Source organism: Bacillus sp. ISL-46, from assembly GCF_018613205.1.
In genome coordinates this window covers 1-57,671 of record NZ_JAGGQR010000009.1, presented here as the reverse complement: position 1 = coordinate 57,671, position 57,671 = coordinate 1, and the positions used below count along the sequence as shown (strand labels likewise).

Below are 57,671 nucleotides of genomic sequence, written 5' to 3'. Positions count from 1 at the left end.
AAATAATAAGGGTTACTAGCATTAAGAGAACAGCGAAAAAACGAAATCCTTTTTTTATACTCATTTGCACATTCCTCTCTTTTAATAGGATGATTTAAATTTTTTTAGGTACATCATTTCTTGTAAAATGTTTTGTATATGACATTGAGCTATTAATAATTTTAGACCTTTAATAAAAGTTCACATACGGTAGAGCATTATTAATAAGCTAAATGATTTGCTGGGGTCTGGAGTTGATTAAGTACTATATTTTTTCAACTTAACTGGATGAAATATCTTGACGTAAAATTATCTGAAGGCTGTTTGAAGGATTATTGTGTAGTTTCTGTGGTGTGGTGGTATTTCAAAAAGTTTTTTATTAATCTGCATTATTGTTACAAGATTTATTTTGAATCCGCATTCATTTTATAAAAATTACCTTTTGATCAAATTTAATTTAATCCGCATTCACAATAAAACATTTTCTATTTTTATCTGCACTCAGGTTCTAAAAAACTCCTTTGGAGAGCCTATCAACTACTTCCTACTGGCATTTGTTTCATTTGAATCCGCATTCATAAGAATAAATATTTCTTTTACCTTATTTAGTTTTTATTTCACAAAAAAATATAAGCTGCTAGCTAGCATTGAATGCGCATTCCTTATAAACAATATATTAAACTTGGAAACTATCTATGTCAATACTGAATATTCTAAAAAATTTAAAAATTAAATATCATTGAAACAATATAACTCTCATAATGTTTTAATTTATTACACTTTCTCGCTTAATTTTTTACGATTTTTTCCCTTACTTTATAAAAATCCAATAACATGGCTTGTTCATATGAATGCGCATTCCTGATCAAAAGGTCCTCCCTATGATGATTTGCTATTAATTGCAGACCAATTGGAACGGATCCATGAGATAATCCGCAAGGAATGGAAAGCGCTGGATGGCCCGTTATATTAAATAAACAGGTAAATCGAATCATGCATTCATCGATAGATTCCATCTCTCCAGCTAACAAGAACTCTTTAATCCCTATGTCTGGTGGCCCTATAGGCATAGTTGGAGTCACTAAAATATCAACAAATTCAAAAAGTTTGCTTAAATCTCTCGTCATTTGTGCTCTTTTGTTTAAGCCATCAATGTATGAGTGGGCGGAAATAGATTTACTCTTATCAAATGTGTTTATTGCTTCCTCACTATATTGGGATAGCGATAAGTTAATTAATTCACTATGGAAATAACCAACCTCGGAGGTAGCTAATATATGTGCTATTTTTCTTGGATCATCGAAATTAGGAATTTCAAGTTCTACTATTAATGCTCCTAACCTTTCAAAAGTACTTAATGCATTCTTATAGAAACTCAAAACATCATTATCTACCCTTTCATAAAAGTACTGCTTAGGAACCCCGATTCTCATTCCTCTTATGTCAGAAATACAATTATTCGTGAATGTTTTCTTTGTGATAGCCTCCATCATGATAGCTAAATCTTCAACATTTCGAGCAATTGGACCTGTATGATCGAGGGAATTGGATAATGGTTTTATACCGCTCATATTAATTAAATCATATGTTGGTTTTAACCCTATCACACCACAGCACGAAGAAGGTACTCGAATGGAACCTGCAGTATCTGTGCCGATTGACCCCATACAAAGATTAGCTGCAACGGCAACTGCTGAACCACCACTTGAACCGCCAGCTGTAACATTGTCATTCCAAGGATTTTTAATATCACCGAAAAAGGAATTTTTTGAGGTGATACCAAATGCAAATTCATACATATTGGTTTTTCCAATGTTCACAGCACCTTCAGAATTAAGAGCTTCAACAACACTTGCATTACTTTCAGGAATTCGATTTTTATGAATAACAGAACCGCTCGTTGTTAATATCCCTTTAGTATCAATGTTATCCTTGTAAGAAATTGGTATGCCCTCAAGAATTCTTATATCTCCTCCTTCCATTATTCTCTTTTCTGAAATTACAGCTTGGTCAAAGGCTTTTTCTTCATTAACCGTAATAAAAGCATTAAGTTTTGGGTTATGAGTTTTTATTTGTTTCACATACTCCTCAAGGATTTCTACAGGAGAAAATTCTTTTTCCCTATATCCGTTAATGATTTCTCTTATTGATTTTTCCAATACCATATATGCCCCCTTAATAATCCTTTAGTTCTGGAATCAAACCTGTTTTAAACATCTTTTTTTCCTTTGTTTAATTCTACATCAATTCGAGATATCCTTTATTTTCTGAAAATACTCATTATAATATTCCATTATTAAATAGAGTTACTATTTTAGAATATAAAGGAATTGAATTTACTAGTACTTAAAAGCCTTAACAACTTTATATTGGACCTGAAGGACCTATGGAGGCTATTTCCAAGATGGAAGACAATTTCCTTGGTAACATTAGCAATTTCATGAACATGAAGGTAACCGTTATAGTTGAATCCAACAGAATTATTGTAAAATTTTGTACTTAAACTAAAGTGCTTCGTTAGTACACTAAGAAAAGCTGCCAAAATGACAGTTCCGATCTTAAACTCTTACACTCGCTTGTTTAATAAGAGATTAACCATCAAGATTTTCAATTACTTTCAACAAACTCTATATACAAAAAAGATGCCCCACCCCAATGGAACATCTTTTTCTATTGAACGTTATCCTATTTTCTCATCTGTCCCTGTATCTCCAGAAGTCACATCCTCAATTAAAACAAACTCCTCCGACATTGGACGAAGTTTCTTGGATCCTACTAAGAAATAGTAGACAATCGCCACACCAAAAATCGTCAGAATCACACCCGCCAAAGGCAGCTCCACTCCAAACAAAGGAAGAGTTGTCGTTAACACGCTGTATTTTACCACGCAGAAGAAAGAGAAAACACCCAATACTAATGCAATCGCCGGTACAACAGGGTAGCTCACCTTAAATGGTCTTTCCAAATTCGGCTCCTTTTTACGCAGCACAAACAACGAAACCATACTTAAGCAGTACATCGTAATCGCACCAAAAACGGATAGGATAATCAACGCATTTGCAAAGTTTGCTGAGCCTGCTGCGATCACTCCAATCGCTCCAGGAACAATCAAGCCCCAATGCGGCACCCCGCGTTTCGAAAGATTAGACAAAAACTTAGGCAGGTATCCTGCACGAGCCAGGGCAAACGTTTGACGGGAATAACCAATAATAATACCGTGCAAGCTGGCAATTAAACCAAATAAACCAATAATGGCAACTGATTTTGGAATAAAGCTGCCTTCTCCATAAATACTTGCCAATGCCTGTGGAAGTGGATAATCCGCCGGTTTACCGGTACCTCCGCCAAGTCCTGCCGTTACGACTAAGGTTAAAATCGTTGCCACACCAAGCGTTAAAATACCGGAAATAAAGCCTTTTGGAATATCCTTCTTCGGGTCGCGTACCTCTTCTGCTGCCATCGCTCCCCCCTCAATCGCAAGGAAGAACCAAATGGCATATGGAATTGCTGCCAAAACACCGGACCAGCCATGACTAAAAGCCATATCATTAAATATATTGGATGATTGAACATGAGGTAAACCGGCCACATAATAAATCGCGAGGCCGATTAGTGCCAATACCGTTGCCACTAACTCAATGATAGCGGCACCTTTTACACCTATGAGGTTGACCAAAATAAATAAAATAAACATTCCGACCGTTGCATAAACGGGATTAATACTTGGGATTAAGAAATTGATATACGCTCCAACAGAAACCGCAATCGCTGGAGGGGCAAATACGAATTCCAGTAAACAGGCTAAACCGGTTATAAAGCCCATAAACGGCCCCATTGCCTTTCGGGCGTAGGCAGACGGTCCGCCGGCATGAGGGATGGAAGTTGAAAGCTCTGAATAACTAAAAATAAAGGTCGTATAAAAGACAATAATAATCAGTGCGGCAATGCCGAGGCCAATGGTGCCACCCGATTCAAAACCATAGTTCCAGCCAAAATATTGGCCGGATATGACCATCCCTACAGCAATACCCCAGAGATGGATTGGTTTAAGCGCTTTTTGTAAATGGTTGTTTCCCTGCTCCATATACCCTTCCCCTTTCAAAGTAAATCTCCTGGAAATATTAAAGTAAAACCATATCCCATACACGACTATTTCCAAAACTAGGTGTTACTAGTTTAATATAGAATTGTAGTAGGATTCACAGGATATATTATCCAAATATTATAGTTTCTTCAAAATCGACATAACATTCCGAACAGATTGGGCTGATTGATCAAGTGCTGTTTTTTCTTCAGGGGTTAACGCAATTTCAATTACCGTTTCAATCCCATCGCCGCCAAGGATCGTTGGAACCCCTAGATATAAATCCTGATAGCCATATTCCCCTTCCAGATAGGCAATACATGGCAAGATTCGTTTTTTGTCCTTTAATATGGCTTCAGCCATTTGGACCATCGAAGCTGCCGGGGCGTAGTAGGCACTGCCTTGACCTAGCAAACTGACAATCTCGCCGCCACCTTTACGCGTTCTTTCCACAATCGCTTCAATTCGGTGAGGCGGGAGAATTTTATCAAGCGGGATTCCGCCGGCATAAGAGAATCGAACCAATGGGACCATATCATCACCATGCCCGCCAAGGACAAAACCTGAAATATCTTCCACTGACACATTCAATTCCTGTGCAACAAAAGTGTTGAAACGCGCAGTATCTAAGACTCCGGACTGACCGATAATCCTATTTTTAGGAAACCCTGTTGTTTTATAGCAAACATAGGTCATCGCATCAACAGGATTACTTAAAACGATAATGTAGCTATTCGGCGCATATTTTTTAATATTTTCAGAGACTTGCTCGATAATTTTTGCATTGGTAGAAACCAAATCATCCCGGCTCATCCCTGGTTTCCGCGGCAGCCCTGCAGTGATTAACACCAAATCAGCATCCTGTATATCCGCATAATCTGAGGTACCCGTTATATTTGCATTAAAGCCTTGGACAGGGCTTGCTTCCAGCATATCCAGTGCCTTCCCTTTGGTCGGATCGTTTTGAGACGGGATATCAACCAGAATGACATCTCCTAATTCTTTTTGCGCAATCATCAGCGCCGCTGTTGCACCAGTAAATCCTGCACCAATCACTGCAATTTTTTTACGTTTGAAAACCATATTTCTTCCTCCATTCTTTTAAAAATTATTCTGTTTGTGCTGGAGGCTCATCTTGTTTTGCTCTTTGACCCCTTTTTGCAGGTTTTGGTTTCTCCTCGCCCTTTTTCGGCGTCTGTGCCAACATTTGCCCTACTTCCTCATCCGGACGCGGGATAACATGCGCGGTTACCAGCACCCCGACACTTTGAGCAGCATACTTGCCAGCATCGACCGCTGCCTGGACAGCCCCGACATCTCCTTCTACTAAAATCGAAACGAGTCCGGCGTCCACTTTTTCTTTTTTAACTAAACGTACATCCGCTGCTTTAACCATTGCATCTGCGGCAACGATCGAGGCAATCAGCCCTCTAGTTTCAATCATTCCTAAGGCTTTTGACATCACTTACGCACCTCCTTCAACATCAATAGAATCGATAATTCCGATAATGACAGCATCAATCGGCATTCTATGGTCACCGATAATATTTGCCGCCGCACTTCCCGTTGTAACCATCACTTTATCTCCGACTCCTGCACCAATCCGATCCACCGCAATAAACGGTGAAAGGATAGGCGCCCCGGATGGAAGCTCCGGCTGGACAAATAAATATTTTAATCCTATTAGATTCTCTTCCTTCCTTGTCGCCCATACATTTCCTATCACCGTTCCAACTAACAAAAAATCATCCCCTTAAACTAATCCATAACCTGGATGCTTTTCTTCAACTCTCTTGCAGCATCTCGTGCCAATGGAGTCACAATTGTGCCTTTTCGAACCAATATCATCTCGTACTGACATGCCTGCACATCTCTTTTGGTTAAGAGATTTTTTTGAAAATGAACTTCTATTGGTTCGTTTTGTTCAGGTGATACCTGATTGGTCACAGGCTGGGGTTTTACCAAAGGCTCCCCATCCTTAACAATGAAACCAGCCTGACCGCTTGTAATGAACCCGGCATTAGCTTCATCGGTATCGATATGCATCTCAAGCTGATATCTCGGTGAAACCCTTATAAGTACTTTTTCAAACGAAACCGGGCGTTCCCCTTCTGTTCGGATTCGTACATACTCGCCGTTTTCAAGGCCAAAATAAGCGGCATCCTCAGGGTGCATATGAATATGAGCCTGGGCAATGATCAGTCCTTCATTTTTGAAAATACTTCCTTTGGGCCCTGCCAGAGTAATCGGTGCAGAACCAGCAATATTGCCAGATTCCCTTACGGGCGGTTTCAACCCAAGCTTTACTGCATCCGTTCTGCTGACTTCCACTTGTGTTAAAGAACGGGCCGGACCGAGGATTCGCACTTTTTCAATGCTTCCTCTTGGTCCGACAATGACCACCGTTTCATTAGCCGCAAATTGACCGGGCTGAGACAAGTCCGCTTTTTTCGTTAACTCATACCCTTTGCCAAAAAGCGTTTCTAAATCAGCTTGACTTAAGTGGCAATGGCGTGCAGAGACAGCCATCGGGATTGTATTGGGTCTGAAGTCCTTTTTTAACAATTGCTGAATCACTTCTTCAACAACCGTTCGAATAGATTGTTCATTCATCGAATTGGCTCCTTACTTCTTACACTTCCACTTCTAATTTTGGTAAAATGCTCTCCAATTCGTTGTGCGGACGTGGGATGACATGAACAGATAATAGTTCACCAACACGTTCTGCTGCTGCCGCACCTGCTTCAGTTGCCGCTTTAACCGCACCTACATCTCCGCGGACAAGAACCGTTACAAGCCCGCCGCCAACATGTACTTTACCGACTAAATGTACGTTTGCTGCCTTTACCATTGCATCTGCTGCTTCCACGGATGCTACCAAACCTTTTGTTTCCACCATTCCTAATGCTGTTAATTCTCTAGCCATTGTAAATTCCTCCTATTAATTCATTTGATATTTTTTTAATACTTGATTTACCAATTCAGAGATTACCTGCGAATCTAGCTGGCCCGATACATTCACATTGCATAAAACCTGATTCACAATCTCGTCTACATGGTTGCTGGCACCCCATTGTGGAGCAGGACTTTTGCTGGATGGTTTTGGAACGTTAACCTCTTTTGTTCCATAGGCCATTCTTTTGATATTGATTAAATGGCGGGCCGTTAGATTGTCTGATGTAATATTACCGCCAAATGATCCACAGCCAAGTGTCAGCGATGGCATCAATTCCGTTGTGGCTCCAACCGCACCAATGGAAGAAAGAGTATTCACCATCAGTCGTGATACTGGCATGAATAGCGCAAATTCACGGGCTACATTTTCATCATTGGTGTGAAGGGATAAGCTATGTCCCATCCCGCCTAAATTTAAGATTTTCACACACAGCTCTTTTGCACTTTCATAGCTTTCAGCTGTATAAATCGGAAAGATCGGCGAAAGTTTTTCAATGGAAAAAGGAACGTCCTTCCCTATCCGCGTTTCTTCCGCAATTAAAATCGTTGTGTCGGCTGGAACGGAAATACCCGCCAATTCCGCAATCTTGACAGCTCTTTGACCAACAATTGCTGGATTCAGCTTTCCTGGCAATGGTGAAATCACCTTTTCTAAAAGTGATTTCTCCTGCTCATTTAAGAAATAGGCGCCATTATTTTTAAGCTCCCTTACGGCCATTTCTTTGACATTCTGGTCAACCACAATGGCTTGTTCCGTTGCACAAATCGTGCCGTTATCAAACGTTTTGCTTTGAACAATCATTTTGACCGCTTTTTCGATATTGGCGGTTTTTTCGATATAGACGGGCACGTTTCCAGGACCGACACCATATGCAGGCTTACCTGAACTGTAGGCAGCACGGACTAAATCTTTTCCGCCAGTTGCTAAAATCAAATTAATATCACGATGGTGCATTAATTCAGTGGTTGCTGCCATTGTTGGTTTTGAGATCCAGCCAATAATTCCGTCCGGCGCTCCCGCATCAACGGCTGCCTCCAAACAAATCTTTAAAGCGGCGACTGAGCATATCACTGCACGTGGGTGCGGACTAAATACGATTCCATTTCTTGTTTTTAGGGCGATTAATGCTTTAAAAATCGCACTCGAAGTTGGATTTGTCGTTGGAGTGATCCCGGCAATCACCCCAAAAGGTGAGGCGACTTCGACTATTTTCTTTGTACGGTCCTCGTTAATGATTCCAACTGTCTTCTCGTTTTTAATAGATTCATAGACAGCATGTGAACCGACGTCATTTTTCATTTTTTTATGTTCGACTACACCCATTCCGGTTTCTTCGACCGCCATCTGGGCTAATTCAAGTGATTTGGCAGCAGCCGCTTCGGCTGCCCGTTTCACAATTTTGTCGACTTGTTCTTGGGAAAACGCCAAGTACTTTTGCTGTGCTTCTTTAGCTTTCTGAACTGCATCCCGCATTTCCTGAATGGATTGTAAATCTAAATCGAATGGCAACAGGGACACTCCTTTCTCTCTTGTTTTTTGTGTGAAAAATTACACGTATGCAGCATTATCCGCCAATTAAATAGGAATCTAATACTGTCGTGGATTTCTCGCAATCTCGATAATCACAGCACGGAAAGCATCCGCTGCCGCCTGGCATGCCGATTGCGACCCGGTCAATAGCCCACCTCCAAAGTTTGTTTCCGAAGGCGGTCCAAAAAACTTAACCAGCTCTACATCCGCAGCCTTTAACGCCGCATCCATTCCATACACCGCTTCAAGCGGCGGGGCAATCAAATAGGCTAGTGCTTCACCTTGATTAATCCCTGCCTCAGCTGATAGATAAGAACCGGTTCTTGCCACGACATGGGCATACAATGCATGGTTTTTTTCCTCATTGATTGCCTCAAAATACGCTTCATTTTCTGCGGTTTGAATCACCGCATCTATCCCGCTTTTCACTTCATCTGGACTTGGACCGGCCAACACGCCGATCATTTCACCAGACAATGGCCCTGATGCATGCGCAGAACCTGCGTAGAAGGACTTTGCATAGACAACATCAACATCTGCGCGTTTCGTTGCTTCATCAAGAGCTGTATAGCCGACATCGTCAATCGTTGAGGTAAAAATCGCTAAACTCCGTTGATGGGGTTTTAACTGAAACTGAGCTGCTAAGGCAGGGTCAACGTTTGGAATAATCCGAACAGCCAAGATATTTGCATGAATTCGTTCTAATGCCATTTATTAACCCTCCCCTTATTGCTCTTTTTGTACCAGCGAAACACCACTGGCTTCATATTTTAATATTTTTTGCACGAGAGTTCCGATATAGGCGCCGGCCTCCACCGGTGGAATGCCTCCCTTATGAATATTGGAGATGACCATCCGGTCGGCCTCAATGGTGCCGTGGCGTGGTTCGTAGCAGAGATACGCACTTAACGATTCCGCACTCACGAGACCTGGACGTTCACCAATCAAGTAAACAATCACTTTCGGTTTTAGGATCTCCCCAACATCATCCATTGCCGCCACCCGGCCTTTTTCGATAAAAAATGGTGTTCCGACATCGAGCCCTAAGCTTTGAAGCGATTGATTAAGAGATAAATAGACATCCTCTAAATTTTCCTCGACCGCTTTCGAACTTAAGCCGTCAGAAAAAATAATTTGAACCGTCGGAGACTTTCTACATTTTTGATCAATTAATTGTTTTGCCTCATCAGAGAGCTTTCGGCCGAAGTCAGGACGGCGGATATAGACCTCTTTGTCGGTAACCTTCGTGTTAACTTTTAATAAGGATAAGCTTTCAAGTATTTTCGGATCGACATCACCATAAACGGCATCGACTGCTGCCGCATGGTCAAAGCGAAACTTCAGCCAAGTGTCCGTTTTGGGCCTTAATCCCGCACGGCCGACGCCAATTCTTGCCGGTGTTTTGCTAATTAAAAGATCCAGCTCTTCCTTATTAATCGGATTTTCAAGTCCTACAGGCGGCTTTGGTTCAAGAAGTATTTCTTTTTCATGGGCTGACACCACGCAGCCCGGACTTTGATTGCACTCTGTTTCAACATGATTCGTCCGGTGGCTCCAAAATTTCACTTCCACTTTTGCCGATGTATCATCGTTCGTCTTTTTCTTAACTTCTTCCACCGCCGCACCGCCTTCAGCGGTCTTCGTCTGCAATTTTTCAACCACCATTTTCGTGATTTGTTCCACTAACTCAGGATTCACTCCTTACACCTCCTATCGCGAAAAAATCGTCGGGTCACCTGCATATTTACTTAATTTCCCGTTTTCAAAAATCCCCATTTTCTCCAGCCATGCTTCAAATGATGGTGCCGGCCGTTTATTCAGCGTCTGTCTTAATGTCGCAACATCGTGATAACTTAAGCTCTGGTAATTGAGCATACAATCATCACCCATTGGCGCAGCGATAATAAAATTCACCCCTGCCGCGGAAAGCAGCACGCCAAGATCTTCAATGTCGTTCTGGTCTGCTTTAATATGGTTCGTATAGCAAATATCAACGCCCATTGGAATGCCATGCATTTTTCCCATAAAATGATCTTCAAGACCGGCTCGAATCACTTGTTTGTTGTTGTACAAGTACTCTGGTCCGATAAAGCCGACTACCGTATTGACAATATACGGGTCATAGTAGCGGGCAAAGCCATAATTTCGGGATTCCATTGTCAATTGGTCGATATCATAATGAGCTTCGGCGGATAATTCCGAGCCTTGACCTGTCTCAAAATACAAACGTTGTGGACCAGTTCCTGTACCGTATACTTTCGCCATTTCATTGGCTTCCTCCAAGAGGGAAGCGGTAATCCCGAAAGAACGATTCGCCGCTTCGGTTCCGGCAATACTCTGGAAAATCATATCTGCCGGCGCCCCCTGCTGGACCGCTTTCATTTGAGCTGTCACATGGGCAAGCACACAGTTTTGCGTTGGAATTTCCCATTTTTGAATAAAGTCATGTGTCGCATGCAATAACCGTTTTACACTTTCAACGGAGTCATCTACCGGGTTTATTCCAATTACTGCATCTCCAATCCCATACGCAAGCCCTTCTTTCATTGAGGCCATCATCCCGTCGACATTATCCGTCGGATGGTTTGGCTGCAGCCTAGAGGCTAACACTCCTTTTTGACCAATCGTAATATTGCATTTGGATAAAACTTCAATTTTATTGGCGGCATGGACTAAATCGAGGTTGGACATGATCTTTGCCACCGCTGCAATCATTTCACTATTCAGACCTCGGCTGAGGCGTTTCAAGTCTTCACCGGTAGTTGAATCGTTCAGGATATACTCGCGAAGTTCCGAAACAGACCAATTTTTAATCGATTGATAGATGGGTTTGTTGATCTGACCCTCGATAATCCTTGAAACCTCATCCTCTTCAGGAGATAGCATGGGATTTTCCCTAATATCTTGTAGTGTTAAATAGCTCACCACTTGTTTTGCTGCAATTCTTTCCTGGACGGTCTCAGCAGCAATCCCTGCTAAGCGGTCGCCGGATTTTTCTTCATTTGCTTTCGCAAATAAATCCTTTAGTGAGGAAAATTGATAGACAGTACCTAAATAGGTGGACTTTAATCTCATAAGAATGCCCCCTTTCGTCATTTCTGGAATGTTAATGTTTTTATAATGACAGGAACAACATCGGTTTCGAGCACTTGGCCTATATCCAAATAGTCCCCATTTTCAACTTTAATTTGATCAATACAAATGACGGATTGCACCGGAGCCTTTCGCTTAAGTGTTTGCCCAAGAACTTTTGCATAATCCCGGTCAAGCACAAGGACTAACTCTTGAGTTTGATTCGGTTTTTGTTTCATTGCTTTGAGGATGGATTCAGCAAATTCATCGATTTCACGGAATCTTAAGTAAGGCAATTCTGAAAAATAAACCGCAAAATTCTGTCCCTCACGCTGTGGGTCATAGAGATCGAGTGCTTCCTCAATCTGCTTTGATAATTGGTTTATTTCCGTTTTAAAATCACCCTCGAATCGAATCTGGTAAACCGGCAAGTTTTTCATCGGCAATTTACGATTATCAACTTCAATGGTTGCGCCGCTGATTTCAGTCGTTTGCATTCCGGCGCCCAGCACTGTGGCCCGAACCGTTTCCTGCGGCTTTACCCAAGTCCATTGAGCAAGACTTGAGCTTTCCTTTAAGGAGGCGGCTAACATCAACCCGATATCATCGTATTTGGCCGACTGTACGATTCCGGTCTCATGCTGATAAATGCATTCACTTATCCCGCCTGAGAACATAATCGCCTCAATATCTTCCACCCAGTTAGGTTCATGCCCTAGCAGCAACGTTAGATCCTCGTTTGTGAGTGCCTTTTTTAACATCCGCGCAATGACATCTGCCATAAAATCGGTTACTTGTTTTATCGCTGATGGATTTTGGTTTTGCCCCTCCACCATCCTTGAATCCCATTGTCGCAGTAAATTTTTAACAGGCGGAGAAATACTCTGGATTTTATTATCGTTACATTCAATTAATCTGCCGCCTACATGAAGGGTACAGGTTCCACAAAGTCTGCCAGATTTATAAACGGCCACATTGGCTGTACCCCCGCCGATATCGATATTGGCGATAACCTTACTCGTATCTTTCGAATATTCATAAGCGCCCGATCCCTTAGCGGCAATAATTCCTTCTAAGTCAGGACCAGCTGTTGCAACTAGAAACTCCCCAGCCTGGTCAGACAGCTGATGCAGCATTACTTCTGCATTTGACTTTGTGGCTGTTTCACCCGTAATGATCACTGCTCCCGTTTGAATATCCTTTGGCTCAATACCTGCTTTCTGATATTCCTTTCTGACAAAGTCTTCAATTTTTTCAATATCAATGGTGGTTGGTGAAAGCAGCGGTGTCCGGTAAATCGGGCTGCGATGGATGACCTGTTTGTCAATGATTTCAATTCGTGGCACATGTGCCCCGCCAGCCATATTCATTAACGTGAACCGGCTGATTACCAGCTTTGTTGTACTTGTGCCTATATCGATTCCCGCACTGATCATTTCTTCTTTTTGCGGGCCTTTGAACTTCATCTCAACTCCCCCAAAAAAACAAAAAGCGCCCCTTGTAAACTATCCCAAATTAGATAGTTTAAAAGAGGCGCCATTGCCATTAAATTCATTTGTTATTCATAATATAAATTATTTTCTGGATATTGTAGAGGCTCTCATTTAAAAAATTACAAATGGGGATGGATTTCCTTCAAAATACTTCTTCATTTCATGTGTCGAACGGAAGTTTACCAGATTCCGGATCTCCTCTATTCCTTCATTTTTTAGGGAAGAGGTAATGACAATCGAACCTTTGGTTACGATTACCTTTTTTAACAAAGAAATGGCTAGTTCAACGTCAGCCTGGTCTGAATCACTTTTTGTGACCACCCCAATGGGGATTTTATTGATTCCGCTGCTGAATCCTGGCGGGAAAATCATTTTCTTCTTGGTCGCATCCTGTAAATACAGGACATGTGTCACTTCTAATGCCGTTGCCATGATATTTTTATAGTAGAACGGGTTTTCACAATATTCACCTGGGGTATCAACAATCCAATCATAGTAATTCAGCGACTGCGTTTTGACAGCAGGCACGTCCCGGTCAAGCAATGCATTTGTTAACGTCGATTTTCCGGCCCCAATGGAACCGATCAGCATGGCTCGGTTCTTTTTCGTCATCATATTTCCTCCTTTCTTGAAAAATTCTATTTTCTGATTCTATGACTTCGTGATCTCCGCCGGGGTATATTTCAGCGTATCCTGCAAAAAACGGTTGATTTCCTGCATCGCCATTTCCACCTCTGAAACATTGCCGACAATCACAAGACTTCCGGTAAAGCGATCCAAAAATCCTAACTTGACATTAGCCGATTTGGTGGCTAAATCTCCGGCAATAATCACCGTCTCACTTGGGGTCAGCGTCAAAATCCCTAATGCCCCAGCCTCCTGTATCCCCAGTTTTTCAAACATATCCGGGTCCGGATTGGCAATAATATGGCTTAAAGTTACCTGTTTCCCTGGGACAAACTCCTGTATAAACCTCTTTTTCTCTTCGTTCACGACAAACCCACCTCTCAAATTAATAAAAAAATGCCTAATAGACTTTATTTTTATAAAAAATAAAACCTACTAAGCACCTTTGCTTCATCTATTCACTTGTAAACTAACTTGGGTACTTCAAAATAATGTACTTCGCCACTTTTTCCAATGGCATTTGTTTTTTCATGCTAAGGTCTCTAATCTTATTGTAAGCCGTTTCCTCCGGTAAATTCAATTGTTTCATTAAAATTCCTTTTGCTTTTTCAACAATCTTTCGGTTTTTCAGTTCCCGATTCATTTCTTCTACTTTTTCTTTATAAAGAATAGCATTTTCTGCCTGCTTCAAAGCAATTTCAACCGCAGGAATCAAGTTAGCCTCCGAAATCGGCTTTACAAGATATCCTAAAATATTTGCCTTCTTCGCTTTTTCTATATATTCCTTTTGACTATAGGCCGTTAACAGCAAAATCGGGATATTGAATTTGTTGGAAATAATCTCACTGGCCTTTAAACCGTTCAGCTTCGGCATTTTAATATCCATGATCATTAAGTCAGGCTTAAGGCTGTAAGCCAATTCAATTGCTTTCTCGCCATCAGCTGCTTCAGCCACAACATCATAGCCAGCATCTTTCAACATGAGGGAAACATCCAATCGGACGATGGACTCATCTTCAACAACGATAATTCGCTTTTTCATTCCTTAATCCTCCCACGCAAAGGGAAATTCGACGGATACTTCCGTTCCTTCACTTGTTCCTTCAATGGAAAAATGGCCCGATAAATCATGTTCTATCATCATTTTAACAATATCAAGCCCTAATGATGGCTTCATAGAAGGATTATAGCCAATTCCATTATCTTTTACAAGGACTCTTACTGCAGAAGCCTCTTCCTGGATGACTACATCAATTTGGCCCTCTGTCATCTCCGCAAATGCATGCTTCACACAATTTTGAATTAATTCATTTATAACAAGAGCAACGGAAACAGCTAGATTCGATTTAATAAGGATCTTTGGGCCGGAATAGTCGATCGAAATCAATTTTCCTTCATGATCTTCACTAAAGACCAGCATATTCCCAATTTTTTCTATTAAACTAACAATCTCTACATCATCCTGATTTTCAGAATTGGATAAGATGATTTCATAGACAGAGGCAATACTTAAAATTCGGTTGAGGCTTTCGATAAAATAAAACTTGCTTTCTTCAGGGACCCCTCTTCGCATCTGCAGCCGAAGAAGACTCGCTACCGTTTGCAAGTTATTTTTTACACGATGATGGATTTCCCGGATGGCCACAGTCTTTACGGTAAGCTCCCTCTCCTTTTGGCGCAGCTCTGTTAAGTCACGAAAAATGATAAACGATCCGCTATTTTTCTCATGCTGCACAAGAGCAATTTTTTTCATTTGAAAGACTTTATTTTGAATGATGATTTCTTGGACCACAAGTTTATCCGGCAGCCTGCAAATTTCTGCAAGGTTAGGAAAATAGGAAGTAAAAAGATTGCCGCTTTTACATTCCTCCGAACACATTTCTAAAACAAGATTCATCGCAGCAGGATTCGAATATTGAATCTGTAAATCCTCGTCAATAATGAATAGAGATTCCTCAATCACATCTGGGATAAAAGGGCGATTTTCAGCCATTTCCAGTAAGAGTTCGCTAAGTGTCTCATTCGCTTCTGTTAGCGCTTTCAGTTTATTTTGATTTTGGAGCTTATCACTGTTGTCTTTCTCCATGATCAACGTGCCAATCACTCGGTTATGAATTCCAACAATCGGAACAACGCTTTGTTCGACTTTTTTCCCTTCCTGGGTTAAGGCATGATTGAGAAAAAGCGGCTTACCCGTCCGAAACGCGTAAAAAACTGCAGGCTCAAACGTTTCGTAGGCAAACTTTCCGACCACCGGATTTTTATAGACAGAATTGGCCGTTGTAGGTGCTGCTTCTGCCACCACAATAGCATGCTTTTTTTCACTTGTTTGGCAATCTACAAACACATTTGCCTGATTTAAATCGGCAATTAATTGCAGGTTTTGAACCACTTCTTGGATCTTTTGTATGTCTTGTTCCGATAGGTCTGTGTGAAGCTGACATAGAGTTACTACGGTGTTCATCTCAGTTTTAAACATGTCATTGCCCCAATCTTTTATCTTTAAATATATAAAAATATTTTATATATCATTTATCATAGTGTCAATCTTCTGTTTTTTACAAAAAATGGTTCACTGTGCCCGGTATTAATTGTTAAATAAAGTCATTTATAAAAAAGAATTGATAATTTGTTTAATAATACAACCACAAATTATTACCAATTAGCTGGAGGACAGCATTGGATATTGCCATTCGTTTCGTCCATTGTCCCTTTATCAATTTAAATAGGGATAATGCTATTATTATACAGATTTTATGTCATAATATGGGTATTAAATAGGAATAAATTAGTAGTGTTTAGGGCTGAAAGCAAGTTCCAAAGAGGGTAACCAAAGGGTTTGAAGTCCTTATAGTATTTTGATAATTAATAAGATTAGGAGTAGAAAAATGCAACTTGACCTTATGAAAATATTTGACGGTTACGTTAGAAACTATCACACTTTAAACCTTTAACTACCAGGGTTCGCCATAACTATAACTGCATCCGGTTCATTTTGTATAAAGTTTCCTTTTCTGAAAATGAGCGCATGATTCCTACACTGATAGATCTTGTTACCCAACTCAATTTGATAAAAGCTTGCAATCACATCAAAATCTTTTTGCAGCTGTTTCATTGGACAGAATTCTATTATCATTTTACATACCCCACTTCATTTATAGAACTAAATGGATATCTTCCTTTTTAGGCCAAAAAAGACACCTAAAATGCGAAAGGTGTCATTGATGGTAGGTTTAAATACATTTTTTTATGTTAAAGAAACTATCGTGATTTTCTTATTTGTTTCGAACTATCAATCTCATTTCTCTTTTTCCAAATCGCATATTTTTCAGGAAGGCATGTTCCACATGGTCTAAATCCCACTGAAATGGCTGTTTGCTCATCAGCAAAAAATACCCGATCTTTGACATAACCACCCTTTGTGATGGCACGTAATGCTGCAGGACAATCTAATCGCCCGTAAATTTTTGTTTTGCGGTGCCCACCATAGGTGCCAGGAATTTTACTCAAATAAGGTCGCTTATCAGCTCCCATGAGAGTATAGTTTTTGTGATTCTTCTCATTTTCTATTCTCTCATCAGTAATATTGCTCAAATCATATGCCTCCTTTTCAATAACAGTTTGCGACTTAAATTATGATAGTAAATAAGATTTCTATTTGCTTTATTTCAACAAAAAGGTGGGAAAAACCTGTTAAATTTGGCCCCGAAGAAGAATATTTTTAACGTAATTGTTTATCTTTTAGCCTGGACCTCTTTTCTTCAATAAGGATCGCTTTTGTTACGAACAAATTTTTCCATAAATACAAAAGACACTCACAACGTTGATTTTGATGTAAAATATTTAAAAATAGGGCATCCAAATTTGGAAGCCCTATTTGCACATACGTAGTATTAATGGTATTAGCAGAAAAAACTATTGTCTTAGTAATTTCTCAATTTGTGTTTCAACATGAAAAACCCGTTTGTTTAAGGATTATGAGGGCTGGTCATAAAAAAAGCCTATATCATTTAATCATAGATTCAGGCTAACAATCGTTTTGACATGGGATTAAATTTTGTTGTGACAGGATTTCTACTGCTTTTTTTACATTTGAGACGTTAATAAATATGATGTCGTTTTCTCCTAGATACACGGACTTAACCTCTACTTTACACCACAAGCTGTTGTAAAATCTGCTAAATACACCTGGAATTCCAGCAGGAATATTTGAAATGGTGATGATTTCTTCCTCTTTAAATGTAATATGTTGCGATTGTAGTGTTTTTCTTACTACCCTCAGATCACGACTGGTCTCGGACTCTGAGGTACCCGCCACTAGCCTGATGAAATTATTTTTATTACGGCTTTTGGTTATGACTAAACTCACAAGATTAACAGCGTTTGCAGCAATTTGTCTCAAAATGCAAGCTAAGGTTCGATCGTCCGCCATAAAAGTAAATTGCATTCTAAAATTTAGATCATAATTTAATGGTTCAGTATTACTTCCATTAGCACCTTTCAAATGCCACACTTCCTTTATTTTCCACTTTCTAATATAATATGAAAAAATAAAGGTATAGCTTGGGTTATAGATTAGATAGCAACTACCCTTTCGCAAATAATTTTCACATGGAAAGGATAAGGAACACTCGAATTCATATTCGAATAGGTGTTAAATAGTGAGTAGCCTTTAAGAATCTGTATTAAAAAGCTTGTGTGCATCCATGTTATGGATTATCAAAGATTCCATCTTTTATTCCAGCTTCACAATTACTCCATAGTTGTGATTGATGACATCAGAATTAATAAATTCTTTTTCAACAGGAAGTTGTAAGCTGGATACCATGTTGTTAACTGCACTAAACAGAGCTTTTACTGAGGAGGTCATAATATCAGTGTCAATTCCGCAGCCCCAATATACAGCACCATTCTTTGCGGTAATTCCTACATAAGATACAGCGTTTGATCCTGAACCTATTTCCAGCGCATGCTGCTTATAGACCAAATCTGTATAATCGATACCCAGTTGGGTTTGAAGAGCGTTGCTGACAGCATCAAGTCTTCCATTTCCCACACCAGTAAATTTATGTTCTTCATTATTCATCCGGATCGATACAATCGTTTCGTAATAACCATTTTGAGTGTATTTATAACTGATTAATTCGATAGGGGTGTTAATATTTACATATTCATTGATGAAAATGTCATAGATTTCATTGGGCATAAGTTCCTTGTGCTTATGATCTGAAACATTTTTCACACTATATCCAAAGCTCTCACGCATTTCGGTAGGTAGATCAATTCCATACTTTCGCTGAAGGATATAACCGATTCCTCCCTTACCGGATTGACTGTTAATTCGGATGATATCTCCTTCATATTCTCTTCCAATATCCATCGGATCAATTAATAGATAAGGTACAGTCCAATACTGACGTTCTTCTTCCTCTCGCCATTTCATACCTTTGGCAATGGCATCTTGATGGGAACCTGAAAATGCAGTAAAGACAAGTTCACCGCCATATGGGTGTCTTTCGTGAACCTTCATTCTTGTTAATTTTTCATATTTGGAAATAATAGTAGGGATATTTTCAAAATTCAGCTTGGGATCTACCCCGTGGGAATACATGTTTAATGCAAGCGTTACGATGTCCACGTTCCCTGTTCTTTCTCCATTTCCGAACAATGTTCCTTCGACTCTTTGCACACCGGCAAGCATTCCTAGCTCAGCATCTGCTACCCCTGTTCCTCTGTCATTGTGTGGATGAAGTGATAGGATTACATTATCTCGGTAGCTCAGATTGTCACTCATATACTCAATTTGACTTGCGTAAACGTGAGGCATGGACATTGATACCGTAGCTGGTAGGTTGATAATTACATTGTTATCAGCTGTCGGCTGCCAAATATCAAGTACCTTATTGCAAATTTCAAGCGCAAACTCCACTTCTGTACCCGTGAAGCTTTCAGGAGAATACTGAAATTGGAAATTCCCTTCGGTTTCAGCAGCATATTTCTTTAGTATTTTTGCTCCAGTTACAGCAATATTAATAATTTCTGCCTTAGATTTTCTAAATACTTGCTCACGCTGTGCCCTAGATGTGGAATTGTACAAGTGCACCACTGCTTTATTCGTACCCTGTAACGCATCAAATGTTTTTTTGATAATATGTTCTCTTGACTGTGTTAAAACTTGAATTTTCACATCATCCGGAATCAAATTTTCTTCAATTAATGTACGTAAAAAAGCAAATTCGGTTTCCGAGGCAGCTGGAAAACCTACTTCAATTTCCTTGAAACCTACTTGTAAAAGCAACTGAAAATATTCTAACTTTTCCTCTAGACTCATCGGGACGACCAAAGCCTGATTCCCATCGCGTAGATCAACACTACACCAGGTAGGAGCTTCTGTAATATACTCCTTCTCTGTCCATTTCAAGCATTGCACTGGGGGCATAAAGTAACCTCTAGAATATTTATCGATATTTTTCATCCCGACTCCCACCTTTTCATTTATAATTGTTAGTTTATTTAAAATAAAAAAAGCCCCGTCTCTATAAAAATATAGAGACGAGGCATTGCTCGCGGTACCACTCTAATTGATTAATCATAAAAATATTAACCCACTCATTTTCGGTGGCAATCACCACCTTTCTACATAACGGTAGAAAACCGACATCCCCTACTGATTAAGTTCAGGGAGTAGCTCTTGGATGAGTTCAAAGGCTATAACTACCGATTCTCACCAACCATCGGCTCTCTAATAAGTTTATAAATCCTTTTACTATTTCCAATCTTTGCTTATTATTTAATTAAATACGATAATATATCGATAAATTCGAGTTGTCAACACTAAATTTACTGAAAATAAAGATTAATATGAATTTACATCACTTCTTTAAAAGATAAATCCCCATATAATAAAACTCTTTTTAAAGTATTCTGCCCCGTTAGCACAATAAGGAAAGCTGCCACAATGACAGCTCCGATCTTCAACTTTTGCACCCGTTCGTTTTACAAGACAGTCCTTAAAAACCCCCTTGAAACATGATAAGTGGACATAACATCCCATGGCAAAAATCAATGAAACCTATCATTCCAGTTTACTTCCTTCCATTATTCAACTATAACTGATTAAAATAATGAATATGTGAATAATAAATTTATACTTGCCGTTTTTAACCATTGCTTTTCTTTATTAAAAAGTAGAAATTTCGGTTTTCAAACGTCTGGAAGCAATAAAAATCGACCCTTATGGTCGAATATACTTTTACTTGGACCTGCCAAACTCCCTCAATCCCCAACAAATGGAGAAATCATGCACTTTTTGAATGAAGAAAAAGTAGATTCCAAAGGAATTAAGTGGCTAAAAGTTCAAACCGCAAACGGGATCGAAGGCTGGATTTCAGCCTTGATTGTCAGGGAAAAATAATAAATTGAGAGGAATATATACCGACTTAGTGTCGCAACGAATGGAACAATTTCCGTGATTTTTTGATCCTTTTTCCAGTTAATAGAACAACCTAAATAAGGAGAGTGGACTCCTATGGGAATAGTTCCCTCTCCTTTTAAATCTCTCCCAATTTATCAAACCATAAAACCACCAACTATGACAGAAAGTCGATCAAAAAGTTGGACAATATTTTAAGCAACTTTTAAGGATTGAATCTGTATGGTATAGGGCTCAACCCTTTTAATTTTTACTATTCGATTAATAGTAAATATATCTTTTTAGTTCTGTCCTAAAATGCTCCATACGCTCTAATTCTTGGAGTGTCAATAGCTTAAAGGAGTTCATTTACCTTTCAACTATACTTATAAAAATACCCCGCTATAGCTGGATAACTCATGAATTCCTTCCTCATGTCCCGAAACGAAATTACATCATTTCCTCAAGCGAGCTGGTAATCTAGCGAATAATCGTGACAGTTCAATGGGTTTTGATGAAATGTTTTGGTATAGAATTGCACAGCTTCTTGCTGGCTGTCAGCAAAGATAAAGACAAAATCCTTCTGGTTCATCTTCAGTGAGTAGATGCCACCTTTATGAATACCTAATACATTGTTTTGAACCAATTCCCTTACTTTCTGATGGTCGGCTTGTTCTAAGTCTATCTTAGAAATGTCGTTTCCATGTTTAACTGGGTAATACACGTTTATCTGCACAGTATCTTTGTAAAAATCGAACTTGAAATAAATAAAAAACGTTCCATACAATGTGTACGAAACGTTGATTTTATTGAATTTATCATGATGATTTGATACCGATTGTCGGGGTCGAACCTCTACTTCCGAAGGAAACCTAACAAAGTCTTTTTACTTAAGATGAAAATTTTCCAAATCGTAAAAGAATTGATTTCTTAAATAAATAGAGCGGCTAGTATTTGCCTTTTAACTGGAATTTCAATGATTTTTGGCTCGCCATATACAGTACCTAAAATGAACTACAGAACCTCTCTAGGTAAGTGAATCATTTATAAAAGTTTTAACGTTGTTCTGAATAGTACCTCGCACCCAAGGGCAACATCTTCAAAAGAACTCCACTCATCTGGATGATGACTTATGCCATTGTGGCTCCTTACAAAAATCATTCCAATATCTGTAAGCCCCCCCAATACCATCGCATCATGAGCAGCCCCGCTTGGTAATTCATAAACAGGATACTGTAATTCTTGCAGAGAATCTTTTACTGCTTTCATCACTATTGGTGAACTCATCACAGAAGATAGGGATTGAACCTGCCTAATTTCACACCCTAAATCACGGTTTGCAGCAATTGTCCGAATTGAATTATAGATTTTAGTAACCGTATTTTCACGCCGTTCATTAGATATATCCCGAACATCAAGTGTAAAATCCACTCTCCCAGGAATGACATTACTACTTCCAGGTTTTACTTCCAATTTTCCTACTGTCGCAACACTTCCGATATTGTCCAGTGCTATTTTCTCAATGGCTAATATACATTCTGCTGCAGCTGTTAAAGCATCTTTTCTCTCTTTCATCCATGTCGTTCCTGCATGCCCCGCTTCACCCATGATGGTTACTTCCGCCCATTCTCCACCAGAGATCCCCGTAACTATTCCAACAGCTAAATCTTTATTTTCTAACACTTTTCCCTGCTCAATATGTACTTCAATATAAGCTTTTACGTCATTTTTACCTAACTGAGCTTGTTCTAAAAGGTCTGGATTAATCTGATTAAAATATTCCCCTTCTAGACTGGCCTGCTTCATGGTCTCCAGATAGGAGATTCCATCTTTATCTGTTGCTGAAGCTAAATTTTCCTTTAATTTCTTCGAACCCTCTGTCCCAACCAAAGCGGTACTACCTACAAAAGCATAATCAAAACGTGCCCCTTCCTCATCTGTTAAGGAAACAACCTTTATCGTTCTTTCAGGTTGAATTCCCTTTTCCTTCAACGTACAAAGCACCTCAACACCCATTAGAACACCCATGGCGCCATCGAAACGCCCGCCAGAATTTACTGTATCAAGGTGAGAACCAATAAGAATGGCAGGTAATTCGGGATTTTTACCGATTATTTGCCCAAAGATATTCCCCGCTGCGTCCATATAAGGGGATAAATCAGCTTGTTCCAGTAGTTTCAGAAAGAATTTTCGTGCTTGGATATCATTTTGATCAAATGATGTTCGAGTGACCCCGCCATTATCTCCTTCTCCTATTTTCCCAAGGTCCATTAATTGGTTCCAAAGACGGTTTCCATCTATCGTTAAATTTAAACTCTCCATGAAATTTGCTTCCATAGGATTAAATTCTCCCTTCATTTGAATGTCCAGTATAGAGAAAATCCTGCTGTTTCCTTCCGAAAAAAAGCAGGATTCCTAATCTTTATGTTTTTATTGGTGACGAAAATTAGTATCTGCCAAAGTTAAAAGGTCTATCTCTCTAATAATTTAAGCACTGATTGAACCATTAATTTAACTCCAATTTTAATGGCATCTTCATCTACCATAAATTTCGGGTGATGCCACCCATATTTAATCCCTTTTTCTTGATTACCTGAACCAAGCCACACATAGCAGCCAGGTACTTCTTTTTGGTAAAAAGAAAAGTCCTCACCACCCATGGTTGGTTCTGCCCGTATCGTATTTTCTTTCCCAACTATTGTCTCTGCTGCTGACTGAACAATTTCTGCCACCTGGGCATCATTATAGACAGCTGGCAGCAGAAACTCATACTTAATCTCTACTTCCCCACCATGTGCTGCCACGGTATTTGTAACAAGTTGTGTAAATACCTCATATATTTTCTTTCTCACTTGTTCGTTGGAAGTTCTGACCGTTCCTTTGAGAATAGCCTTATCTGGAATGACATTATTTGTCATCCCTGCTTGGAAGGAACCAATGGTGACAACTGCCGATTCCTTAGATGAAATCGTACGGCTGACCACTGTTTGCAGCTGACTCACAACTGCACTGCCAATTACGATCGGATCAATGGTTTGCTCTGGAAGCGCAGCATGTCCGCCTTTACCTTTAATGGTTAGGGTAAAATCATCTACACTTCCCATTAAAAATCCTTCCTTCACACCTATCTGACCAACAGGAAGTTCTGGAACATTATGAAGACCGATAATTGAACTTATCCCTTCCAATAATCCTTGCTGGATCATAGATTCTGCTCCACCTTCAAATTCTTCAGCTGGCTGGAACAATATCCGAACATTCCCAGGGACTAGATCCTTCATTTCTTCTAAAATAATCGCTGCCCCAAGTGCAATTGTTGTATGAACATCATGGCCGCACATATGACTTACACCATCAATTTTTGAACGAAATGGAACATCTGCTTCTTCTTGAATGGGGAGAGCATCAATATCCGCTCGTATTGCAACCGTCGGTCCCTGTTCGATTCCCTTTACTTCTGCAGCGGTCCCAGTAGCTAAGCTAAGTGGTATTTGTTGAATCCCAAATTCATGTAACCATCCGTTTATTTTTTCGGTTGTTTTAAATTCTTGTTTACTAATTTCAGGATACATATGAAGATTCCTTCTTATTTCCACTAATTTAGGAAACCATTGTTCTACTTTATCATGAATAATTGAGGTTATTTCTACCTTTGAATCTTTCAACGTGAGGGCTCCTCCTTTCTAATATGTCCTAAAAATTCCTTCGTGCGATCATGCTCTGGATTTACAAAAATGTCTTCTGGAATTCCTTGTTCAATAATATTTCCGCCATCCATAAAGATAACCCGATCTGCTACTTCTTTTGCGAAACCCATTTCATGAGTAACTACGACCATGGTCATACCTTCCTTTGCCAGCTGCTTCATGACAGTGAGTACTTCCCCGACAAGTTCCGGATCAAGTGCAGAAGTAGGTTCATCGAATAGCATAACCGTCGGTTCCATGGCTAATGCCCGTGCGATCGCTACACGCTGCTTTTGCCCTCCAGATAAACGGTTTGGATATTCGTCCGCTTTTGCTTCAAGCCCAACTTTTTTAAGAAGCTGGATTCCTTTTTTCTTTGCTTCAGCTTTGGTCATTTTTTTCAATAAAATAGGAGCTTCTATAATGTTTTTCAAAACGGTCATATGTGGAAAAAGATTAAACTGCTGAAAAACCATTCCAATATCTTGACGAAGTTTATTCAACGCAGCCTCTTTGTTTTCTACCATTTTCCCATTAATAGTAATACTCCCACCATCAATAGACTCTAAATGATTCATACAACGAAGAAAGGTACTTTTCCCTGATCCGCTAGGTCCAATTATTACCACCACTTCACCTTGCGAGACATTTAAATCAACACCTTTTAAAACTTCTAAATCACCAAATGTTTTAATAACATTTTTGCATTTTATCATTCATAAGCACCTACCTTTTTCTCCACTTTCCCAATGATAAATGTCATGATAGTAGTAAGCACTAAGTAGATTAAACCAACTAGTAAAAAGATCTCCATATAACGGTACGTACTACTTATTATTTGCTGACCAGTTCTGAGTAAATCGTATAAAGCTATAGTTGATACGAGGGAGGATTCTTTAATTAAGGCAATAAATTCATTTCCTAGTGGGGGCAGCATACGGCGAAACGCTTGTGGTATAATAACCCGTCTCATCGCCTGTCCATAACTTAATCCAAGAGACCTTGCTGCTTCCATTTGTCCCTTATCAATCGACTGAATGGCGCCCCTAGCAATTTCCGCAATATAGGCAGCTGCATTAAGTGACAATGCGATGCAGGCGGAAACAAAAGGCGGCATCGTTAATACAGGAAATACGGAAGGGATCGCGAAATGGATGATGAATAATTGCACTAAAAGAGGAGTTCCTCGAATCACCCAAATATAAAATCTGCTAATTTGTGAAAATAATTTAGAGCTGGAAACACGGCCGAGACCGAATAGTAATCCTATAATACTTCCTGCTACTATCCCAATTACGGCTATTTCAACAGTGACCAATGCCCCCTGTAATAAGTAGGGAAGATAAGTTAATGCAAATGATAAAAAGTCCTTCATTTCCCTCTCTCCTTTTGAAAAAACATAAAAGTAAAAATAAGACGGATAAATCAGCATTCCGATTTATCCGTAACCTTTTTATTCTTTAGATTTGTCTGTTCCGAACCATTTCTTACTCACTTCTGTGTAGGCTCCGTTATCCTTCACAGTTTCTATTGCTTTTTGTAATGCTGCTTCAAGCTCGTCATCACCTTTACGTACAGCAATCCCTACTGGAAGACTTTGGAATGAACTACCTACAACATCGAAAGCATCAGGTTTAGTCGTTTTGTAGTAACGACCAACGGCTTCTGCAACAATAACTCCCTGTAAACGGCCAAGACCTAAGTCATTAAATACATCCGTATAACCATTGTATGTCTTTAATTCTTTTATTCCCTTAATCTCTTTCGCTGCACTTTCACTAGTTGAACCTAGTTGTACACCGACTATTTTCCCAGAAAGATCTTCTTTCGATTGAATCTTTTGAGGATTTCCTGATTTTACTGCAACAACTTGTCCTAATTTCATGTACTCTACAAAATCAACCTTTTGCTTTCTTTCATCTGTAATATTCATTGATGACATAATTATGTCATATCGTTTAGCGTCTAATCCTGGTAAAATTCCATCCCATGCAGTTGGTATAAATTCTACTTTCACACCAAGCTCTTTTGATATGGCGTTTGCAAGATCAATGTCAAAACCTACTAACTTGTTTTGATCATTACGGTATTCCATTGGAGGAAATGTATCATCCACAGCAATTTTAAGAACGCCTTGCTTTTTTATATTTTCAAATGTATTTCCTTCGGTTACTTTTTTACTCTGCTCACTCTTTGATTGTGCAGGTAATTTAGGCTGAGTACCACATGCAGTTGCCATTAGAGCCACTGATAAAATGATTAAAATCTGGGTGACTTTCTTCATATATTATTCCTCCATATCTCACTTTATCTCTTTACTTGTTTATCAAAGTAAAGTGTTTTATTATGTAATTCATTGTAATTTTATACATAAATAAATACAATACCTTCTAGAAATGTCCGATTAATAAAATTCTTTCAATTATTATGAATATAATATGCACTGCCTTCAAATAATGAAAGCGATACTAAAATGGCCTGCTACAACGAGTAACCATTTTTTAGAATTATTTTCCATTAGTATTAAGGCGTAAATTATTTTAAAGGTGGAGTTGGTGGCAGAATGTTGGAGTTTGCCACCAAGTTGCCACCATTGTTTCTACATACACATGTGTCGTAAATTGGTCACTACTTCCATTGACCAGAAAATGGTTAGAAAAACGGTAGTACATAATAAGATGCTTGTTTTCCTTCAGCTCAATTTTATGATTAGCTTATGAAGTAACTCCGGGGTTAAATCATTTATATTTATAAGCTTCTTTAGTTCATTTTGGACTTTTCAACCATCTCTGTACTTTTTGTGTATCGTTTTAACATATCCTTCTTTTCAAGAAATTTTGATTGTAGCTTTTTTATTACATTTCTATTTTCATTAACCGCTTCATCATAATCAACTTTTTCTATTACTTCATTCGCTAACAACTTTAGAAATTTCTTATTTTCCTTTTTCAGCTCAGCAATTTTGTTATCCCTGATTCCTATTTCTTGACTGTATCGCTACACTTTGAGTTTTGTAAGCTTCAAGCTCACTAATTTTATGTTTAATCCGTTCCAAACAAATCTGGGTGTTTGTTTCTTTGTTATAGGATGCCTCATCTACACTGGTTATCGATTCGCTGATGATAAACCCATTGGGCAGCTGGACCGCAACCATAGTGCATCTTCCAAAAGCCTTAACAACTTTAACCTGAGATTTTTCGATCATTTCATTGATATACGCTGGTACACTATGATTTATCATTAGTGCCTTTGCTTGTTGTTTCTCAATAGAGGAATAATCGGATGATGGTACAAATGCCATTTCAAAGGCTCGCATTGTTGTTTCAATGACCTCATCATTGTTGATATCCCTAACCTTCACTTTCCCATTCGCTGTGATTTCCAACAATTCAATTACAATATCTGGCGACCCTTTCACTTGGTATATCTTCAAGCTCTTTCCCTCCACCATGCCTTTTTAAATAAGCTTCCGTTAAACTAGTCTATTCAGCATGTAAAAAAGTTGTGAAACTTGAGAAAAAATTACAACCGTTCATACGAAAAAAGCCAGGCCACATCGCAAGAAGGCCTGACACTAACTAGGAATCATCGCTCTTTTTCAAATACAATCATATCTCATATTCATCATTACCTTAATAGAAAAAAGTTGGATAATGAAAATATTACCTTTGAGCAAAACATTCAAGAGAATATTTCTACTTATATCCCTAATGAACATGTTCTGCAGATCATGGATTCCCTTATGGAAAATGCCGTGAAATATTCATTTGAACCAAAAAAGATTTATACTGGATTGTCTTCAGATGGAACAAGTATTCAAATTACGGTTAGAAATAGAGGCGTGGAAATACCAAAGGATGAATTGGCTAAGATCTTTGAACATTCTTATCGAGCAAAAGCTTTGCAAAAAGATTATGTAGGCACGGGATTGGGCTTAGCTGTTGTCAAGAGATTTGTGGAATTGCATAAGGGACGGCCCTATGTTACCAGTGAAAATAATATTACTACATTTGTTGTTACTTTACCGAACAAATAAAAAAGCAAAAAATGACACAAGGAAAAAATCTTGGGTCATTTTTATTTGACATTATTCGGGGCGTGACAGGCACCTCATGTTAAAAAAATACGATTAATTTTTCAGCGTTATCTCCATCTGCTTTTTAATCCGATAACTTATGAATAGATAACTTAGAACAAAAGCCGTAAACAGCATAACTCCTAAAATCTCATAATCAAGTTCAGCCCATGGGAAGAAGAACGTAAATGCTTGGTAAAAGGAAACCCCGTAGGCCAAAACCACAATCACCCAGCCCATTACACGGGAAGCGGATTGTCCTAATCGATTGCTTTCTTTTAACAAGCGAAAGGCGACGATGGAATCTAGGGTGTCTGTAATCATCATCCCTAGCATAAAGATGATCCCTAATAAAACTGGCATATAACTTGCCGTATTACCTGCAGCAATCGCCCACATCGATGTTTGACTAACCGTTTCCGCCGCCAATGCGAATAATCCGCCAATCAGAATCACAAAAAAGGGATTCGTCGTTTCTTTCAACATCTTCGGCAGGAACTTCCCCTTAATTCCGCTAACACGAAAATCTTCATTTTCCGTCGATTTTTTCCGCAAAAGATTAAAAAGATTTAAGGTACCAATTGCGAACAGGGATAGAGTTGAAAACCAAGTCACCAGTGTATTCACGAGATCCGGTATTGTAAAACTCTTCATAAAAATCCCTAAGATCGCCGCGATGATGGTTACAACTAACCCGTGCCCAAAGGAGAAGAGCAAACCAACCCAGCGAGCAATCGAACTATTCAAACGCCCGTTATAACGGGTCAATCCATCAATACATGCCAGATGATCGGCATCCAATCCATGACGCAGCCCTAGCACAAATACAAGAAGAATTAACGAAATAGTTTCCATAAATCAATCCTCACTCTCTAATAAACTTTCTTTCCTGATTTCCCCATTCCTCATAAAATAGTAAATTCTCAAGAGTTCTTCTTTTCTCCCAATTCGCTTGCTCTAGAATTCTTTTCCCTGCTTTCATAATGAAATATATTTATAGGAACACCCTTGAAAGCGAGTGACATTTCCCTAAATAAGTGTGAAACCACCTCATCACCGTTTGGAAGATTTCCATCTAGTAAAATTCCCGCGACCGTTCCACTGTGGGCGACAACGATTCCGCCCTGATAGCGATAGGCCAGCTGATCTAATAGTGGAAAAACAGGCTTAGGCAATATTTTTTGATTCACCCGTGCACTGAGGGTTGCTGCCTCCCCAATATAAGTTAAATTTTTCTCCTTAAACCCTTTTGTAACCAGATCATAAGCTTTAATAAATTGCTGTTGATCGTTCTGGCTGTACTCTTTCGGAACTTCATTAAATTCAATTGTGTTGATCATACCCCCAAGGTCGATACCAACGAGGATGAATGGGGGTAAGGCCCCAAAGCTTTCAATCAGCTGACCGTGAATATAGTCATAGACCACGACTTCCTCATACATTACCCCATCGGTAGGTTCCACTTTTGCGGCAATCATCGAGATCATTTCATTTGTGAGCGGAAGACTATAGCTGTCAGCAATTGCTCTTAATGCAGCAACAATATCTGCTGAACTGCTGGCCAGACCTTTACCAACTGGGATATTAGAGCGTATCTCGAGATCCCCGCCGCCCTTTACCCCAAACAGTTGGAATAACCATTCCCCTGCTCTTTGAGCTTTTACTTTTGAGTCTGCCACTCTTATTCCCTTAACGATTGGATCTGGAATAAACCTAGCCTCACTTCTTAAACTCGATATCGGCAGGGTGATTAAATAACGGCGATCACCAATGATTCCTTGGACCAATTCTCCAAATGTTCCATTGCAGCTTCCTTTTCCTAGTTTCATATAATTAGACTCCCAAGGCTTTAAAATCGGATTGGCTCACTTTCCGGGGACATTGGCTCATTTTGAAACTGTCGGGCCGTCAGTAAGTCGCCGCCATGTCCTAATTTTTCAATGTAGACCCTTAAAACTCAATTCCCTTCACGGCAGGAATTCCTTCATTATAATAGTGCTTAACGGGCTTCATTTCGGTTACTAAATCAGCGCAAGTGATGATCTCCTCTTTGGCAGACCGTCCGGTAATGACCAGATGCATCCCCTTGGGGCGCTGCTGAATCAACTCCAGTACTTCTGTCAACGGAAGGACATCGTCAATCGGGAATTTATCAATCGCGAGCGCATTATTCAGTTCATCTAAAATGACAACATCGTAGCCGCCAAACAGTACCTTTTCTTTCGTTAACGCCCACGCTGTTTTTAGTGCTCCCCGATGTTCCTCCGGTGTCTTCGTCCACGTAAAGCCGACTCCTGTCTGCACGATTTCAATCCCCAATTTCTCGAAGGTAATTTTTTCTCCATACGTTCGATCAGGTGATTTGATAAATTGAATCATGAGCACCCGTTTTCCCCGGCCGGCGGCACGGACAGCGAGCCCAAGGGCTGCCGTCGTTTTCCCTTTTCCATCACCGGTATATACTAATGTAAGACCACGTTTTACTTTGTTTTCTGTTACCTCTTCCATCCGCTTCACTCCTCGTTACAGCCAGACTGTTTTTTCTTCAAAGGATGTACGAGCCGGCACTTTCGCCTTTTTTAATACTTCTGGATCGGGATAACCGATAAACAAATTTCCGATAATTTTCTTGTTTTCAGGTGATCCAATAAACTCAACCATTCGTTGGTCGCGAACAAGTCCGACGCCCCTTGTCCGCCAAACCAGCCCTAGTCCCAATTCTTTGGCGGCAAGCCACATCGAATGGATCGCGCAGCATACGGCATATTCATTGTCGGCAGAGGCCTCTTCATCTTCTTGAACGATGTCGGCTGTAACGACAATATGAACCGGTGTGGTTTTCAGCACTTTTAAGGAGCTTTCGATTAAATTTGGTTTGGTTGGAAAGCGTTCCTGTAAATATTCATAGGCCAACGCCTCATATCGTTTTTTAGCTTCGCCTTTGATGACATAAAAGCTCCATGGTTCCCGCATCCGGTCATTCGGTGCCCATGTCGCTGCTTCTAATAAGCTGTGAATCTTTTCGTCTTCGACCTCTCGTGCCGCATAATCACGGATTGCTCTTCGATTTTTGATTTCCGCTATAATCGACATCTTAGTCCCTCCCTAATCCTACTTCTTGTTTTTCTTCTGCTTCTTGAAACCAGCGTAATTTCTCGCGCAGGCCGACCACATCACCCACCAGAACAATCGCCGGATGAGTAATCCCAGCTTCAAGGACCCGGACTTCGATATCCTTTAAACTTCCGGTCACCGTCTTCTGCTTGGCCGTCGTCCCCCATTGGATAATGGCGGCTTTCGTATCAGGGCTTTTTCCGTTCTCGATTAATCTCGAAACAATATAGGGTAAATTCCCAATTCCCATATAAAAGGCAATCGTATCGATTCCTTGAGCGAGGGCTGGCCAATTTAATTGATCCTCATCCTTTTCCGCTCGGCTGTGGCCAGTGACGATCGCGAAGGAGGAAGCATAAGCGCGGTGGGTCACCGGAATTCCGGCATAAGCAGGCGCTGCAATACCAGCTGTAATCCCCGGCACCATTTCATAGCGGATCCCATGTTCCGCGAGAATTTCCGCTTCTTCACCGACACGGCCGAAAATACAGGGATCGCCTCCTTTTAATCTGGTGACAGTCTTGCCCTGACTGGCTTTTTCAATTAACAGCTCGTGAATTTGATCTTGAATGATCTGATGTCTTCCTGGCTCTTTGCCGCAAAATATCAGCTCTGCCTCCGCCTTTGCATATTTCAGCAGTTCCTCATTTACCAAGCGGTCATATAAAATCACATCCGCCTGCTGGATACACTCCATCCCATAAACCGTGATCAGCTTAGGGTCTCCTGGTCCAGCACCAACAAGATACACTTTTCCATTTGTCATCTTCTCGCTCCTTTCCTAAGTTACTCATTTGAAATTCCGGCCGATGCAAAGGTGGCCATTTCTTTCAACATTAAGGCCGCTGATTGTAAGATAGGAAAAGCCACTGCTGCCCCGCTCCCTTCGCCTAGCCGCAAATCTAAATCAAGTAGTGGCTTCTTGCCTAATAACTGCAGTGCAATTTCATGTCCAGGCTCGACGGAACGATGACCGACCATCATATAATCCGCTGCTGTCTCACAGATTTCCCTTGCCAAAAGAGCTGCTATTGTGCAAATAAATCCATCAACCAATATCGGGATCCGGTTCGCAGCGGCGGAGAGCATTGCACCGGTCATACCGGCTATTTCCAAACCGCCAAGTTTAGCTAAGATATCGATTGGATCCTTCCGGTCAGGGTTTCTTTCCTTCAGTGCCCGTGTGATGACCTCTTGCTTATGACGGATTTTTTCTGTGGGAATCCCTGTTCCTCGGCCGACGAGTGCACCGATGTCCTGCCCGCTTAGAACCGCTGCGATCGCACTGCTTGGCGTCGTATTGCCAATCCCCATTTCACCAACAATTAGGCATTTGATTCCCTGTTGAATCATCTGTTCCGCCCGTTCATAGCCAACGGCGATGGCTTGTTCGGCCTCTTCTCTTGTCATTGCATCCTGCTGGCAAAAATTATTCGTTCCATAGCGAATTTTCCGATTTACAAACCCGTCGGCCTCAATATCTGCTGCGACACCGATATCGACCACTTCAAACATAGCCCCGATTTGCCGGCTAAAGACATTGATGGCCGCACCGCTGTTTAAAAAGTTCATAACCATTTGCACAGTTACTTCCTGCGGAAAAGCGGATACCCCTTCTTCGACCACGCCATGATCAGCGGCAAACACGATCACTCCAGGTGGTGACACGACCGGAAAGGCTTCAGATGTCATTTCCGCCAGTTGAATCGCTAATTCCTCTAATCTCCCCAAACTGCCCGGAGGTTTGGTTAACGTATCGATATACTCACGAACTTGCTGCCCCATTTCTCTATCGAGAGGCTGAATGGCTGTTTTTACGCTATTCATTGGGTGATCCCCCTTTTTTGATAATCCTTCATTAATTGTTCAATGACATCGAGTTTTACATGTTCCCTAACATGTTCTGCCAGACGGTCAAACGCTTCTTCCCTCAGTTGGTTAAAAGATGGGCGCTTGTGGATGGGCTCCAACCCCTTTTTGCGTCGGATCTGATTAAGCAATTCCTCGCGAAATTCATCATTATGAAATATCCCATGAAAATAAGTGCCAATGATGGTTTCGTCTGAAGAATGACAGCCATCCCATTTTTCATTCGTAAAAATAAGCCCTTGGGACGCTCCTGTCGCAAAGGTTTCACCCATATGAATCTCGTAACCTGTCACATGGAAATTTTTTCCGAAAAGATGCAACATCCCATTTGATAAGATCGTCGTCTTTTCTTTCGTAATGGTCGTTTCAATTGGCAGTAACTGAAGACCTTTGATTTCTTGAAGGAGCGACTCGATCGCCAACGGATCCCCAATTTTATCACCGAGCATTTGATAGCCGCCGCAGATTCCGAAAAGAACGGTGTGTTTCTTTCTCTGTAATTCTGCTATTTTTTGAGCGATGCCGCTCTTTCTTAAAAACAGCAAATCTTCAATTGTATTCTTGCTGCCTGGGAGAATCACTAAATCTGGGTCGTGTAATTGATCCGCTCTCGTTATAAAACGGACATGACAATCGGGCTCGGCAAAAAACGGGTCGACATCGGTGAAATTGGAGATTTTCGGATACTGGATCACCGCGATATCCAATTCTTTTTCGGTATTTTGAGTGGAGGTATATTGATTTAAAATCACGGAATCCTCGGCATCAATATTTAAATTTTCCAAGTAAGGAATCACGCCGAGAACTGGTTTACCTGAATACTCCTCAAACCACGTTAATCCCGATTCTAGCAGGCGGATATCGCCGCGGAATTTATTGATAATCACGCCTATCACTCGGTCGCGGTCCGCTGGTTCCATCAGTTGAAGGGTTCCTACTAAACTAGCAAACACTCCGCCTTTTTCGATATCCCCAATCAGGATCACAGGGGCACCCGCCATTTTGGCGACCCGCATATTGACCATTTCCCGATCATTGAGATTAATCTCGGCCGGACTGCCTGCCCCTTCAATGACCATCCGTTCATAATTTTGGGACAGGGTGGAGAGTGATTGTTGAATCAGCGTCAATCCCGTTTGAAAGAATTCCCGGCGGTACCTTCCTGCTTCCATATTCTTATATGGTTTACCATGGACGACAATTTGGGATTGGTTATCCCGGTTCGGCTTTAGTAGAATCGGGTTCATATCGGTGGTTGCCTGAATCCCTGCGGCTTCGGCCTGAACTCCCTGTGCTCTGCCGATTTCTTTTCCGTCCACGGTGATATAGGAATTTAACGCCATATTTTGTGATTTAAACGGAACCGTTTTATATCCGTCCTGGGCGAATATCCGACAAAAGGCTGTCACGACGACACTTTTGCCGACATCCGAATTAGTACCTTGAAACATAAGTGGTAGAGCTTTAACCATTTTCTTTGAACTCCTTACATTTCTTCACCCAATTTTCCACAAGCTCGGGGCATGAGCCAAAATGAAAATGGGTATAACCTGCAATTAAATTCCCTTTCCGATAGCCCTCCTGCTTAAACCCACGCATTCCTTTCGTTTGATAGGCCGGGTCAAAATCCGTTCTAGGATGAAAGGTAGAGTAGTGAAATTCATGGCCTCTTGCACTCAGATTTCCTGCTAACAAGAAATTTTCTCCTTCTGCAGTGATTTCACGGTATCCCAAAGCCGCTAGTTTTGTCTGCATTTTCACCTTTCCGGGAATGATCCCGACCATTTTGTAACTCGTTTCATCCGTTGTTTCCAACGATTCGGTTAAGTACATAAACCCGCCGCATTCTGCCAAGGTTGGCAGTCCTTTTTCAATGGCCGTTCTAATCGAGTTGTTTACCTCTGTCTGTTTGGTCAGCTCTTCCGCAAATTCCTCTGGAAACCCGCCGCCGATATACAAGCCATCGACTTGTTCCGGCAGGCATTCACCCTTTAATGGAGAGAACTCGATCAGCTCGGCTCCGGCGGCTGCTAACATGTCGAGGTTCTCCTGATAGTAAAAATTAAAAGCGGCATCTCGTGCGACTGCAATTTTTACAGTTACCTGCTCTGCTCTCTTAAACTGGGATTCTTTTACCTTTAAAGGGGAGGCTTTCGCCAGCTCATATAAAGAATCTACATCGATGGTTTCAAGCACCAAATCACCAAGCTGCTCAAAAAATGGATTCAATTCTCCCCGTTCAACGGAGGGTATCAACCCTAAATGCCGTTCCGGAATCGAGAGTTCCTCGTTTCTTTTCAAATAGCCAAGGACGGGAATCCCGCATTCTTGCTCAATCGCGGTTTGGACGATTTTAAAATGGCCTTCGCTCCCAACCCGGTTAGCGATCACCCCGACAATATTGGCTTCCGCCAGAAACGTTTGAAATCCCTTGACGATGGCCGCCGCACTTCGGGCCATACTGGCACAATTCACGACCAAAATGACCGGACTTTCGGTGATGAGACTGATTTCAGCTGTCGAGCCCGTATTGTTAAGTGGATTTTTCCCATCAAAGAATCCCATTACCCCCTCGATAACGGAAATATCCGCCCCAACACTTGCGCGATTGACAATCTCTTTGACCATCTCGTGGTTGAGCATCCAGCTGTCAATGTTTCTTGACGTTCTTCCCGTGACGGCCGTATGATAGGTCGGGTCGATATAATCTGGACCGCATTTAAAACCCTGGACTGTATAACCCTTTTTCCTTAAAGCAGACATCAGCCCAATGGTTAGGGTTGTTTTCCCAACACCGCTGCCTGTCCCTGCAATTACAAGTCGGCGACTAGACATTCTATTTCCCTCCTCATCAATAGGGAATCACCGCTACTGATATGGTGACATTACCTGATTTCTTTTTCATCAACGCTAATTTTTCTGCACCGCTGTACAATAAGGCGGCTGGCTCACTGACACCGTACGCACCGGTATATTTAAAAACCGTTTCAGAAGGGTCCTGAAGTTCAATGGTATTCAATTCAGCTGGTGTGTAATAAATAAAATCCCAGCGGTTTTTATTCACCACTTCGAGCAGCCCCGCTTCATCCTTTTTTAGATCAATCGTGCAAACCGCTTTGACACTTTTTTTCGAAAACCCTAATTCCTCAAGCGTTTCGTCGATCACTGCTTCGATTTCAGCACGAGTGGTCCCGCGGTTGCAGCCCATTCCAAGGACAATCACCTTTGGTCGATATAAAACACCATTATGTAAAATCTCCGTTTCGTCCTCGGATAAATTCCGATGGGTTACTACTAGGGCTGCATCCGGCTTTGCGGCCAGCGCTTCTTGGATTGATGAATACGGCTGAATATTTCCCGGGAGCGGGCGGCCATATGGCCACCAGCCTTTTTCACCTGACTCCTGGACCACGGCAATTTTTTCTTCATTCACAACCGAAGCGCTAACGGGCGTCAGCTTTTCAGCCGAGTCCCAAATCCAGCCAAACCGTTTTCCGAACAAATCAACCGCAATCGTTTCCTGTACATCTGAAGCGGTGGTAATAATGGGACGGGCCAGTAGGGCGGCCGCCACTTCTTTCGTTAGTTCATTGGCACCGCCGATATGGCCTGACAGTACGCTGATCACATGTTCACCCTTATCGTCGATAACGACAACGGCAGGATCTGTTTTTTTATCCTTTAAAATAGGCGCAATCATTCGGACCACGGCTCCAAGGGAAATGATGATGATCAGCCCCTTATAGGCCTCGAAAAGAGAGGGCAGAAGAAGGCGAACGCTTCCGGTGAATAGCTGGATATCCTTGTTCCGCTCATCTCCTTTTTCAAACTTCGCCATATAGTACACATCGGCATGTTGAAACGAATGTCCCAGCTTGCGGGCCAGTTCGACCCCATGCTTTGTAATCGCAACAACGGCATAGTCACCCTTCTGCTGAATGACCGCCTTTTGCGCTTCCTGAAGCTCGATCATTACGAGTCCACCCCCCGGCGAAATCCATGTGTAAATGTTTTGTCATAGAGCTTGGAACGATAATCTTGTTCGTGAATGTTTTCATCTAGCGCCCAGCCGGCTAAGATCATCGCCTGTTTACGAATCCCATTCGTCCTCATATCTTCGTCCAAGCGTTCCAGTGTGGTCCGGACAATTTTTTGATCTGGCCACGAGGCTTTATAAACGACCGCAACAGGGGTATCCTTGCTCCAGCCAGCCCCGGTCAATTCCTTGACAAGCTTTTTCGTTAACGTCGCACTTAAGAAAAGCGCAATCGTGCAATGATGTTTGGCTAAATCCGCCAGCTTTTCAAATTCTGGCACAGGTGTCCTGCCTTCAGCTCTTGTCAGGATTACGGTTTGCGTTAAATCAGGAATCGTCAGCTCGGCTTGCGCGGCCGCGGCGGCTGCAAACACAGAGCTCACACCCGGAACAATCTCAACTTCGATTCCTTTCTTCTTTAACAAGACGATTTGTTCCATAATCGCCCCATAGACAGCCGGATCGCCCGTGTGGACACGAACGACCTTTTTCCCTTGCTGGATTCGGTCAGCCATGACGTTGACCATTTCTTCTAAGTGCATCCCGGCGGTTTTTAATATTTCGGCGGAAGGTTTCGCTTTGGCAATTAAGTCTTCGTTTACAAGAGAATCTGCATAAAGAACGACATCTGCCTGCTTAAGATGTTGAAGACCTTTTACCGTGATTAAATCAGGATCGCCTGGTCCGGCACCAATGATATAAAGCTTCATTTTCTCACCACCATTAATGTTAAGTATTCAAGCTCCGCTCCGTCGAGCTCATCTGCCCGCCAAATAATCTCCTCATCCGATGTTACCTTTGTGACGACTGAAGCCTTGTCAAGCAAATCTAAATCACGTAATACTTCAAGCATTAAATCAATCACCTTCGCCACTTTTATAAAAATGACACAATCATTGTCTTGAATGACTTTTTTCATGGTTTCATAGTCATCGCGTGCTGGAACAATCGCCACATGCTCATCCCCATCTGCCAATGGAATTCCCAGCCTAGAAGCCGCCCCATTGATGGACGAAATCCCCGGAACGACTTCAATCGGAACCTGCGGATACTTTTCCTGCATCAAACGCATCATATGAATAAACGTGCTGTATAAAAGAGGATCCCCTTCAGTTACAAAAGCGACATCCTTTCCCTCCTGCAGCTTCGCCCATACATTTTCCACTGTTTCCGTCCATTTTCTTTCCAATGTGGCTGGATCCTTTGTCATCGGAAAGACAAGGCCCAGCATTTCTTTTTCGTTCGATTGAAAATAGACATCAATGATTCGATGGGCATAGCTTTTACTGCCCTTTTGTTTTTTCGGATAGGCAATCACTGGTGATTCCTTTAATTTACGAAATGCCTTAACGGTAATGAGCTCTGGATCCCCCGGGCCAACCCCAAGGCCGTATAATGTACCTAACATGTTTACTCCCCTTCCTTGCGCCATGCTTCTATTATGTAAATCGGATTTAATGCATCAAATCTTGTCAGATTCAAAATGGGCTTACTTCTGGATATTTGCGCAAGAGTAATGTTCGTCTCATATCCCCGTTCTTTAAACGCAAGCATCGCTTCGGAAAGATTTTCAATCGTGACGGCATTTAAGACAATGCGTCCAGACGCTTTCAAGCGGCTGCAGCAAATATCCAAAATGTCTTCCATCCCGCCTGCCGTCCCGCCAATAAAAACCGCATCCGGATCTGGGAAGGTATCTAATCCCTCTGGTGCTTTCCCGTGAACAAGTGTTGCATCCACACGGAACTTGGCTAAATTTTGCTTACAGTTTTCCAAGTCGCCCTCGTTCTTTTCGATGGCAAACACTTGTCCTTCCCTGGCGATTTTCGCTGCCTCAATCGCTACAGAACCTGTGCATGTGCCAATATCCCAAACCGTACTGTCTTCCTTTAACCTTAGGGCACTTATGCTTAGTGTGCGAATTTCCTTTTTGGTAATTAAGCCCTTATCCGGTTTGCGCTGAAAAAACTCCGCATCGTCAATGCCGATCGGCCAATGCGGGCTTTCTCCCTTTTTCTTGAGAATCACCACATTGAGCGGTGAAAACTCTTCATCCTTCATTTCAACAAGGGTAAACCAGTGGTATCGTTCCTTGTCACTGCCAAGGTTCTCTCCCACAAACGCCTCATATTCAGTCATGCCAAAGGAAAGCAAATACTGAGCGATTTTATTTGGAGAATTTTCTGTGTCGGTTAAGATTGCGACCGTTTTTTTTCCATCCACCCGCTGTGCCAGCCCTTTTATACTCCTGCCGTGAACGCTGGTAAAATAAGCATCCTGCCATCTTTCTTTCATTCTGGCAAAAGCAAGCTGGATCGAACTTAAATAAGGATAAATTTCCAAATCGATTTTAGAAGATAGATAGCTTCCAATTCCATAGAACAACGGGTCTCCGGAAGCTAGAATCACTACGTTTCTCGTCTCTGACTGCAACCGTTCGACGAGTGAAGAAAGCCCGCCTTCAATCGCGATGTTTTCGCCGGCGAATTCAGGAAAAAAAGAAAGCTGTCTCTTTCCTCCTATTAATATTTCACTTTCATTAATCCACTTTTCGTACATCGGGAGCAGGCTCACTTTGCCTTCGTCCCCAATGCCGATCATTTTAATTGATGCCACTCTTACACACCGCCTTTCCTAACAATTCCCCCTTCATGGTATAAAGGGTCGTATCTATATCGATCCCGCCATCGACTTCCTTTAACGCAGCAAGGCAGCAATGGTCGCTTAGCATTTCGAAAAAGGAAAGATGGCCCTGTGCTGTCATCATATCGCCAACCTGTGATGCCGTATTGGCCGTTCGAATATCTTCGACCAGAGCGGCATCCGCACCGGTACGGCTTGCCACCTCCGCTAAAAAATTAAAATCTACCGGGGCGCTTTTCGAGTGGACCATCATGATCCCCATTGCCACCTTTGAGAATTTCCCCATCATGCCGACCATCGACACTCTTTTTACCCCTTGCTTCTTGCATTGTTTAAGGGTAAACCCGACAAAGTCACCCATTTCGATAAAAGCTTCCTCAGACAGCTCGGGGAATTGCTTCATGGCATTTTTCTCGCTTCGCCCGCCTGTTGTAATGACAACGTGCTCGCAGCCACTGGCCCGGGCAACGCTAATAGCCTGGATGATGCTGGCCTTATAAGCGGCTGTGGAAAAAGGAACGACAATCCCGCGGGTTCCGAGGATAGAAATCCCGCCAATGATTCCTAAGCGACCATTGAGTGTTTTTTTGGCAATTTCTTCACCGGCTGGTACGGAAATGACGATCTTTATGCCTCTTGTAATCCCAAATTCTTTTAAGACACCTTCGGCCGTCTCACGGATCATCCTGCGGGGAACGGGGTTAATCGCGGCCTCGCCAACAGGAACGGGCAATCCGTCCTTTGTGACCCGGCCAACTCCAATTCCCCCGTCAAGGACGATACCTGGTTCATCGAGCCATGACACGGTGGAAACGATTAAGGCCCTGTGGGTGGCATCCGGGTCATCCCCCGCGTCTTTAATCGTACTGGCGGTAGCCGTTTGTTCCGTCACCTCAGAGCTTTCTATCTGAAAGGTTGCAAACCGCTTGACGGGCAAGTAAATGGTCGATTCTGTTTGCGGCTCACCGGTTATTAATGCCGTTAGCGCCGCTTTTGTTGTCGCCGTTGCACAGGCCCCTGTCGTATATCCTTCCCGCAGCTTTCCTTTTGGTACTTCCTGCATAGGTTATCCCCGTTCAGCCATAATGGAAATGGCGTTTAATGCAGCAACAGTCACGGTACTGCCGCCTTTCCTGCCAATATTGGTGATGAATGGGATATCGAGCTTGGCTAATTCTTCTTTTGACTCAGCGGCGGAAACAAACCCAACTGGCAGACCAATGACAAGACCTGGTTTCGCTTCTCCTTCTTTAATCAGGCGGATGAGTTCGAGTAAGGCGGTTGGGGCGTTCCCGATGGCAAAAATGCCGCCGTCCGCTTCTTTGATCGCTTTTCGCATCGAAATAATTGCCCGTGTGGTATTTAACCGTTTGGCTTCTTGTACCACATCCGGGTCAGAAATATAGACCTTGATTTCTCCGCCGAATTTTTGAATTCGCGCTTTATTAGCCCCGCTTTGAATCATTTGAACATCGGCAACTACCATTTTCCCGCTCCGAATCGCGCGAATGCCGGACTGAATAGCGTCAGGATGAAAGAGGACGCTTTTCCCGAGTTCAAAATCAGCGGATGCATGGATGATGCGCTGGACAATCGGATATTGCTCCTCGGTAAACGGGTGCTCCCCAATTTCTTCATTAATCATTTCAAAACTTCTTCCTTCGATCTGTTCCGGTTGGACGGTTAACGGTTTAAATTCGGTACGAAAATCCATTTCTCTCACTCCTGTATTTAAAATGATTGTTCTGTTGTGACGGTTGGTGTGGAACCAATCCTTTTATCTAATTCTGCGATGACATCAATAAAATTAGCATAGACGGTGACATAATTCAGTTTCGGGCGGCCAATAAGGATGACCTCAATCCCCAGTTCCTTGGCCGCTTCCACCTTTTCATCGACCGATCCGACTTTCCCGCTCTCTTTCGTCACCATTAAGGTCACGCCATATTGCTTATATAGGGCTTTGTCGAACTCTTTTGAAAATGGTCCCTGGATCGCAACAATATTTTTCTGCAGCAGCCCTAGCTGCTCACATTTTTCCATATTATCCACACGAGGCAGCATCCTGGCGATCAAGCGGATGTCCGGGTTTCCTAATAGTTTTTCTGTGAAAATTTGAAGCGTCTTGCTGCCAGTCGTCAGCATCACCACGCCTTTTTTGGTTAATGCAAGCTCCGCTGCTTCCTCGTAGCTTTCGACGACTGTCATGTTGTCATATTGGAAAGTTTGTGACTCCCGTTCATACCGGATATAGGGGATTCCCGCCGTTTGGGCCGCCTTGATAGCGTTTTTCGAAGCTTCTTCCGCAAACGGATGACTGGCATCGACAACCGTTAGAATCCCTTTTGTGTCAATCAACCCCACCATGTCTTCATCCGTTAATCTTCCTACTTGAACAGGTATCCCTGACTCCCTTAATTCAACCGCTGCATTTTCTGTGACAACGGAGGCCAGGAGATCGAAGCCCTCCTTTTTTATTTCTAAAGCAAGGGCTCGTGCATCACTTGTACCGGCTAATACGAAAATCATCCTCTATCTCCTGCCTTTTTGCTCTGCATGTTCGTGATCATGGTGATGGTCGTGGTCATGGTCATGGTCATGATGGTCATGGCCGTGATGATGATCGTGATCATGATCATGGTGGTGGTGATGATCGATATGTTCCATTACATTGAGACGGTATTGGCAGGTATCGCAGTTCATCTTCACCTCATCACGGAGGGCTTCTTCCACCCGATCGATTAAAATCGTCTGTAATTTTGGATGATAACCAAAATAGTCAGCCAACAGAAATTCAACCGCGGAATATTGATTTTGAATAGGAACCATCATATCTTCTAACCGTTTAATCAGGATGCCGGTGAATAGAAAGTAAGGCAGGATTACCACTTTTTTTGCTCCAAGCTTAATACAGCGCTCAATCCCTTCGTTCACAAGGGGATTGGTCACCCCCATAAAAGCAGGTTCGACGATTTTATAGTTTGTTTTTTCCCATAGTAATCTAGCAATTTTATATAAATCACTATTCGCATCGGGATCGCTTCCGCCCCGTCCTAACAAAAGGACAGCCGTATCGTCTTCGATGGATTCTAAATTCTCGCCAATTTCCATTAATCTCGTTTTTAGAATTTCAAATGTTTCCTCATGAACACCTATTGGCCGGCCATAAGTAAATTGAACAAGTGGATATTTATTCTTTGCCTCATCAATAGCTGCTGGAATATGAATTTTGGAGTGTCCTGCTTGTAAGAGCATGATTGGAATCACGACAATATGGTCGGCTCCTTTCTCCACACACAGATCGATTCCTTGATTAACGGTTGGTCGTTCAAATTCTAAAAAGCACGTCTCAACCAGGAAAGAATCGTCCCAAGTCTTTCTCATCTCACCGATGAACTCGCGAACCTGCTGATTTCCCTCTTGATCTCTGCTCCCATGCCCCACAAATAAAATTGCTTTCAAAATATTTCCTCCCCTTTGTTTGTAAATGCCTACCTGCCAATTGACCTAGACTTCTTCCCATTACTCCCCGCAAACAGCCGCTTCGATTTTAAGGTTAGGTGTGATATCCTGGTACACAAAACCTTGAACCTCTTTGACCCGTTTAAAAAATTTATAGAAACGTTCATTTGGATAGGCCTTTTGTTTGTACTCTTGAACAATCCCCTCTATGACCCCGACAATTTGGTCCGGTGCGATTCCTTCCGCTACGATTTGGCCGGGATGTGCCGTTCTTCCGGCTACCTTTGCCCCTAAAAATAAATCAAACGCTCCCTTACGGTAGACAATGCCAATATCCTCTTTTACGGCTCCATAACAGGCCATGCCGCAGCCATTCACACCTAGTTTCAATTCTTTGGGGAGTTCAATGCCGCCAAGTCTTTCCTGCAGCTCATCGGCATAAGGGATGGAATCCTTCTTTTCTCCGTCACAAAAATCACAGGCTTTTACGGTTAATACGTCACCAACAGGAGCAATCAAAAAGTTGGCCGCCGCTAGTTTTTCAACAATCTCATCAGGCTTTGAGGTTAAAATTTGCAGCTTCATAAAATGGTCTTGTGTGTATTCCATGACACCTTCTTCTCCGACAATTTCGGAAAGAATGACCATTTGAGTCGCGGTAAATTTTTTATTGGCGACTCCAGGGCTGACCGCTACCTCAAAAATAGATTGAAAATCTTGCTTCACCAATAAACCTTGGGATGGTCCATCGTTCTCACCAAGGATCATTTGCAAGGCTTCCTCGGCCAGCTCTCTTGGCGACTCTTTCACTGAGGTTGGGGTGACTAGTTCCTTGTTTACCGGTGTTACATCTTCCATTTGCTCCAGTGCCCATGGTTCGGCTTCCTTTTGCAGTCGCTGATGCGGTTTCAACGGCTGAATTGCCTGATTTAATGTATACTTCCGCTGATAACCGCGCGGAGTGATGATCAAGCCGTCGTAGAAAAATGTGGAAGAGTTGCCAATTAAAACGGTGGTTAACATGCCAATTTCATGTTCGAGCATCTCTTGTAAATTGGTTAAGACGATCTTTTGACTATCACGGTAAGCACTCTTTACCAATCCTACAGGGGTTTCTGGCGAGCGATATTTTAGTAGAATTTTTTGAGCTTCCATGATCTGCCGTGTTCTTCTCCCGCTTTTTGGATTATATAAAGCAATCACAAAATCAGCTTGAGCGGCCGCTTCGATTCGTTTCTCGATTATGCTCCAAGGTGTCAAATGGTCACTTAAGCTGATCGTACAGGCATCATGCATGACCGGCGCGCCTAATAAAGAAGCACAGGAGTTGATGGCAGAAATGCCAGGTACCACCTCCACTTCTACCCCTGAGTCTTTTTTCCAGCCTTTTTCGATTAGCACTTCGTAAACCAGTCCTGCCATTCCATATACACCGGCATCACCGCTTGAAATGACGGCTACCGTGTAACCGAGTTCGGCCTGTTTCACTGCCTCCTGGGCCCGGCTCACTTCTTCTGTCATTCCTGTGCTGATGATTTGCTTTCCAGCTATTAATCCCTTGATTAAATCAACGTAGGTTTTGTAGCCGATGATGATATCACTTTCTTCGATGGCTTCTTTTGCCCGTCCGGTGATATGTTTTTCATCACCGGGGCCAAAACCAATAACTAATAATTTGCCTTTCACACTATTACGCCACCTTCCAAAATTTCAAACTAGAATCCAGATACTATCCGCTGTTAAATCTTTTCTTTAACAGCTTTTTGTACTCCTTCGATGCATTCCGACCCTTCTGGCTGTATGAATCCTTCTTCGGAATATTCATAGATCGCATGCTCCTGAAGGCAATGACCTTCCGCCAGATGACGCCTTACAATCGTAGCTCCCACTTCTGGCGTCACGTTTTTATACCAGGTCCCGTCTGGATAAACGATAGCAACGGGAGCGTCCTTACATCTCCCATTGCATCTCGTTCTTGTTGTATGTACGAGTGAATCTAAGTTTAAATTGGTGATTTCATTCCGAATCGCTTGTGTCGCTTCCTCCCCACCCTTTCTCATACAGCTGCTGCCGTTGCAAATGAAAACATGGTGTTTCGTCCCTTGTAAATTCCAAGTAGTCATGTCACACTCTCCTTTTCGTTTTTTACGTAAAAAAAGCACCCCTATGGACATAGGGGTGCAGAATATATACACACAAAAAAATAGCGGTGTATGATCAGCACTTCTACCTATGTTCCCGTAGGTTGATGGAAGTTATTAGGTAAAGGCAGGTCTCCTGACTTAGGTTCATCATTCCATTGCGTCTTCCCGAATTCCTTCAGTGACATCTGCAATGAACTCCCCATACAGTGGCGGGTACCGTGACGGATTTAAACCGTACTTCCCAATTAAGCACATATTCGTGCACCTATCCTAATCTATTCAATTGTTAAAATGGCTTGTTCCTTCTAAAGCTAAACTATGAGAATTAAAAATGATTTAGAATCATCAAAACGAAAAAAATCCGTTCAACATTAGTTGAACGGATAAAACGTCAGCACAAAGAAAGTTAATAAATAATCCTTTTTGTCCAAACGTTCCATCTTCTCAACCCCCGAAGAAATCGAAACTTAAAAAGCTAAGACAGGTCTCCTGACTTGTGTTTCTTCCTACTTTAGACCCTTCCCGAATCGTCAATAAATAAACGGTCCAGTGGTTTGTCTATTTCGTCCACACTTACAGTTGCGGGGACAGTTCTGGCCTTTCACCAGATTCCCTATTAAGCCCTAAGGCATCTTAACTAATAGTTAACAAATTCATATGTAATTTTAAGAGATAATAATTATACTAGTCTAACAAATAGAATATTTCAAGTGCTTTTTTAATTCCCTTATATTATTTTAGGGGATCGGCATAGCTATCGGATTTGAAAGGCTCGATAAAACGATGGTTTAAAAATTAAAAATTTTTATTCCTTTCTGATTACAAAAGGGTGTCCCTATTTTTAAGGACACCCTAGCTAATTTTTGATTAACAATTATTCCATTAGGCCTCTTATGTTAGGTGAAAAAGTTTTTGTTCATTTCTTTTATTAAAAGGTCCAATTGTTACATCTCCCCACCAAAGGTGGCCACTGTCTGTCTGTCAGGACCAAACTCCTGACCATTCCATTTCAATACAGTTTGTACATATCCCAGACTGTCCGCATTATACCTGCCAGCTATCCTTTGATACGCTTCGAGTTCATATCTATTATCCCTGTTAAAATCAATCGGGTATAAACCAGACAAAGGATTCACCCACCCATTAATAGGAGCCCTTAATATTCCTTGGGGGTTATAGATTTCCGATAAATATTCCTTCCCCTTATAAATAAGGTCAAGAATATACTTTTCTCTAAGACGATAACTGATTACCTTTGCTTTGTATTGATTTTCATATGTCACATCGTACTTATAGGAATCATTGAATGCATCTGAATCAAATATTTGTCTAATTTGACCGTTCATATAAGAAAAAATATACGCATAGACCGTGCCGGCGCTTCCTCCGGTGTCAATAACCACTAAAATACCTTCCCCCTTTTTGCCTGTCAAATCACCTAGAAAAAGTGTGGGGTTGTATCCTGAGTTATTTTTAAAATGGATGTGATCATAGTGATGTGTTCTCCCATTTTGGACAACCAATGTGATATCTTTCCAAAATGGACTATCAGGAGTTTTATATGCCGTAAGATAAACATTATCCTTTATCCCGTCTCCGTCAATATCACCCCTCTTTACTGTTACGATGGCTGGACTATTAGTATCTATCTGTCTTGAATCAGCTGATTGCAGTCCGGCCCGTATTTCAAAAAGTTTGTGCTTTGAAGGATAAGGATTGGGAAAGGACAAAGCCAGATCAATTGTTTGCAGTGCTTCATTTGTTAATCCAGCTCTTGCCTGCGTTTTAGCCAAACAGTACCAATAATAGGGATGATTCGTCTCACGTATTTTTGTGTAATAATGATGGAGCTCTTTATTGAAGTCATTGGTGTCCATTTACAACCCACCTGTCTTATTATTCTCCATATATACTTATGTACGAATTCACAGGAGCATTCCAAGGTCCGTTTTCCATAGGTTATCGTCTCGTAGGTTCCATCTTTTTTCCATAAAAAAAAGCAGGTACCTGAGCTATTACTAGCCATTACCTGCTTTTTCGTGAAGTTCCACTAGATATCAGTTTTATCACCCAACAAGTCTAATGGAGAATTGTCTCCAACGTTCTCTAGCAGCGGAGTTTCTACCGCTACACCTAAATTTTTTAGTAGTTTAGCAATGGTTTTCATACCACTAAGGGGATTAATTTTGGTTTCATAAGAATCTTGAATGCCATGTTTCTAAATGGGTAGCCCCAACGACATGGAAGACATTCGGACGATCAATCAGGAATTTTAAGGCGACAAAGTCTTTATCCATTGTTAATTCATAGAGCATTCGTTTGAGCCCCTTGATCCTTCCTCTATAGATATTTCATTTGTATGCCTGGCTATTTTTTATTCCTCCTTGTTACATGACAAATGATTCAATTCAAAAGTAGCTGTAATTTTCAGATTCCTTTGTTTATAGATAATAATCTTTTATTTAATCTAGGAGTATACATGATCAAGAATCCAGAACGCCCAAAAGTGTATAGAATGAAAGCCAGCCATAGGCCATGATTATGCCAGATAGGTGTTGCCGTAATTTGTATAAGGATATAGGCGATCATTGCGTAAATCATAGAGTTTCGAACGGGAGCAATTTCAGTTGCACCTGTGAAGGCACCATAAATGACAAGGCCAAAACACGCGGCAAACGGGTATAGAATAAGCCATGTTCCATATGTAGTTGAAAGTTCGATTACACTTGGTAGATTGGTAAAAAGCGCAATAATTTGTTTTTGAAATAATCCATATATACAAGCTATCACAAAAGCCGTAATCACCGACCATTGTTTTGATAAAGTAAGTGTTTTTTTATATAAATCCTTGTCGTTTGCTCCTACCGCTTTGCCGACAAGAATACTCGTAGCGTTAGCAAACCCCTCAAAGAAATAAGCCATAATGTAATGAATTTGAAATAGAACAGCATTGGCCGCTAAAAAGTTTGTACCAAACGAAGCACCTTTTGCTGTAAACATATTAAAAACGACTAATAAACAAATCGTTCGAATAAACAAATCCTTATTAACGTTAAACATCTTTTTCATAGACTGTGTATCTATAAGTTCTTGAAAGGATGGTAACCTCCATTCAAACGGTGATGCCTTCATCACAATGAACATCCCTAATATAAAGGCTGTCACTTCAGCAATCAAAGCGGCAGCAGCAACCCCTTTTACAGCAAAAGAAAAGACATGGACAAAAAGAATGGCCAATATCATATTCAAAACATTCATTAACACCTGTAAACATAAAGATTCTTTAATCTTTGCCATCCCCATTAACCAGCCAAGGATAACATAGTTCAGTAGTGTAAAGGGTGCTCCCCAAATTCTAATTCGAAAATATTCAGCTGCAAACTTACTGACATCAGAATCGTTTGAAAACAATATCAAAGCTACATATTCAATCGGCCATTGTAAGAGAATAAAACACACCCCAACCACAACAGCTAATAAAAATGGACGCGATAAAGCAAGTATTCCTTGGGCTTGATCGCTTGCCCCATTCGCTTGTGCGGCAAAAGCAGATGTACTAACCCGTAAAAAACCGAATACCCAATACAAGGTATTAAAAATAAGAGTCCCGACTGCAACTCCTCCAATATATGCCGCATCAGGAAGCTGTCCCACAACGGCTGTGTCTACAGCACCTAACAAGGGCGTTGTCATGGTCGAGATCGTTAAGGGAATCGCCAAAGTGAGGTACGCACGATGATTCATTAGGAATTTCCTCCTTCTATCAATACAAATAAGAACAATAGCCCCGATTTTGCAAATGAAATCGAGGCATTCGAAAAGTGTTTATAATGTTTAAATTAAACAGGTCTAACCGAACGAAAACGAGGGTGCTCGGCCAGCATTGAATCTCTCATCTTATTTACTACAGGATGTTCTGAAGAAAAAAACTGTTTTTTTGCATCGTAAAGCTCGACCAATTCTCCTTTTTCTAGTACACCTAATCTATCACTAATCGTATAGGCAGCTTTAATATCATGCGTAATAAAGAGATATGATAACCCGAAGTCTGCTTTTAACTCCTTGAGTAATTCTAAAATAAGGGTTTGATTCACCATATCTAGACTACTGACAGATTCGTCTAAGACAATCAGCTTTGGCTTGAGTGAGATGGCTCTTGCAATATTGATTCTTTGCAATTGGCCACCGCTAAATTGATTAGGATATTTTTTTAAGTCGTCTTCACTTAGCCCTACCCTTTCTAATAATTCAATAACGGTTCGTTTTTGCTCAGCAACTGTTAGCTTTTCATAGTTTTCTAGCGGCTCTGCAATAATTCGTTCGGCCGTCATTCGAGGGTTAACCGATGAGTATGAGTCCTGAAATACAGCTTGAAGATCACGACGGATTTTTTGACGACTATGCTTATCTGCGGTATATATATCATGCCCTCGAAACAGAACCTGTCCACATTGCGGCCGTTCCAGACCAAGAATCACTCTTCCTAAGGTACTTTTACCAGCTCCGCTCGTACCAAGCAAACCTAAACAGGTTCCTTCCTCAATAGAGAGAGAAATGTCGGAAAGTGTTTTTTTAGAGCGATCTTTCCAGTTGAAAAACGTTGGAGATCCAAAGCTATGGGTTACTTCATTTACTTGTAATAAACTCATTTTTTCACCCCTTATAAATGCCTAAGTCAAGCCAAATGGATGACAGGTTCATCTAAATGTACTATTGACCGTGCATTTAAAAGTTTTTTTGTATACTCATGCTGTGGATCATCAAATAGTTGGAATACACCAGCTTTTTCTACTATTCGACCATTTTGCATAACGGCAACTTCATCAGCCATTTCAGAAATGACACCGAGATCATGGGATATTAATAATATGGCTGACCCATATTCAGAGCGAATTTTATCTAAGTGGTACAGCACTTTCTTTTGATTATTTACATCAAGTGCGGTGGTCGGTTCATCGGCAATAATTACCGCAGGATGTAAGCAAGCGGCAATAGCAATCATCACCCGTTGAAGCATACCACCACTCAATTGAAAAGGATAGTATTTTAATAGTTTAACAGGATCTGGTAAGTTCACATGATGCATCGCCTCAATGGCAAGCTCTGTTGCTTGTTTTTTATTCCATTGTGTATGTGTTCGAATGGTTTCTATAAATTGGTGGCCAATTGTAAAAACAGGCGTAAAAGCATTCATCGGATTTTGCATAATAAAGGCTATATCCTTACCACGAATCATACGCATTTCTTTCTCTCCTAAACCGTTCAATTCGCTTCCTTTTAATACGATACTGCCTTCAATCGTTGTAGTTTTCCGATTGAGAAGCTGAAGAATGGACATACTCGTAACGGTTTTACCGCATCCACTTTCCCCAACAAGACCCAGTACCTCCCCACGCTTCAGTTCAAAATTGATATCCTCAACAAGCGTGGTAGCACCAGTTTTTGTTTTTACCTGTACATGTAAATCTCTCACTTGTAACACATTCGACTGTTCTGTACCCAACATTCTCATTCCTTTTTATGATCGACGTTTGACACCGTAACGTTCGGATAACGCTTCGCCCAATAAATTGAAGGTCACAATCACGAGCATAATCATCAAACCTGGAAAAAGCATTAATTCAGGATTCGTCCGAATATACGACTTTCCTTCGTGAATCATCGCTCCCCATTCAGGTGTAGGCGGTTGTACTCCTAAACCAAGAAACGACATGGCGGATATATCCATGATGGCCCAACCCATTTCTAATGTACCCATGACCACAAGTGGAGGGAGCACATTTGGGACAATATGCTTTTTAATGATCTTCCATTGCGATGAACCGCTTATTTTCGCCGCTGCAATAAAGTTTTGTTCCTTCAGACTTAGAACCATTCCTCGGAACATTCTCGCGTAATATACCCATTGCACAAGCATCAGTGCTAAAATGACCTGAGGAAGTCCAGGACCGAAAATACCAACCAGACCAAGGATAAGGATAAGGCTAGGAAAAGCCATTACACCATCACAAAATCTCATCAAAACCTGATCCACCCAGCCGCCTTTATATCCAGAAAAGGTTCCAATTATTAAACCAATCGTTAAAGATGAAATGAATATGAGCATGGCAAAGCCTAAAGATATTCGTCCCCCATATAAAAGGCGTGATAAGTTACATCTTCCTAAATGATCAGTACCTAATGGGTATTCCCAGGATGGAGGCTGTAGTTTATAAGCTATATTGACCGCAATCGGATCATTGGGTGCAATCCAAGGAGCCAATAACGTGATGATAAAAAGAATCCCTAATATCATGGTACATATCGGAATCACTTTTTGACTTATAAATATCCTGCGTATACTGGTTATCATCGTTGTTGCCCTTCTTTCCTGGATATGCGCGGGTCAATAAACATTTGAATCAAATCCACTATTAGGTTGCTAATTATAAATAAACTAGCGGCTATTAGTACATAGCATTGAATGATAGGGATGTCACGGTTAAAAATCGCTTCAATAAAATAACGGCCAAACCCAGGCCATGAAAAAACGGTCTCCACGATAATCGTTCCTGTCAGCAGTTTTCCAAGATTCATCCCCAGACCAGTAATCATAGGGGAAATGGCAATTCTTAAGACATGCTTGGCCATAATGGTTTTTTCTTTTATCCCCCTTGTCCTTGCGAATAGCACATAGGGCTCTTGTAAATTTTCAAGAATGCTAGCACGCAACAATCTTGTGTACATCGCTATTAAAGGAAGAGCAAGCGTAATGGAAGGCAATACAAGATGTTGCCATGTTCCAAACCCCTCAACTGGGAAAAGATCAAGTTTTACAGAAAAGAAAAAAATCAATAAATAACCTAGCCAAAAAGAAGGAATGGATGCCCCGAAAAAGGAGAGTATGCGACTGAAATGATCAATTGCGCTGTTTTTCTTTACTCCTGCTAGAAAGCCAAGAGGGACACTGACAAGCACCGCGATGAATAAACTCCCTAGCGCTAGCTGGAAGGTTGCTGGAATTCGGTAGATCACCTCGTCCCAAACGGGCTTATTCGAAACATAAGATATGCCAAAATCAAGTTGGCATATCTTCATAATAGAGTTTACATATTGAATGAAGAATGGTTGATCTAAACCAAACTCATGTCTTTTCTGGGCCAAAATCTCATCGGTCGGTTCGATATGTGCTGCTGTTAAATAAGACTCGGCCGGATCCACCGGTGAAAAGTGAATCATTCCAGTTGTTAGAAGTGCGGCCAAAAGAAAAACCGGGATAATGGACATTATTCGTTTTATAATATAATTGCCCATAATAGCCTCCTACCTGCTTACTGCTCGATGATAATTCCTGTGAATGGATTTTCGTCACGATTCGCAGAGAAATTGAAGTTCTTGACATTTTTTTGATAAATCGCTGTTTTCTTAATATAAGAGATAGGAAGAATTGCTCCTTGGTCCTGCAGTGATGTTAATATAGAAGTGTACAGCTGTTGACGTTCATTTTCGTCAGTTGTCTGAGGAACCCGGGCCATTTGTTGGAGTAATTCCTCTTTGTTTGGATAGGCTGAAATGGCTTCATTAAATCCAAATCCTTCTTTTGCCACAATGTTTATAAATGTATGCGGATCATATGGAGAACCGTAGTTACTAAAGAAATTAATATCAAACTTATTATCTTTAAATCTTTGAACTTGAACAGCAAGCTCTACCCCAACAATATTTAATTTCACACCAATGGCAGCCCATTCTGATTGTAGCGTTTCCGCCATTGCTTTTTGAATAGATTCTGCTGAATCGTACATCATTTCAATTTCAAGTGGCTGTCCATTTTTTTCCCGAACCGTTTTCCCCTTAGGAAGTGTCCATCCTGCTTCGTCTAATAACGCTTTTGCTTTCTTAACATCATATCCAATCTTCGTAACATCAATTTCGGAAGTATAAGGCAAGTTTGTCGGTAGAATAAAATCTGCTGCTTCTTCTAGTCCAGAAGTGATTCCTTTCACCATTGCCTCTTTATTAAATCCATAATGTAACGCTTGGCGAACACGTTCATCGGATAGCTGTTCTCTGTTTGTATTCATAACAAGCTGTCTTGTCGCGACTGGCTCAGAAATGCTAGTTTCATATTTATCAGTTGATTCTAATTGTTTGAAAGCGTCTAAACTGATAACACCTTCTCCGTAAATTAAATCTAGCTCACCTTTTTCAAACGCTAGTACTCTCGTTTCTGCATCAGGAATGACTTTCACTTGAATTTTTTCTACTTTTGGAAGCTCACCCCAATAGTTTTCGTTTCGTTTGAAAATCGCATATTCATCCGCTTTATACTCTTCCAAAATCCATGGGCCTGTACCAACTGGTTTCACAATTCCTTTTGAGGTATCACCATTTTCAGGGAATCCAGCTTCACCTAAGAAACGAACTGGTCGAACAACAGCTAGCTCCTGAATCGTTGGATAATAGGCTTCAGTTAATGTCATTTTAAACGTATTGTCGTCGATAACTTCCATATTTTCAATTTTCGAAAGGAAACCCAACCAACTATGTAATTCCATGTGGCTTAAAATTGTATCAAAATTCTTTTTCACAATTTCTGCATTAAAGCTTGTTCCATCAGAAAATTTGACATCTTGACGCAGATGAAATGTATATACTTTTCCGTCTTCAGAAATTTCCCATGACTCAGCAAGATGCGGTTTTAGCTCTCCCCCAACTCCGTAACTTACTAATGGTTCATATACCATTGACTGAGCAAATAATTGTGAAGGATTATAAACATGGGGATTCATTTCGCCCACATCCCTCGCCCAAGCGATCGTAAGCATATTATCTTTTACGTTCTCTGACGTTGTATCCTTATCACTAGCATTTGTACAACCAAGTAATACTGTTGATAATAAAACAATAAAAATAAATGTTAATAAAATATTCCGACTATTAATTGCATAAGACATATAACTTCCCCCAATTGATGTTGATAATCATTTTCAATTGTAAGAGCATCACAAAGTCTTGTCAATGTAATATTTGCTATTTAATTATTTTAACCCATTAGCCCCAATAGATAAAATTATTTTAAATTGCAAGTAAGCAGTTGAGGCAAACACCAGCTTTCGCATTAATTCTTTATGCCATGTACTTTCTAACTGTTCAGGTTGAATGACGGTATCTGTAAGTAAATACTCCGCCTTCATCAAGCTTCCTAAAAACGCTTTTTCAGCCATACTCATCAATCTTCACCTGCCGTAAGGTCAAGTACAAATCCACCTGGAATAGCTCTTCCGGCAGGAAACGATTCGGTTGATTGCCTATGCTTTGGTACGGACTTTTGGTTCTCATGTTAGGAATCAATTTCTTCTACGGTGAGTAAAGATTCATTTTCCCAGTTTTTCAGAATCCCAACCACATAGCTCAGCCTTCGCTTGTTATTGGCACACGCAATATTCATCGCTTTTAAAATCACCTCTTTTGGCTGTAAAAAGCTAGAATCATCTAACCAAGATAATAACTGTTGTTTGGCATTCACGTTCGAAAAACCAAATCCATTGTTGTCCCAAAACTCAACAATTTCTTTCACATCGACTGTTTTTTGATGAATCTCTGCCCCTGGACTGTTCTCTAGATATAGTGTTTTATGAAGAAAACGGACATGTTTTTTTCATAAACATGTTGAAAATGGTTTATAGTTGATAATTCCTCAATATTTGTACACCTTGCTATTTTTTTATTTCTCCCTGTTTCATGACAGGGTAACAAATGTTTTATCAAAAAAAATATTTTAGTAAGAATCGAATAAAATAACGTTCCTTACAGTAGGAAACTTTGAATTTTATCGAATTTATCATGATGATTTGATACCGGTGGTCGTGGTCGAATTACTTCACTAATCATTGATTTTACAAGGTTCTATTAACATAATGTGTAAAATTTGTGTAAAATAAAATATCTTTTTTTTAAAATTCCTTCACGTCGCACACTCCTTTTGTTACGTAATTTTGGTCAAATGCCACATAAAATAGAAGAAGAATTTCATCTCTTCCTTTGACTAAACTACCTTTTAGTTCAATAACAAAAAAAGCTGCCTCAATGACAGCTCCTATTTTAAACTCTTGCAGCCGTTAGCTTAACAAAGTTTAATCATACATAAAACTTAATAATTCTTCTTTCCTTGGAAAATACCCAACTATGTTCGAAATAACTTTCTTTAATTTTTTAATTTCAAATATATCCCAAATATATCCCAAATGTAACTAGTTACGTTACCCCTAACTTAATGGTTACTGGGAACCAGGTGGAACGTAAAAAGGTGGTACTTTAATCCATCCGCGTTTACGCATTAAATGTTTTAATCTACTTGCGAAAGCAAATTTTTCTGTTTGAAACTGAATAAACAATAAACCAACATCTGTACGAATCGATTCAGAGGCAGCACCTGCTGCACGCATAATTAAACCTACGATTTTTAATGATAATTCGTTTGCTATCACATCATCCGTTAATTTAACTCCAAGAGGGATACTATTAGAATCTGATTTTGGCATATCTGCAGGTGCAGGAGGTAGCGGAATTCCTTCCTTAATCATGAAATCATGTAGTTGTTCTCTTTGACTGGTACCTAATTTCATATCTTCTTCAAGTATTGCTTTTAATTCTTCATCTTTCGTGGTATTTATACCTGCATGCACAGATACTTTAGCTAATTCAAGTCCTGCTAAGTAAATCCAGCATGACATCACTTCTCCAACATGAAGTGGTTGGTCTTCGTCTTGAACTGTCAGTGATTTCATAGCATCAATGACAGTTTCCAATATATTTACCATGTGAAACCCTCCTGAGTTGGTAGTATTCATACATATTGTTTGTACGGTAAGATTTTTTATTCAGATGGGTACCACCAACATTTCAGAAATTATGTATACTTAGTAAATTTCAGCCTAAAAAAGAAAAAAGTTGCCCTACAAATAAGGCAGCCTTATCTTCAACTCTTAGTGAAACAAGAGACTTATTATTTCTTTTCTAAAAATGGCACCAGTACAACCTCGACCCATCTGTTGAACTTATCGTGTGCATCATCAAAATTATTTGCCATGAATAATAAGACACCCCAATCCTTTTCTATTTCAGAATCCATATTACCGAATTATTTATACATCTCATCATCTTCTAATTCATTGAAAAATATATCCCAGCTTCCTTCATCATTCAAATATCCAGTAGCCGTGGTATAAAAATCTGTCTTATCGCAGTAATAGTCTATGTGCCAATGCCCGTAATTTTTCTCAATCATAGTATTTACCCTCTCTCTAAAACAGAATAAATTGTATTGTACTTTTATTTATTTTAGGGTCCAATTGTACTCACTGCAATCGCTATCCATTGTTCAACTCCCTCAGTTTGATATGAGTATCTCTTGAATGCTCACTTATTCGCAGGATTCCATAACCCTTGTAATTGGATTTATGTGTAATTGAAATGAGTTCAGATCATTTTGGCTTCGTGAAGGCATAG

60 protein-coding genes, 2 riboswitches and 1 other annotated feature (1 of these 63 running past the window's edge) are annotated in these 57,671 nt (G+C 40.9%); of the genes, 2 read left to right on the top strand and 58 right to left on the bottom strand.

Annotation, left to right across the window (positions count from 1 at the left end):
- The 21 genes from J7E67_RS03590 to J7E67_RS03490 all read right to left on the bottom strand — a co-directional run.
- On the bottom strand, positions 1-64 hold the start of the coding sequence (locus tag J7E67_RS03590; protein WP_214711704.1) for an ABC transporter substrate-binding protein. 1,295 nt of this gene lie to the left of the window's left edge; only the first 64 of its 1,359 coding nucleotides appear in the window; its start codon is at positions 62-64; the stop codon falls past the left edge of the window.
- A gap of 703 nt (positions 65-767) precedes the next feature.
- A complete protein-coding gene (locus J7E67_RS03585; RefSeq protein WP_214731019.1) occupies positions 768-2,144 on the bottom strand; it encodes an amidase in 1,377 nt (458 codons plus the stop codon).
- A gap of 515 nt (positions 2,145-2,659) precedes the next feature.
- Positions 2,660-4,063, bottom strand: coding sequence for an ethanolamine permease (gene eat / locus J7E67_RS03580; RefSeq protein ID WP_214711708.1), 1,404 nt, complete (start codon positions 4,061-4,063; stop codon positions 2,660-2,662).
- Positions 4,064-4,201: 138 nt separating this feature from the next.
- Entirely contained in the window at positions 4,202-5,146 is a 945-nt protein-coding gene (mdh, locus tag J7E67_RS03575; protein WP_214711710.1) for a malate dehydrogenase, read from the bottom strand.
- A gap of 25 nt (positions 5,147-5,171) precedes the next feature.
- Positions 5,172-5,525 carry a BMC domain-containing protein gene (locus J7E67_RS03570; protein WP_214711801.1) on the bottom strand — a complete coding sequence of 118 codons (354 nt, stop codon included), beginning with the start codon at positions 5,523-5,525 and terminating at the stop codon, positions 5,172-5,174.
- Positions 5,526-5,528: 3 nt separating this feature from the next.
- Positions 5,529-5,804 (bottom strand): EutN/CcmL family microcompartment protein, encoded by a 276-nt coding sequence (locus J7E67_RS03565; protein ID WP_214711712.1) that lies wholly within the window; start codon positions 5,802-5,804, stop codon positions 5,529-5,531.
- A 17-nt stretch (positions 5,805-5,821) separates the two neighbouring features.
- On the bottom strand, positions 5,822-6,676 hold the full coding sequence (gene pduL, locus J7E67_RS03560; protein ID WP_214711714.1) for a phosphate propanoyltransferase: 855 nt from the start codon (positions 6,674-6,676) through the stop codon (positions 5,822-5,824).
- Between the two features lie 19 nt (positions 6,677-6,695).
- Complete coding sequence (locus tag J7E67_RS03555) at positions 6,696-6,989, bottom strand: BMC domain-containing protein (RefSeq protein WP_144555092.1); 294 nt, start codon at positions 6,987-6,989, stop codon at positions 6,696-6,698.
- 15 nt (positions 6,990-7,004) lie between these two features.
- Complete coding sequence (locus J7E67_RS03550) at positions 7,005-8,528, bottom strand: aldehyde dehydrogenase family protein (protein WP_214711716.1); 1,524 nt, start codon at positions 8,526-8,528, stop codon at positions 7,005-7,007.
- A gap of 78 nt (positions 8,529-8,606) precedes the next feature.
- Entirely contained in the window at positions 8,607-9,260 is a 654-nt protein-coding gene (eutL, locus tag J7E67_RS03545; RefSeq protein ID WP_214711718.1) for an ethanolamine utilization microcompartment protein EutL, read from the bottom strand.
- Between the two features lie 15 nt (positions 9,261-9,275).
- A complete protein-coding gene (gene eutC, locus J7E67_RS03540) occupies positions 9,276-10,247 on the bottom strand; it encodes an ethanolamine ammonia-lyase subunit EutC (protein WP_214711720.1) in 972 nt (323 codons plus the stop codon).
- 12 nt (positions 10,248-10,259) lie between these two features.
- Positions 10,260-11,624, bottom strand: a complete 1,365-nt coding sequence (locus tag J7E67_RS03535; RefSeq protein ID WP_214711723.1) for an ethanolamine ammonia-lyase subunit EutB — start codon at positions 11,622-11,624, stop codon at positions 10,260-10,262.
- 17 nt (positions 11,625-11,641) lie between these two features.
- Positions 11,642-13,087 carry an ethanolamine ammonia-lyase reactivating factor EutA gene (locus J7E67_RS03530; protein WP_214711725.1) on the bottom strand — a complete coding sequence of 482 codons (1,446 nt, stop codon included), beginning with the start codon at positions 13,085-13,087 and terminating at the stop codon, positions 11,642-11,644.
- 138 nt (positions 13,088-13,225) lie between these two features.
- On the bottom strand, positions 13,226-13,726 hold the full coding sequence (locus J7E67_RS03525) for a EutP/PduV family microcompartment system protein (protein ID WP_214711727.1): 501 nt from the start codon (positions 13,724-13,726) through the stop codon (positions 13,226-13,228).
- A 39-nt stretch (positions 13,727-13,765) separates the two neighbouring features.
- On the bottom strand, positions 13,766-14,107 hold the full coding sequence (eutS, locus tag J7E67_RS03520; protein WP_168243707.1) for an ethanolamine utilization microcompartment protein EutS: 342 nt from the start codon (positions 14,105-14,107) through the stop codon (positions 13,766-13,768).
- Between the two features lie 103 nt (positions 14,108-14,210).
- On the bottom strand, positions 14,211-14,783 hold the full coding sequence (locus J7E67_RS03515; RefSeq protein ID WP_026564955.1) for an ANTAR domain-containing response regulator: 573 nt from the start codon (positions 14,781-14,783) through the stop codon (positions 14,211-14,213).
- 3 nt (positions 14,784-14,786) lie between these two features.
- Positions 14,787-16,220 carry a sensor histidine kinase gene (locus tag J7E67_RS03510; RefSeq protein ID WP_251026547.1) on the bottom strand — a complete coding sequence of 478 codons (1,434 nt, stop codon included), beginning with the start codon at positions 16,218-16,220 and terminating at the stop codon, positions 14,787-14,789.
- Between the two features lie 471 nt (positions 16,221-16,691).
- The gene (locus tag J7E67_RS03505; RefSeq protein ID WP_214711729.1) at positions 16,692-16,877 is read right to left on the bottom strand and encodes a hypothetical protein; all 186 of its coding nucleotides are present in this window, start codon (positions 16,875-16,877) and stop codon (positions 16,692-16,694) included.
- Positions 16,878-17,002: 125 nt separating this feature from the next.
- Positions 17,003-17,335, bottom strand: a complete 333-nt coding sequence (locus J7E67_RS03500) for an Ada metal-binding domain-containing protein (RefSeq protein WP_308160320.1) — start codon at positions 17,333-17,335, stop codon at positions 17,003-17,005.
- A gap of 433 nt (positions 17,336-17,768) precedes the next feature.
- The gene (locus tag J7E67_RS03495) at positions 17,769-18,245 is read right to left on the bottom strand and encodes a hypothetical protein (RefSeq protein ID WP_214711731.1); all 477 of its coding nucleotides are present in this window, start codon (positions 18,243-18,245) and stop codon (positions 17,769-17,771) included.
- Between the two features lie 231 nt (positions 18,246-18,476).
- Entirely contained in the window at positions 18,477-20,216 is a 1,740-nt protein-coding gene (locus J7E67_RS03490) for a 2-isopropylmalate synthase (RefSeq protein ID WP_214711733.1), read from the bottom strand.
- A 70-nt stretch (positions 20,217-20,286) separates the two neighbouring features.
- Positions 20,287-20,530 (bottom strand) — a binding site (T-box leader).
- 511 nt (positions 20,531-21,041) lie between these two features.
- Here J7E67_RS03490 and J7E67_RS32225 point away from each other — a divergent pair.
- Positions 21,042-21,155 (top strand): SH3 domain-containing protein, encoded by a 114-nt coding sequence (locus tag J7E67_RS32225; protein WP_214711735.1) that lies wholly within the window; start codon positions 21,042-21,044, stop codon positions 21,153-21,155.
- A gap of 460 nt (positions 21,156-21,615) precedes the next feature.
- Here the strand turns inward: J7E67_RS32225 and J7E67_RS03480 are convergent, their stop codons facing one another.
- The 7 genes from J7E67_RS03480 to J7E67_RS31035 all read right to left on the bottom strand — a co-directional run bounded on the left by J7E67_RS03480 (position 21,616) and on the right by J7E67_RS31035 (position 28,271).
- Positions 21,616-21,876, bottom strand: a complete 261-nt coding sequence (locus tag J7E67_RS03480; protein WP_214711737.1) for a hypothetical protein — start codon at positions 21,874-21,876, stop codon at positions 21,616-21,618.
- 320 nt (positions 21,877-22,196) lie between these two features.
- Complete coding sequence (locus J7E67_RS03475) at positions 22,197-23,489, bottom strand: M20 family metallo-hydrolase (protein ID WP_214711739.1); 1,293 nt, start codon at positions 23,487-23,489, stop codon at positions 22,197-22,199.
- Positions 23,490-23,623: 134 nt separating this feature from the next.
- Positions 23,624-24,817, bottom strand: coding sequence for a M20 metallopeptidase family protein (locus J7E67_RS03470; protein ID WP_251026546.1), 1,194 nt, complete (start codon positions 24,815-24,817; stop codon positions 23,624-23,626).
- Positions 24,814-25,554, bottom strand: coding sequence for an amino acid ABC transporter ATP-binding protein (locus J7E67_RS03465; RefSeq protein ID WP_214711741.1), 741 nt, complete (start codon positions 25,552-25,554; stop codon positions 24,814-24,816). Before J7E67_RS03465 ends, J7E67_RS03470 begins: the two co-directional genes overlap by 4 nt.
- On the bottom strand, positions 25,551-26,213 hold the full coding sequence (locus J7E67_RS03460; protein ID WP_214711744.1) for an amino acid ABC transporter permease: 663 nt from the start codon (positions 26,211-26,213) through the stop codon (positions 25,551-25,553). Before J7E67_RS03460 ends, J7E67_RS03465 begins: the two co-directional genes overlap by 4 nt.
- A gap of 78 nt (positions 26,214-26,291) precedes the next feature.
- Complete coding sequence (locus J7E67_RS03455; protein ID WP_214711746.1) at positions 26,292-27,122, bottom strand: ABC transporter substrate-binding protein; 831 nt, start codon at positions 27,120-27,122, stop codon at positions 26,292-26,294.
- 681 nt (positions 27,123-27,803) lie between these two features.
- A complete protein-coding gene (locus J7E67_RS31035; RefSeq protein ID WP_251026545.1) occupies positions 27,804-28,271 on the bottom strand; it encodes a Gp49 family protein in 468 nt (155 codons plus the stop codon).
- A gap of 78 nt (positions 28,272-28,349) precedes the next feature.
- Between J7E67_RS31035 and J7E67_RS03445 the strand changes: the two genes are divergently transcribed.
- On the top strand, positions 28,350-28,874 hold the full coding sequence (locus tag J7E67_RS03445) for a sensor histidine kinase (RefSeq protein WP_214711748.1): 525 nt from the start codon (positions 28,350-28,352) through the stop codon (positions 28,872-28,874).
- A 93-nt stretch (positions 28,875-28,967) separates the two neighbouring features.
- Here J7E67_RS03445 and J7E67_RS03440 read toward each other — a convergent pair whose 3' ends face one another.
- From J7E67_RS03440 to J7E67_RS03300, 30 genes are all read right to left on the bottom strand, one after another.
- Positions 28,968-29,768, bottom strand: coding sequence for a HoxN/HupN/NixA family nickel/cobalt transporter (locus tag J7E67_RS03440; protein WP_214711750.1), 801 nt, complete (start codon positions 29,766-29,768; stop codon positions 28,968-28,970).
- A 68-nt stretch (positions 29,769-29,836) separates the two neighbouring features.
- Positions 29,837-30,742 carry a GHMP family kinase ATP-binding protein gene (locus J7E67_RS03435; protein ID WP_214731017.1) on the bottom strand — a complete coding sequence of 302 codons (906 nt, stop codon included), beginning with the start codon at positions 30,740-30,742 and terminating at the stop codon, positions 29,837-29,839.
- A gap of 121 nt (positions 30,743-30,863) precedes the next feature.
- Entirely contained in the window at positions 30,864-31,421 is a 558-nt protein-coding gene (gene cobO, locus J7E67_RS03430; protein ID WP_214711754.1) for a cob(I)yrinic acid a,c-diamide adenosyltransferase, read from the bottom strand.
- A 15-nt stretch (positions 31,422-31,436) separates the two neighbouring features.
- Positions 31,437-32,006 carry a nitroreductase family protein gene (locus J7E67_RS03425; RefSeq protein WP_088087501.1) on the bottom strand — a complete coding sequence of 190 codons (570 nt, stop codon included), beginning with the start codon at positions 32,004-32,006 and terminating at the stop codon, positions 31,437-31,439.
- A gap of 1 nt (position 32,007) precedes the next feature.
- Positions 32,008-32,793 (bottom strand): uroporphyrinogen-III C-methyltransferase, encoded by a 786-nt coding sequence (gene cobA, locus J7E67_RS03420; RefSeq protein WP_214711756.1) that lies wholly within the window; start codon positions 32,791-32,793, stop codon positions 32,008-32,010.
- A 20-nt stretch (positions 32,794-32,813) separates the two neighbouring features.
- A complete protein-coding gene (gene cobT / locus J7E67_RS03415; protein WP_214711758.1) occupies positions 32,814-33,854 on the bottom strand; it encodes a nicotinate-nucleotide--dimethylbenzimidazole phosphoribosyltransferase in 1,041 nt (346 codons plus the stop codon).
- Positions 33,851-35,368, bottom strand: coding sequence for a cobyric acid synthase (locus J7E67_RS03410; RefSeq protein WP_214711760.1), 1,518 nt, complete (start codon positions 35,366-35,368; stop codon positions 33,851-33,853). Before J7E67_RS03410 ends, cobT begins: the two co-directional genes overlap by 4 nt.
- A complete protein-coding gene (locus J7E67_RS03405; RefSeq protein WP_214711762.1) occupies positions 35,361-36,731 on the bottom strand; it encodes a cobyrinic acid a,c-diamide synthase CobB in 1,371 nt (456 codons plus the stop codon). Before J7E67_RS03405 ends, J7E67_RS03410 begins: the two co-directional genes overlap by 8 nt.
- A 16-nt stretch (positions 36,732-36,747) precedes the next feature.
- Positions 36,748-37,869, bottom strand: coding sequence for a cobalt-precorrin 5A hydrolase (locus J7E67_RS03400; protein ID WP_214711764.1), 1,122 nt, complete (start codon positions 37,867-37,869; stop codon positions 36,748-36,750).
- Positions 37,869-38,642, bottom strand: coding sequence for a precorrin-4 C(11)-methyltransferase (gene cobM / locus J7E67_RS03395; protein WP_214731015.1), 774 nt, complete (start codon positions 38,640-38,642; stop codon positions 37,869-37,871). The genes J7E67_RS03400 and cobM overlap by 1 nt, the downstream gene beginning before the upstream one ends.
- Positions 38,639-39,340 (bottom strand): precorrin-2 C(20)-methyltransferase, encoded by a 702-nt coding sequence (gene cobI, locus J7E67_RS03390; protein WP_214731013.1) that lies wholly within the window; start codon positions 39,338-39,340, stop codon positions 38,639-38,641. Before cobI ends, cobM begins: the two co-directional genes overlap by 4 nt.
- 2 nt (positions 39,341-39,342) lie before the next feature.
- Positions 39,343-40,533, bottom strand: a complete 1,191-nt coding sequence (gene cbiE, locus J7E67_RS03385; protein ID WP_214731057.1) for a precorrin-6y C5,15-methyltransferase (decarboxylating) subunit CbiE — start codon at positions 40,531-40,533, stop codon at positions 39,343-39,345.
- A 1-nt stretch (position 40,534) separates the two neighbouring features.
- Positions 40,535-41,638 (bottom strand): cobalt-precorrin-5B (C(1))-methyltransferase, encoded by a 1,104-nt coding sequence (locus J7E67_RS03380; RefSeq protein ID WP_214731011.1) that lies wholly within the window; start codon positions 41,636-41,638, stop codon positions 40,535-40,537.
- Between the two features lie 3 nt (positions 41,639-41,641).
- Complete coding sequence (locus J7E67_RS03375) at positions 41,642-42,289, bottom strand: precorrin-8X methylmutase (protein WP_088087492.1); 648 nt, start codon at positions 42,287-42,289, stop codon at positions 41,642-41,644.
- A gap of 17 nt (positions 42,290-42,306) precedes the next feature.
- Complete coding sequence (gene cobK / locus J7E67_RS03370; RefSeq protein WP_214711772.1) at positions 42,307-43,104, bottom strand: precorrin-6A reductase; 798 nt, start codon at positions 43,102-43,104, stop codon at positions 42,307-42,309.
- Between the two features lie 3 nt (positions 43,105-43,107).
- The gene (locus tag J7E67_RS03365) at positions 43,108-44,037 is read right to left on the bottom strand and encodes a sirohydrochlorin chelatase (RefSeq protein WP_214711773.1); all 930 of its coding nucleotides are present in this window, start codon (positions 44,035-44,037) and stop codon (positions 43,108-43,110) included.
- A gap of 60 nt (positions 44,038-44,097) precedes the next feature.
- Positions 44,098-45,723 (bottom strand): precorrin-3B C(17)-methyltransferase, encoded by a 1,626-nt coding sequence (gene cobJ, locus J7E67_RS03360; RefSeq protein ID WP_214731009.1) that lies wholly within the window; start codon positions 45,721-45,723, stop codon positions 44,098-44,100.
- 53 nt (positions 45,724-45,776) lie between these two features.
- Complete coding sequence (locus J7E67_RS03355; RefSeq protein WP_214711775.1) at positions 45,777-46,160, bottom strand: (2Fe-2S) ferredoxin domain-containing protein; 384 nt, start codon at positions 46,158-46,160, stop codon at positions 45,777-45,779.
- 127 nt (positions 46,161-46,287) lie between these two features.
- Positions 46,288-46,465, bottom strand: a riboswitch (cobalamin riboswitch).
- A 178-nt stretch (positions 46,466-46,643) separates the two neighbouring features.
- Positions 46,644-46,832: riboswitch (cobalamin riboswitch) on the bottom strand.
- A 293-nt stretch (positions 46,833-47,125) separates the two neighbouring features.
- Positions 47,126-48,058, bottom strand: coding sequence for a VCBS repeat-containing protein (locus tag J7E67_RS03350; protein ID WP_214731008.1), 933 nt, complete (start codon positions 48,056-48,058; stop codon positions 47,126-47,128).
- 315 nt (positions 48,059-48,373) lie between these two features.
- Positions 48,374-48,496: a hypothetical protein gene (locus J7E67_RS31740; protein WP_285290446.1), complete on the bottom strand. Its 123-nt coding sequence runs from the start codon at positions 48,494-48,496 to the stop codon at positions 48,374-48,376.
- Between the two features lie 112 nt (positions 48,497-48,608).
- Positions 48,609-49,925: an MATE family efflux transporter gene (locus tag J7E67_RS03345; RefSeq protein ID WP_214711777.1), complete on the bottom strand. Its 1,317-nt coding sequence runs from the start codon at positions 49,923-49,925 to the stop codon at positions 48,609-48,611.
- 95 nt (positions 49,926-50,020) lie between these two features.
- Positions 50,021-50,830 carry a nickel import ATP-binding protein NikE gene (gene nikE / locus J7E67_RS03340; RefSeq protein ID WP_214711778.1) on the bottom strand — a complete coding sequence of 270 codons (810 nt, stop codon included), beginning with the start codon at positions 50,828-50,830 and terminating at the stop codon, positions 50,021-50,023.
- 26 nt (positions 50,831-50,856) lie between these two features.
- A complete protein-coding gene (gene nikD, locus J7E67_RS03335) occupies positions 50,857-51,684 on the bottom strand; it encodes a nickel import ATP-binding protein NikD (protein ID WP_214711807.1) in 828 nt (275 codons plus the stop codon).
- A 15-nt stretch (positions 51,685-51,699) separates the two neighbouring features.
- Entirely contained in the window at positions 51,700-52,533 is an 834-nt protein-coding gene (gene nikC / locus J7E67_RS03330; RefSeq protein ID WP_214711779.1) for a nickel ABC transporter permease subunit NikC, read from the bottom strand.
- Positions 52,530-53,474 carry a nickel ABC transporter permease subunit NikB gene (gene nikB, locus J7E67_RS03325; RefSeq protein WP_214711780.1) on the bottom strand — a complete coding sequence of 315 codons (945 nt, stop codon included), beginning with the start codon at positions 53,472-53,474 and terminating at the stop codon, positions 52,530-52,532. The genes nikC and nikB overlap by 4 nt, the downstream gene beginning before the upstream one ends.
- 17 nt (positions 53,475-53,491) lie before the next feature.
- Complete coding sequence (gene nikA / locus J7E67_RS03320; protein WP_214731007.1) at positions 53,492-55,117, bottom strand: nickel ABC transporter substrate-binding protein; 1,626 nt, start codon at positions 55,115-55,117, stop codon at positions 53,492-53,494.
- Positions 55,118-55,201: 84 nt separating this feature from the next.
- Complete coding sequence (locus tag J7E67_RS03315) at positions 55,202-55,393, bottom strand: hypothetical protein (protein WP_214711782.1); 192 nt, start codon at positions 55,391-55,393, stop codon at positions 55,202-55,204.
- A gap of 110 nt (positions 55,394-55,503) precedes the next feature.
- The gene (locus J7E67_RS03310) at positions 55,504-55,740 is read right to left on the bottom strand and encodes a DnaD domain protein (protein WP_308160326.1); all 237 of its coding nucleotides are present in this window, start codon (positions 55,738-55,740) and stop codon (positions 55,504-55,506) included.
- A gap of 700 nt (positions 55,741-56,440) precedes the next feature.
- Positions 56,441-56,983, bottom strand: a complete 543-nt coding sequence (locus tag J7E67_RS03305) for a DUF3231 family protein (protein WP_214711783.1) — start codon at positions 56,981-56,983, stop codon at positions 56,441-56,443.
- A gap of 320 nt (positions 56,984-57,303) precedes the next feature.
- Positions 57,304-57,450 (bottom strand): hypothetical protein, encoded by a 147-nt coding sequence (locus tag J7E67_RS03300; RefSeq protein ID WP_214711784.1) that lies wholly within the window; start codon positions 57,448-57,450, stop codon positions 57,304-57,306.
- Positions 57,451-57,671: the final 221 nt, after the last annotated feature.

Bases quoted from the DNA above. Each gene is read 5' to 3' on its own strand.
- J7E67_RS03460 (WP_214711744.1), bottom strand. From the start codon at position 26,213: ATGAAGGACTTTTTATCATTTGCATTAACTTATCTTCCCTACTTATTA.
- J7E67_RS32225 (WP_214711735.1), top strand. From the start codon at position 21,042: ATGCACTTTTTGAATGAAGAAAAAGTAGATTCCAAAGGAATTAAGTGG.
- J7E67_RS03305 (WP_214711783.1), bottom strand. From the start codon at position 56,983: ATGGTAAATATATTGGAAACTGTCATTGATGCTATGAAATCACTGACA.
- eat (WP_214711708.1), bottom strand. From the start codon at position 4,063: ATGGAGCAGGGAAACAACCATTTACAAAAAGCGCTTAAACCAATCCAT.
- cbiE (WP_214731057.1), bottom strand. From the start codon at position 40,533: ATGATCGGCATTGGGGACGAAGGCAAAGTGAGCCTGCTCCCGATGTAC.
- nikC (WP_214711779.1), bottom strand. From the start codon at position 52,533: ATGATAACCAGTATACGCAGGATATTTATAAGTCAAAAAGTGATTCCG.
- pduL (WP_214711714.1), bottom strand. From the start codon at position 6,676: ATGAATGAACAATCTATTCGAACGGTTGTTGAAGAAGTGATTCAGCAA.
- J7E67_RS03345 (WP_214711777.1), bottom strand. From the start codon at position 49,925: ATGAATCATCGTGCGTACCTCACTTTGGCGATTCCCTTAACGATCTCG.
- J7E67_RS03585 (WP_214731019.1), bottom strand. From the start codon at position 2,144: ATGGTATTGGAAAAATCAATAAGAGAAATCATTAACGGATATAGGGAA.
- J7E67_RS03530 (WP_214711725.1), bottom strand. From the start codon at position 13,087: ATGAAGTTCAAAGGCCCGCAAAAAGAAGAAATGATCAGTGCGGGAATC.
- cobA (WP_214711756.1), bottom strand. From the start codon at position 32,793: ATGACAAATGGAAAAGTGTATCTTGTTGGTGCTGGACCAGGAGACCCT.
- J7E67_RS03455 (WP_214711746.1), bottom strand. From the start codon at position 27,122: ATGAAGAAAGTCACCCAGATTTTAATCATTTTATCAGTGGCTCTAATG.
- J7E67_RS03535 (WP_214711723.1), bottom strand. From the start codon at position 11,624: ATGAGATTAAAGTCCACCTATTTAGGTACTGTCTATCAATTTTCCTCA.
- cobT (WP_214711758.1), bottom strand. From the start codon at position 33,854: ATGAATAGCGTAAAAACAGCCATTCAGCCTCTCGATAGAGAAATGGGG.
- J7E67_RS03410 (WP_214711760.1), bottom strand. From the start codon at position 35,368: ATGGTTAAAGCTCTACCACTTATGTTTCAAGGTACTAATTCGGATGTC.
- J7E67_RS03300 (WP_214711784.1), bottom strand. From the start codon at position 57,450: ATGATTGAGAAAAATTACGGGCATTGGCACATAGACTATTACTGCGAT.
- J7E67_RS03380 (WP_214731011.1), bottom strand. From the start codon at position 41,638: ATGCAGGAAGTACCAAAAGGAAAGCTGCGGGAAGGATATACGACAGGG.
- J7E67_RS03515 (WP_026564955.1), bottom strand. From the start codon at position 14,783: ATGAAAAAGCGAATTATCGTTGTTGAAGATGAGTCCATCGTCCGATTG.
- J7E67_RS03490 (WP_214711733.1), bottom strand. From the start codon at position 20,216: ATGAAAAATATCGATAAATATTCTAGAGGTTACTTTATGCCCCCAGTG.
- J7E67_RS03425 (WP_088087501.1), bottom strand. From the start codon at position 32,006: ATGTCGATTATAGCGGAAATCAAAAATCGAAGAGCAATCCGTGATTAT.
- J7E67_RS03350 (WP_214731008.1), bottom strand. From the start codon at position 48,058: ATGGACACCAATGACTTCAATAAAGAGCTCCATCATTATTACACAAAA.
- J7E67_RS03555 (WP_144555092.1), bottom strand. From the start codon at position 6,989: ATGGCTAGAGAATTAACAGCATTAGGAATGGTGGAAACAAAAGGTTTG.
- J7E67_RS03465 (WP_214711741.1), bottom strand. From the start codon at position 25,554: ATGATAAAATGCAAAAATGTTATTAAAACATTTGGTGATTTAGAAGTT.
- nikA (WP_214731007.1), bottom strand. From the start codon at position 55,117: ATGTCTTATGCAATTAATAGTCGGAATATTTTATTAACATTTATTTTT.
- J7E67_RS03525 (WP_214711727.1), bottom strand. From the start codon at position 13,726: ATGACGAAAAAGAACCGAGCCATGCTGATCGGTTCCATTGGGGCCGGA.
- J7E67_RS03405 (WP_214711762.1), bottom strand. From the start codon at position 36,731: ATGTCTAGTCGCCGACTTGTAATTGCAGGGACAGGCAGCGGTGTTGGG.
- J7E67_RS03440 (WP_214711750.1), bottom strand. From the start codon at position 29,768: ATGGAAACTATTTCGTTAATTCTTCTTGTATTTGTGCTAGGGCTGCGT.
- J7E67_RS03400 (WP_214711764.1), bottom strand. From the start codon at position 37,869: ATGATCGAGCTTCAGGAAGCGCAAAAGGCGGTCATTCAGCAGAAGGGT.
- J7E67_RS03315 (WP_214711782.1), bottom strand. From the start codon at position 55,393: ATGAGTATGGCTGAAAAAGCGTTTTTAGGAAGCTTGATGAAGGCGGAG.
- J7E67_RS03570 (WP_214711801.1), bottom strand. From the start codon at position 5,525: ATGTCAAAAGCCTTAGGAATGATTGAAACTAGAGGGCTGATTGCCTCG.
- cobO (WP_214711754.1), bottom strand. From the start codon at position 31,421: ATGGAAGAGGTAACAGAAAACAAAGTAAAACGTGGTCTTACATTAGTA.
- J7E67_RS03475 (WP_214711739.1), bottom strand. From the start codon at position 23,489: ATGGAAGCAAATTTCATGGAGAGTTTAAATTTAACGATAGATGGAAAC.
- mdh (WP_214711710.1), bottom strand. From the start codon at position 5,146: ATGGTTTTCAAACGTAAAAAAATTGCAGTGATTGGTGCAGGATTTACT.
- J7E67_RS03375 (WP_088087492.1), bottom strand. From the start codon at position 42,289: ATGGATTTTCGTACCGAATTTAAACCGTTAACCGTCCAACCGGAACAG.
- eutL (WP_214711718.1), bottom strand. From the start codon at position 9,260: ATGGCATTAGAACGAATTCATGCAAATATCTTGGCTGTTCGGATTATT.
- J7E67_RS31740 (WP_285290446.1), bottom strand. From the start codon at position 48,496: ATGCTCTATGAATTAACAATGGATAAAGACTTTGTCGCCTTAAAATTC.
- J7E67_RS03510 (WP_251026547.1), bottom strand. From the start codon at position 16,220: ATGTTTAAAACTGAGATGAACACCGTAGTAACTCTATGTCAGCTTCAC.
- cobI (WP_214731013.1), bottom strand. From the start codon at position 39,340: ATGTTAGGTACATTATACGGCCTTGGGGTTGGCCCGGGGGATCCAGAG.
- J7E67_RS03435 (WP_214731017.1), bottom strand. From the start codon at position 30,742: ATGAAACTAGGAAAAGGAAGCTGCAATGGAACATTTGGAGAATTGGTC.
- cobM (WP_214731015.1), bottom strand. From the start codon at position 38,642: ATGAAGCTTTATATCATTGGTGCCGGACCAGGCGATCCTGATTTAATC.
- cobK (WP_214711772.1), bottom strand. From the start codon at position 43,104: ATGATTTTCGTATTAGCCGGTACAAGTGATGCACGAGCCCTTGCTTTA.
- nikE (WP_214711778.1), bottom strand. From the start codon at position 50,830: ATGAGTTTATTACAAGTAAATGAAGTAACCCATAGCTTTGGATCTCCA.
- nikB (WP_214711780.1), bottom strand. From the start codon at position 53,474: ATGGGCAATTATATTATAAAACGAATAATGTCCATTATCCCGGTTTTT.
- J7E67_RS03505 (WP_214711729.1), bottom strand. From the start codon at position 16,877: ATGATAATAGAATTCTGTCCAATGAAACAGCTGCAAAAAGATTTTGAT.
- J7E67_RS03355 (WP_214711775.1), bottom strand. From the start codon at position 46,160: ATGACTACTTGGAATTTACAAGGGACGAAACACCATGTTTTCATTTGC.